This is a genomic window from Aquincola tertiaricarbonis (assembly GCF_000969605.1).
GTDB lineage: Bacteria > Pseudomonadota > Gammaproteobacteria > Burkholderiales > Burkholderiaceae_C > Aquincola > Aquincola tertiaricarbonis.
On record NZ_JZUE01000002.1, the window covers coordinates 341,814 to 398,338 of the forward strand.

Sequence of the window (56,525 nt, forward strand, 5' to 3'; positions counted from 1 at the left end):
CGATGGGCCCACCGGCATTGCCACGCCACAGTTCAGCGCCGCTGTCGGCCTGCAGGGCCACCACGTTGCCGTTGCCGGAGGCCAGCGTCAGCTCGCCTTCGCGCACGGTGGGCACCAGCGGGAAGTCCAGCCTGTCCAGCCGGGCGCTCCACACCAGGCGGCCGGCGATCTGCGGCGAGACGGTCTCCAGCGGCGTGGGCTTGGGCTTGTCGGTGGACGAGCAGCCGGCGGCCAGGGCCATCGCCAGGGCGGCAGCGGCGGCGGAAAGAAGACGGCGCTGCATCACTTGGCTCCCTGGGCGGCCGGCGCCGCGCCAAGCGCGGTGAGCTTGGCCTCGATCAGCTGCCGGTACTCCAGCCGCGCATCCATCGCCGCCCAGGCGGCCTGGTAGGCGGTCTTCGCTTCGTCCTTCTTGCCTTGGGCCATCAGCACGTCGCCGCGGCGGTCGGCGGCCAGCGCCTCGAAGCCGGGCGCCTTGGCGGCGTCCACCTGGCGCAGCGCCTCGTCGTACTGCTTCTTGTCCAGCAGGATGCCGGCCAGCCGCAGGCGCGCCACGGTGCGGTGCTCGTCCTCGCTGGCATTGTCGGCCACCCAGCCGAGCGTGGCCGCGGCCTCGTCCACCTGGCCCTTGTCGAACTGGGCCTGGGCTGCCAGCAGGCCGCCCTGCCCGGCATAGGCGGTGCGCGGGTACTTGTTCTTGAGGTCGGCGAACACCTGGCCGGTGCGGGCCGCATCGCCCGCGCGGGCGGCGCCTTCGAGCGCATCGAACATGGCCGCGGCCTTGGTGCCCTGGTCGCGCTGCCAGTAGTTCCAGCCGTTCCAGGCCGCGAAGCCACCGAGCGCCAGCACGAGCACCCAGGTGATGAGGTTGCCGTAGCGCTTCCAGAAAGCCTTCAGCTCGTCGAGCTGTTCCTGCTCTTGCAGGTCGAGTTGGGTTGCCATGCGATGCTTGTCTTGTTCTGACCGCCCGGGGGCGGAGGAGGCGGGATTATGCGTTGCGCAGTTCGTGCGCCCAGGCGGCCACGTCAGCCAGCGGACGCACGGTCTGCGCGGCCTGGGACTGCGCGCCCTGCCCGTCGCGCAGCGGCTTGATCGCCACCACGCCGCGGGCCAGTTCGTCGTCGCCGAAGATCAGCGCGAAACGCGCGCCGCTGGCGTCGGCCCGCTTGAACTGCGACTTCATGCTGCCCTGCCCTTCGGTATTGCCGGCATGCATGATCACCGCCACGCCGGCCGCGCGCAGCGCTTCCAGCACCGGCATCACGCGTGGCAGGCTGGCGGCCGAAGGCACCACCGCATAGGCCGACGGGGCCGCCGACGGCACTGGCGCCTGCGCCGCTTCCAGCAGCAGCAGCAGCCGCTCCAGGCCCAGGCCCCAGCCGACGCCGGGCGAGGGCTTGCCGCCCAGCTGCTCGATCAAGCCGTCGTAGCGGCCGCCGCCACACACCGTGCCCTGGGCGCCGAGCTTGTCGGTCACCCACTCGAAGACGGTGAGGTTGTAGTAGTCCATGCCGCGCACGAGGCGCGGGTTGATGCGGTAGGCCAGCCCGGCCGCATCCAGCACGGCCTTGACGCCATCGAAGTGCGCCAGCGAGGCCTCGCCCAGGAAATCGATCAGCCGCGGCGCGGCATCCACCACCGGCTGCATCGCCGGGTTCTTGGTGTCCAGCACCCGCAGCGGATTGCTGTGCAGGCGGCGCCTGGCATCCTCGTCCAGCAGGTCGGCATGGGCTTCCAGGTGCGCGATCAGCGCCTGGCGGTGCGCGCGGCGCTCCTCCGGCTGGCCCAGGCTGTTGATCTCCAGCGTGACGTCGCGGCCTTCCACCAGGCCCAGCTCGCGCCACAGCGCACGCAGCAGCAGGATGATCTCGGCGTCCACGTCCGGCCCGGGAAAGCCCAGCACCTCCACGCCCGCCTGGTGGAACTGGCGGTAGCGGCCCTTCTGCGGCCGCTCGTGGCGGAACATGGGCCCGATGTAGAACAGTCGCCGGCCGCCTTCGCGCAGGAAGCTGTGCTCGTTCATCGCCCGCACCACGCCGGCCGTGCCCTCGGGGCGCAGCGTAAGCTGGTCGCCGTTCAGGCGGTCCTCGAAGGAATACATCTCCTTCTCGACGATGTCGGTCACCTCGCCCAGGCCGCGCACGAACAGCGCGGTGGGCTCGACGATGGGCGTGCGCACGTTCTGGTAGCCGTACCGCTGCATCAGCGAGCGCAGCGTGGCCTCCACCCATTCCCAGCGCGCGGACTCGGGCGGCAGCAGGTCGTTCATGCCCTTGACGGCACTCAGTCGTTCAGACATGTCAGCAGCAATGCGTTGGGGGCCGCAGGCGGCCCGGTTGTGTTCGGCAGGCGGCCCGCGCGCAAGCGGGCCGGCCGGTCAGGGCGTGGCCGTGGCGGCGCCGAAGCGCCGCTCGATGTAGCCCTCGACGATCTTCTGGAATTCGGTGGCGATGCCCTCGCCGCGCAGCGTCAGCGCCTTTTCGCCGTCGATGAACACCGGCGCCGCCGGTGCCTCGCCCGTGCCGGGCAGGCTGATGCCGATGTCGGCATGCTTGCTTTCGCCCGGGCCGTTGACGATGCAGCCCATCACGGCCACCTTGAGCGTCTCGACGCCCGGGTAGCGGGCCTTCCACACCGGCATGCTGGCGCGCAGGTGGTCGTCGATCTGCTTGGCCAGCTCCTGGAAGGTGGTGCTGGTGGTGCGGCCGCAGCCGGGGCAGGCGGTGACGCTGGGATTGAAGCTGCGCAGGCCCAGGGCCTGCAGGATCTCGCCAGCCACCACCACCTCTTGCGTGCGCGCCTCGCCGGGCTGCGGCGTCAGGCTCACGCGGATGGTGTCGCCGATGCCTTCCTGCAGCAGGATGGACAGCGCGGTGGCCGAGGCCACGGTGCCCTTGGTGCCCATGCCGGCTTCGGTCAGGCCCAGGTGCAGCGAATAGTCGCAGCGGCGCGCCAATGCGCGGTAGACCGAGATGAGGTCCTGCACGCCGCTGACCTTGCAGCTGATGATGATCTGGTTGGGGTCCAGGCCGATCTCGCGCGCATAGGCGGCCGACTCCAGCGCCGACTGCACCAGCGCCTGGTACATCACCTGCTTCGCGTCCCAGGGCGTGGCGCGGCGGGCGTTGTCGTCCATCAGCGAGGCCAGCAGCTCCTGGTCCAGGCTGCCCCAGTTGACGCCGATGCGCACCGCCTTGTCGTACTTGGCGGCGGCTTCCACCATCATCGCGAACTGGCGGTCGCGCTTGTCGCCCTTGCCCACGTTGCCGGGGTTGATGCGGTACTTCGACAGGGCCTGCGCCATGTCCGGGAACTCGGTCAGCAGCCGGTGGCCGTTGTAGTGGAAGTCGCCGATCAGCGGCACGTCCACGCCCATGCGGTCGAGCTGCTCGCGGATGTGCGGCACGGCCTGCGCGGCCTCGGGCGTGTTGACCGTGATGCGCACCATCTCCGAGCCGGCCTGCGCCAGTTCCTTGACCTGGATGGCCGTCTCGATCACCTCCACCGTGTCGGTGTTGGTCATCGACTGCACGCGCACCGGTGCGTCGCCGCCCACCGTCACCACGCGGTCGCCCCACACCACGCGGGCCTGGCGCGAGCGGCGCGGCGCCGGGAAGGCGGCATCGATCATGGTGTCCGGCGACTCGGGGACGAAGGCGGCGGGAGCGGCTGTGTTCATGGCGTTCACTTGAGTTCGAGCCGGGCGACGTTGTCCCGGGTGGCCGAGGTATCGACCGGCTGCCCGCGGAAGGTGACCTGCGTGCCGGCAGCGTTGCCGATTGTGGCGCGCAGCGGAATCTCCCCGTCCACGCCCACCGTTTCGCCGGACTGCAGCGTGCGCGACAGCAGCACGCGGCCGCTGCGGTCGCGCACCTCCACCCAGCTCTCGGCGGTGGCGCGCAGCACCAGCGCGCCGGCGGCGGTGGCCGGGGCAACGGCGGCCGGGGCGCTGGCCACCGCGGGTGGCGCAGTGGCCGCCACAGGGCCGGCGGCGGAGGCGGCGGCCGGCGCGGCCGGCGCAGCGGAAGCCGGCGGCTCCACCACCGAAGGCACGGAATGCACGGTATCGACCGCGGCGGAGGCCGCCTCGATCACCTCGGTGACGACGCCCGAGGCGCCCGCGCCCACGGTACCCACCAGGTCGCTTGCCTCGGTGCCGGTGCCGGTGCCGCCGCCCAGGCCTTCGAGCGCACGCTCGGGCAGCAGGTAGACCACCAGCGCGGCCAGCAGCACCGCGCCGGCGCCCCACAGCACCGGCTTCTGGAGCACGGCCCACTCGGGCGGATCGCCGCGCGCCGGGCGCTCGCGGAACGGCTGGTTGAGCCCGGTGCTCACCTGCGCCAGCGCGGTGCCGCTGTCGGCCTGGTGCGGCAGCAGGGCCAGCACCGGCTCGGGCTCGATCTTCAGCGTGCGGCAAACCGTCTTGGCCAGCGCCCGCACGAAGGTCATGTCGGGCAGCTCGTCATAACGGTCGTGTTCCAGCGCCTCGAGCTTGCGCGGCGTGACCTTGATCGACGCGGCCAGCGCCGCGATGTGGATGCCCTGCTTCTCGCGGGCCGCCTTCAGCAGCCCGCCAGCGGTGGCGGCAACAGCCTCAGTCATCGAATTGTCCTCTTTCGAAGGCCAGGGTCTGCGGCGCCTGCGGGAAGCGCGCGCGCAGCTGGCGCCCCCATTCCTCGACGCCGCCCCGGTTGCCCATGCGGTGCTCGATGCGCACGGCCAGCCACAGCGACTGCGCGTTCGACGTCTCCTGCCGCAGGTTCACGCGCCGCACGTAGAAACGTGCGCGCTCGTACTCGCCGCGCAGGTACAGCACCTCGGACAGGTTGACCGCGATCGTCGGATTGCCGGGATCGAGTTCATAGGAACGCACCAGCGCCCGCTCGGCCGCATCCAGCTGGCCGGCGCGTGCATGGCAGACGCCCTGCGCCAGCAGCGTGCGCACCATGTCGCGGTACTGCGGCAGCGCCAGCGCGGCGTCGAACTGGCGCTGCGCATCGGCAAACAGACGTTGCTGGCACAGGAACCAGCCGTAGTTGTGCTTGGCATCGCCGTCGCGCGCATTGAGCTGCAGCGCGCGCTGGAAGCTTTCGTCCGCGAGGCGGTTCTCGCCCATCGCGGCATAGATCAGGCCGCGCAGGTTGTAGGCCTCGCCCAGGTCGGGCCGGGCGTTCAGCGCCTGCTTGACCTCGTCCAGCGCCACCTCGTACTGCTGGCGGCCGAAGTAGGCCGAGGCCAGCTCCAGTCGCAGCCGCGCGCGGCGGTCGTTGTCGGTCTGGTCGGAGGCGGTGCGGATTTCCTGCGTGTTGCCCTGCAGGCCCTGGCCAGGCGGCGTCTCGCAGCCGGCCAGCAGGCCGATGCCCGCCAGCGCGCCCAGCACCCACGCGGCAGCGCGGTGCACGATCAACCGGCCCTCCGCCCGTGCAGGCGGTCTCCCTCTTGCTGGACGGGAGCCGGTGCGATGCGGATGGCCGGGCGCGTCAGCCGCTGCGTCACGCGGGTGCGGTCCTGCACCTCGCCGGCCAGCTGGCCACAGGCGGCGGCGATGTCGTCGCCGCGGGTGCGGCGCACGGTGGTGACGATGCCGGCGTCCATCAGCACCTTCGCGAAGGCGTCGACCCGCTCCTTCGGCGAGCGCAGCAGGCCGGAAGCCGGGAACGGATTGAACGGGATCAGGTTCAGCTTGCAGGGCACGGCCGGCGTACCGGCACGCCCGGTGACCAGGCGCACCAGCTGGCGCGCCTGCTCGGGGGAATCGTTGGCACCGTCGAGCATGCAGTACTCGAAGGTGATGAAGTCGCGCGGGGCGGCTTCCAGGTAGCGCCCGCACGCCGCCATCAGCTCGGCCAGCGGGTACTTGCGGTTGAGCGGCACCAGCTGGTCGCGCAGGCCGTCTTCCGGCGCATGCAGCGAGACGGCCAGTGCCACGGGGCAGTCCACCCGCAGCCGGTCCATCATCGGCACCACGCCCGAGGTGCTCACGGTGACACGGCGGCGCGACAGGCCGTAGCCGTGGTCGTCCAGCATCACCCGCAGCGCGGGCACCAGCGCGCCGTAGTTCTGCAGCGGCTCGCCCATGCCCATCATCACCACGTTGTCGATCGCCCGCTCGCCGGGCTGCAGCTTCAGCCGCTCGCGCAGATGGTGCTCGGCGAACCACAGCTGGGCCAGGATCTCGCCGGTGGACAGGTTGCGGCTGAAGCCCTGGTGGCCGGTGGAGCAGAAACGGCAGCCCACCGCGCAACCCGCCTGCGACGACACGCACAGCGTGCCGCGGTCGGCCTCGGGGATGAACACGGCTTCCACTGCGTCGCCGTTGCCGACGTCGAACAGCCACTTGATGGTGCCGTCGGCCGACGCCTGCTCGCTGGTGATCTTCAGGCCGCGCACTTCGGCGCGCGTGGCCAGCTTGTCGCGCAGCGAGCGCGCCAGGTCGGACATCTGGCCGAAGTCGGCCGCGCCCTTCTGGTGGATCCAGCGGAACAGCTGCGTGGCGCGGAAACGCTTCTCGCCCAGCTGTTCGCAGAAGGCGGTGAGGCCTTCCAGGTCGAAGTCCAGCAGGTTGACGCGCGCAGCCTCCGACACCGCCGGTGCGGCGGTGGAGTTCGAAGACTGCAGCTCGGCCATGCGGACTTCCAGCGCCGATCAGCGGCTGTAGACGTTCATGCCGGGGAAGAAGAAGGCGATCTCGACGGCCGCGGTCTCGGCGGCGTCGGAGCCGTGCACGGCGTTGGCGTCGATGCTGTCGGCGAAGTCGGCACGGATGGTGCCCTTGTCGGCCTTCTTCGGATCGGTGGCGCCCATCAGCTCGCGGTTCTTGGCGATGGCGCCTTCACCTTCCAGCACCTGGATCATCACCGGGCCGGAGATCATGAAGCTGACCAGGTCGTTGAAGAACGGGCGGGCCTTGTGCACTGCGTAGAAGGCTTCCGCTTCGCCCTTGGACAGGTGCGCCATGCGGGCGGCCACCACCTTGAGGCCGGCGCCTTCAAAGCGGGCATAGATCTGACCGATCACGTTCTTGGCGACGGCGTCGGGCTTAATGATCGACAGGGTGCGTTCGATGGCCATGGAAATCTCTCCTGAATCAATAACTTGGCAAAGCCTTGGATTGTAACCCGCTGAAGCAGATCAACGACCGCCGCGGCCACCCGGGCGACCCCGGCCGCCACCGCCTGCACCGCCGCCGCCGCCCCGGCCACCACGCCCGCCGCCGCCCTTGCGATGGAAGGCATCGGCGCCGATGTAGCCGACCGAGGTCTGCATCGGATCGGGTTCGCGACCCGCACCACCACCACCACCGCCGCCCCGGTTGGGGCCGCCCGGCTTGCCGCCGCGGGCCTTGATGCCCAGGCCGCCGCCACCGCCCTTGCGGGGAAAGGCGTTGCCGCCGTTGGGCACACCCTTGACCAGGCGCTTGTCGTAGGTCTGCTGCAGCGGATTGGGGATCGGGCCGTCCTCGCTGTATTCGCGGCGCGGTGCGTTGTGCTCGCGCATCAGCCGCTTGTCGTAGGTCTGCTGCAGCGGGTTCGGGATCGGGCCATCGTCGCCAATGTCCTTGCGCTGCAGGCTCAGCTCGCGCATCGCGCGCTTGTCGTAGGTCTGCTGCAGCGGATTCGGGATCGGGCCGTCCTCGCGCTCGCGGCGCGGCTCGCGGTTCTCGCGCAGCGCGCGCTTGTCGTAGGTCTGCTGCAGCGGATTGGGGATGGGCCCGTCCTCGCGGATGGGCCGGTTCGAACGGCCCTGGCGCGCTTCACGGGCCAGGCGCTTGTCGAAGGTCTGCTGCAGCGGATCGGGGATCACCGGGCCACGCTCGCGCGGGCCGCGCGAACGGTCGCCACGGTCTGCGCGATCGCCACCGCGGTCGTTGCGATCGCCGCGCGGCGGGCGGTCGCCGCGCTCGCCGCGGTCGCGCTGCTGCGGGCCGTTGCCGCGCTTGGCGTTGCGGCCGGGCTTGTTGTGGCCGCCCTGGCCGTTGTTCTGGCCCTGTCCGCCGCCCTCGCCTTCACGCTGCTCGCGCGCTTCCTTCGGACCGCGCGGCACCTGGCCGATCAGCCGGCGCAGCATCTTCACGTCCGGCTCTTCCAGATCGACCCAGACGCCGCGCTTGAGGCCGCGCGGCAGCACCACGCTGCCATAGCGGATGCGGATCAGGCGGCTGACCGTCAGGCCCACCGCGTCGAACAGCTTGCGCACCTCGCGGTTGCGGCCTTCGTTGATCACCACGCGGTACCAGCGGTTCAGGCCTTCGCCGCCGCCGTCCTCGATGCTGGTGAAGGCAGCCTTCTGGCCCTCGATCTCGACACCTTCCAGCAGCTTGGCCTTGGCTTCGCTTTCCAGCGTGCCCAGCACCCGCACCGCGTATTCACGCTCCACGCCGAAGCGCGGATGCATCAACTGGTGCGCCAGGTCGCCGGAGGTGGTGAACAGCAGCAGGCCTTCGGTGTTGATGTCCAGCCGGCCCACCGACTGCCACTTGCCGTGCTGCAGCCGCGGCAGCTTGCGGAATACGGTCGGGCGCTGCTGCGGATCGTCCAGCGTGACCACTTCGCCCACGGGCTTGTGGTACGCGATCACACGCGCCGGCGACGGTGCGATGCGCACCTTGATCGGCTTGCCGTTGACCTGGATGCGGTCGCCCCAGGAAATGCGCTGGCCGGTGTGGGCCGGCTCGCCGTTGACCGTGATGCGGCCTTCGGTGATGAGCTGCTCCATGTCGCGGCGCGAACCGATGCCGGCCTGCGCCAGCACCTTGTGCAGCTTGGGCGCATCGGCTTCGGCGGCCAGCACGCGCTTGGCGGGGCCGTCGGCCTCGTCGGCGCCAGCGGCTTCGCCCTCGGCTGCCGGCGCAGCATCGGCCGCGGCGGACGGCTGGTCCGCGGCAGCGTCCTGGCCCGAGTCGGCGGCCTGCGCGTCCTGCGGCAGGCCGGCATCGTCCAGCGCTTCGCCGGCGGGTAGTTCCACCGCATCGTCGAAGGCGCCGGACAGCACCTCGGCGAACAGCGGCGTGGTGTCGGGCCGCACGATCGCCGGCGGCTGGCCGCCCGGCTTGCGGTCGCCACGCGGCTTGTCGGCACGCGGCTCGTTGCGGACGTCCGGGCGCCCTTCGGCGCGCTGCTCGCCACCCTTCTCGCCACGCTCCTTGCGGCCGCGGCGGCGGTTGCGCGATCGGGAGGAGCGTTCACCGGCTGCGCCAGCCTCGGTGGCCTCGCCACCCGCGGCCTGGCCGTCGCCGGTGCGTTCGCCGCCCTCGCCGCCCTCCGCCGGGCCCATCTCCCCCGGTGCACCCTCTCCCGTGGCAGCCGACGGCGCCACCGGCCGCGCCTGCGGCTCGGCATAGGCCGTGACGGCCGCTGCGTCGGCACCATCAGCCACCGGCGCGTCGAAGGCCAGTGCCGACTGTGCGGCGCCTTCGGCCGCATCGGCCTTGGCCGGCTTGCGCGGGCGGCGGGCCGGCTTGGCGGCGGCGGTGTTCGCGCCATCGTCGGCCGCGGCCTCCGCCGGCGCGGCATCCGCCTGCGGCTGGGCCGTGGCGGCGGCGCTGCGGCTGCGGCGACGCGGTGCGGCGGCTGCCGGCTCGCCGTCGCCTGCCGGCTGCGCAGCCGGCGCCTCGGCCTGCGCGCCGACGGCCTGCGCGTCGGACGTGCCCTCTTCGGCCGTCTTGCGCGGCGTGCGACGGCGCTTGGGCTTGGCCTCGCCGTCCGGGGTGGAGGCCGCGTGGGCGGGATCCACCGGAGCGTCGGAGGGCAGATCGGAGTCGTTGGCGTTCATGCTTGCGCTTCGGGTGAAGAGGAGGAGGCGGTCGGGTCGGACGGGGTGGGCGGGAGGTCGGGCGGTGCAGCCGAAGGCAAGGCGGCCAGGGCAAGCGGCTCGCCCGCGTTGCTGCCGGCCTCGGCCAGCGGTCCTTCGGCGTCCAGCAACGAGGGCTGGTCGGCCAGGCCGGTGGCCATCAGGTCGATGGCCGCGGGCGTGCCTTCGAGCGGGGGCAGCTGGTCGAGGCTGGCCAGGCCGAGGTCGTCGAGGAACTGCCGCGTGGTGGCATACAGCGCCGGCCGGCCGGGGGCATCCCGGTGGCCGATCACTTCGATCCAGTTGCGATCTTCCAGCTGCTTGACGATCTGCGTGCTGACGGTCACGCCGCGGATGTCCTCGATGTCGCCGCGCGTGACCGGCTGGCGGTAGGCCACGATGGCCAGCGTCTCCATCACCGCGCGCGAGTAGCGCGGCGGCTTCTCGGGATGCAGCCGGTCGAGGTAGTCGCGCATCTCGGGGCGGCTCTGAAAGCGCCAGCCCGAGGCCAGCGCCACCAGTTCCACGCCCTTGCCTTCCCAGTCGCGCACCAGCTCGTCGAGCAGGCTGCGCAGGGTGTCGACGCCGACGTGGTCATCGAACAGCGCCCGCATGTCGCGCAGCGGCAGCGGCTGCTGGGCACAGATGAGCGCGGTTTCGAGGACGCGCTTCGCATCCTGTGTGTTCATGGGCTCTGCTTGAAGGGGCGCCGGATCGGGCCGGCGGCGTTCACAACATGGGCGGATCGGATCCCGGCGGTGTGGGTCTTCTTCGGCACCGCGGGGGCCACTGCTCTTGGCAGGTATCGGGGGCTCTTCGCTGCAAGGCCGGCCGGTGACGGCAGGGGTTGCGGAAGAGGCCTGTGCCGGTTCGGGCGAGGTGCCGGGCCTTTTTGGGCCACGGCCTGCGGAACGCGGCGTGTTGGAGGCACATTGTAGCCCCCGAAAGAGGGAATGGCGTGTCAGGCCGTGGCCGCCGGGTCACAAATCACCGACCAGGCCGCGGCCAGGTCGGCCGGCGGCGGCGCCTCGAAGGCCAGTTCGCGGCCATCCACCGGATGCGCGAAGCGCAGTTGGGCCGCATGCAGCGCCTGGCGCGACAGGCCCAGCAACGGCCGCCCGCCATACAGCATGTCGGCCACCAGCGGATGCCCGCGCGAGGCCATGTGCACGCGGATCTGGTGGGTGCGGCCGGTGTGCAGCGTGCAGCGCACCGCGCACACACCCTGCCGCGCCGCCAGCGGCTGCACGTCGGTGCGCGCCGGCTTGCCGCTGCCCACCACCGCCATGCGCACGCGGGTGTGCGGATCGCGGCCCACCGGCGCCTCCACCGTGAAGGGAAGCAGCTTCATCTCGCCATGCACCAGCGCCAGGTAAGCACGGTGCACCTCGCGCGCGGCGATGGCCCGGGTGAGCGTGGTCATCGCCGGCAGCGTCTTGGCCACCACCATCAGGCCGGAGGTGTCCTTGTCCAGCCGGTGCACGATGCCAGCACGCGGCAGGTCGAAGGCGCCGGCATGGTGGGCCAGCAGGCCGTTGAGCAGCGTGCCGCTCCAGTTGCCCGCCGCCGGATGCACGACCAGCCCCGCCGGCTTGTCGACGACCAGCAGGTGCTCGTCCTCGAACACGACCTGCAGCGCCATCGGCTCGGCGCGGAAGGAACGGCTCTGCGCCGTGGGCACCAGCGCCATGGCCACCGCCTGCCCCATCTTCAGCTTGCGCGAGGCCGTGCCGGCCGGCACGCCATCCAGCAGCACGTGGCCGCGCTCGATCAGCGCCTGCAGGTGGCTGCGCGAGAACTCGCCGGCATGCGCCACCAGCACCTTGTCCAGGCGCTGGCCATGCTCATCCGCGCTGACGGTCCAGGCGCGGGTCTCGGCTTCGGCCTCCGCGTCGTCGGTGTCGACGTCCGCGTCCGCCACGGCAGCCTCGGGGTTGGCAAGCAGGGGTAAAGACGTGTCCGGCCCCGGCGCTGGGCCGGGGCAGCCTGGGGGGGCAACCATATAATTCGCGCTCGATTTTTCAGCGGAGCCGGATTGAACGCCGGCGTAGACGATGACCGTTTCCCGACCCGTGCAACGCGCAGCTCGTTGGCTCGCGATCCCGGCGCTGGCCAGCGCCCTGGTGCTCGGTGGCTGCAGTTCGACGCCCAAGGAAGACCCGAACTCGCAGCAGGCGGTGGACAAATTGTATGCAGACGCCCAGGACGACATGTCCTCCGGCAACTACGAGCGCGCCACGCAGACGCTGCAGCGCGTGGAAGGCCGCGCCGCCGGCACCCTGCTGGCGCAACAGGCGACGCTGGACCTGGCCTACGTGCACTACCGCACCGGCGAGCGGACCGAGGCGCTGGCGGTGCTCGACCGCTTCATGAAGCTGCATCCCTCGAGCCCGGCCTACGACTATGCGCTGTACCTGCGCGGCATCGTCAACTTCAACGACAACCTGGGCTTCCTCGGCAGCCTGTCGCGCCAGGAACTGTCGGAGCGCGACCAGCAGGCCTCGCGCGATTCGTACCAGTCGTTCAAGCAGCTGGCCGAGCAGTTCCCCGGTTCCAAGTACGCCCCGGATGCGCGCGAGCGCATGAACTACATCGTCAATGCGCTGGCCGAGTACGAAGTGCACGTGGCGCGCTACTACTACAAGCGCGGCGCCTACGTGGCCGCGGCCAACCGGGCGCAGCAGGCCACGCAGGAGTTCCAGCGTTCGCCGGCGGTGGAAGAGGCGCTGTACATCCTGGCCATGAGCTACGACCGCCTCGGCCTGGAGCAGCTGCGTGACGACAGCACGCGGGTGCTGCGGCAGAACTTCCCGGACAGCAAGTTCCTGGCTGAAGGCCTGCGCGAGCGCGAGAAGGCCTGGTGGCAGTTCTGGTGATGTCAGCCCCCTGACGCCGCGGCGGCGGCGCCAGCCCCCGGGGGGCTCACGGCTTGGTCACTCGTTGACTCATGCGGCTGCTTCGGCGGCCGTTGTCGTTTTGGCTACCCGTGGGATTCGGCGAGGTGGTGCAGCCAGTCCAGGGCTTCCTGCTCGGTGGTGGCCAGCTTCATCGGTGGCAGCGCGGCGCGCAGGCGGCGGCCGTAGTTCATCGTCGCCATGCGGGGGTCGCACACCACCAGCAGGCCGCGGTCGGTCTCGCTGCGGATCAGGCGGCCGGCGCCCTGCTTCAGGCTGATCGCCGCGTCGGCCACGAACAGCTCTCCGAAGGCATTGCCGCCTTCGCTCTCGATGCGCTTGACGCGCGCTTCCACCAGCGGATCGTTGGGCGGCGGAAACGGCAGCTTGTCGATCAGCACGCACTGCAGGGCATCGCCCGGCACGTCGATGCCTTCCCAGAAGCTCTGCGAGCCCACCAGCACGCTGGCGGGATTGGTCATGAAGCGCTGCATCAGCGCGCGCTTGGGCTGCTGGCCCTGCACCAGCACCTCGATGTCGCCGCCGGCCCACGCCAGCTCGTCGCGCAGGGCCTGGGCGATGACCTGCATCGCCCGCAGCGTGGTGGTGAGCACGAAGGTGCGCCCGCGCAGCGCCGCGGCGCAACGGCCGGCCAGCCGGCCGACGGCTTCCGCATGGCCCGGATCGTTGGGCTTGGGAAAGCGCTGCGGCACGAAGAGCCGCGCGTTCTCCGGATAATCGAACGGGCTGCCCACCCGCAACTTGCGGGCGTCCTCCAGCCCGGCGGCGGTGGTGAACCAGCGCAGGCTCTCGTCGTCGCCCAGCGTGGCCGAGGTGAACACCCAGGCGCGCGGCGCCGCGTTGCGCTGCTCGGTCAGCAGCTCGCGGATGTCCAGCGGCGCCTCGATCAGCCGCGCCTGCTGGGCGCTGAGGTCCACCCAGCGCACATGGTCGGGCGTGGACGGCTCGGCGAAGTGCCTCGCCATCTGCACCGCATGCTCGGCACGGGCCCGCAGGCGGGCCAGTTCGGCGTTGCCCTCGTCCACCTCGGCCAACGCCTGCACCGCGGCATCGCAGGCGGCGCCCACGTCGTCGATGGCCTGCAGGAAGGCTGCGCCGCCCGCGCGGTCGGCCCAGCGCAGCTTCACGCCCGCATGCACCTCCCGCAGCGGCCCGACGGCGGCGATGCGCAGCTCGCGCGCGGCGCGGTCGCAGGCGGCGGCCAGCGCCTGCCAGTCGGCCTGGCCGCGGGCCTGCTGCTGGCCCAGGCCCAGCAGGTCGCGCGCCAGGTCGATCAGCTGCGCGGTGCCGAGCGCGCGGCCGAGGAACTGCGTGCCCACGTCCACCAGCTGGTGGGCCTCGTCGAACACGGCGGCATCCACCGTGGGCAGCAACTCGGCCACGCCGCTGTCGCGCAAGGCCATGTCGGCGAAGAACAGGTGGTGGTTGACCACCACCAGGTCGGCCGCCATCGCGTCGCGGCGTGCCTTCATCACATGGCATTCGCGGTAGCGCGGGCAGTCGGTGCCCAGGCAGTTGTCGCGGGTGGAAGTGACCAGCGGAATCACCGGCGAGCGTTCGTCCAGGCCTTCCAGCTCGGCCAGGTCGCCGCCCGTGGTGGTCTGCGCCCATTGCTCGATGCGCGCCAGCGCCCGCAGCACGAAGCGGTCGGCCAGCGAGACGGTCTGCCGCGCCTGGTCCATGCGGTGCAGACACAGGTAGCTGGCGCGGCCCTTGAGCAGCGCCAGCGTCACCGGCACCTGCAGCGACTCGCGCAGGCGCGGCAGGTCGCGCAGGAAAAGCTGGTCCTGCAGGCTCTTGGTGGCCGTGCTCACCAGCGCGCGGCGGCCCGCCAGCAGCAGCGGCACCAGGTAGGCGAAGGTCTTGCCGGTGCCGGTGCCGGCCTCGGCCACCAGGGCCTCGCGGTAGGCCAGCGCATCGGCCACGGCCAGGGCCAGCTGCTGCTGGCCTTCACGCTCGCGGTAGTGCGGATCGGCCGCAGCCAGCGGGCCGTCCAGCGCGAAGGCACGCCGCACGGCATCGGCCAGTGCGGCGGGATCGTCGGCGGGATGCTGCATCGCCGGGTCGGCGATGTCTTCTGATTCGGTCACGCGGGCTCGGGCGGTTCCAGCTGCACTTCCAGCCGGGCGATTTGGTCGCGCAGCATCAGGCGGCGCTTCTTCAGCCGGCGCAGCGAGAGATCGTCCTCCGGCTGGGTCACCGACAGCCGGTCGATCACGCTGTCGAGGTCGGCATGTTCCATGCGCAGCTCGATGAGCTGGCGCTGGGGCGAGTGCAGGTTGTCTGGCATGGCGGGCAGCCGAGTTTAGGCCACTCCTTCCCGTATATTGCCGTGATGTCCAGTCCCTTCCCCGCTTCCACCGTGGCCAGTCCTCCGGGCCACCGCCTGTCCGCCGCCACCGGCATCCACCGTGGCGACCGCGCCTACCAGCAGGACCAGGTGGCGCTGCTGGTGCACCCGCGGGTGGCCGGCTGCGCCCTGGGCGTGCTGGCCGACGGCATGGGCGGAAAGAGCGGCGGGCGCAAGGCGGCCGACCAGGTGCTGCTCACTGCGCGCCAGCTGTTCGAGCGCTTCGTGCCGGGCACCGACGACGCCGGCGAGACCTTGAGGCAGCTGGTGCAGGAGGCGCACCTGATGATCAAGCTCACCGCCATCACCGCCGAGGAGGAGCCGCACAGCACCGTGGCCGCCTTCCTGGTGAGCCCGGACCGCCGCGGCCATGTGGTGCATGCCGGCGATTCCCGCGTGTACCACTTCCGCGGGGCGCAGCTGGTGTCGCGCACCATCGACCACTCCTTCGTGCAGCGGCTGATCGACGAAGGCCGGCTGGCCGAGGAAGACGCCAACACCCATCCGCAGTCCAACCTGCTCACCGGCTGCCTGGGCACCCAGCAGGACCCGCCGCTGAGCCTGATGACCATCGAGCGGCTGGAGGTGGGCGACAGCCTGCTGGCCTGCAGCGACGGCCTGTGGCACTACTTCACCCCGCACGAGCTGGGCACCATCGTGGATGCGCTGCCGCCGCGCGAGGCGGGCGAGATGCTGATCAACAAGGCCCGCCAGCGCGCACGCGGCGGTGGCGACAACCTCTCGCTGGCGTTGCTGCGGGTGGATGCGCTGCCGCGCGGCACCGCCAACGCCAACTGAGCGGCGCGGCCGGCCGCCGCGGTTTCAAGGCGCGCTGGCCGGCAGCTGCCGCGGCACCGGCAGCGAAGGCGGCGGCGGATCGCGCCGGTTGCGCTCCTCCACCCTGCGCCGGTGCTCCTGTGCGGCCGAGGCACGCTGCGCCTGCTGCGCGGCGCGTTCGGCCGCACGCGCGCGCTCCCCGCTTCGGTCAGGCGCGCTGCGGGGCGTGACGGCCGACGCCGCAGCGGGCGGCGGCAGCGGCACGGCAGGCACCGACGCGCGTGCGGCGGGTGACGACGCCCGCTCGGCCACGCGGCCCGCCGCTTCGCGTTCCGCCTGCGCACGTTCCTGGCGGCGCTTCTCCACATCGGCCAGGCGATTGGCCGCCCGCTGCTTGCGCTGCTGCTCGTCGAGCGCCAGGCGTTCGTTGCGCAGGCGCTCCAGCACCGCGCGGCGCTCGGCCTTGGCCTCGTTCACGCAGGCGGTGACGATGAACTGCTGCAGGCACACCGCCTCGCGTTCGGCATACCGCGCTTCGGCGGCGGCCTGTTCGCGCTCGATGCGCGCGCGCTGCTCGCCCACGCCCTGCGCGGTGGCGGCGCCGGCCGCCAGGGCCATGAGCCAGGCGACCAGCCGGGGTGCAGTAGGTGCCATCGTGATGCCGTCTCAGGTGATGCGCGTGTCCACGTCGCGCCGGTCGAGCGCCAGGAACTCGGCCGAGCGCATCTCGTTCAGCCGCGAGACGGTGCGCGGGAACTCATGCGCCAGCGGCCCTTCGGTATAGAGCTGCTCGGCCGGCACCGCGGCCGACATGATGAGCTTGACCCGCCGGTCGTACAGCACGTCGATCAGCAGCGTGAATCGGCGTGCCTCGCTGGCCAGGTTGGGCGGCATCAGCGGCACGTTCGACAGGAACACCGTATGGAACTGGGTCGCGATCTCGAGGTAGTCGTTCTGCGACCGCGGCCCGCCGCACAGCTGCTTGAAGTCGAACCAGACCACGCCGCCGGCCTTGCGGCGCGAGCGGATCTCGCGCTGCTCGATGTGCAGCACCGGGTCTTCGTCGCGCGCCTCGGCCAGCTTGTCGAAGGCCTCGGTCATCGCGGCATCGGCCTGGGGGCCCAGCGGCGTGTGGTACATGGCCACCTGCTCCAGCGTGATGCTGCGGTAGTCGGTGCCGTTGTCGACATCGATCACCTCCATGCGCTGGTTCAGCAGGTCGATCGCCGGCAGGATGCGGTCGCGGTGCAGGCCGTTGGGGTACAGGCCCTCGGGGCGGAAGTTGCTGGTGGTGACGATGCTCACCCGGTTGGCGAACAGCGCCTCCAGCAGCCGGTGCAGGATCATCGCGTCGGTCACGTCGGCGATGTGGAACTCGTCGAAGCAGATGAGGCGGAACCGCCGCGAGATGCGCTTGCCCAGCTCGTCCAGCGGGTTCTGCAGGCCCTTGAGTTCCTGCAGCTCGCGGTGCACCTCGCGCATGAACTCGTGGAAGTGCAGCCGCGTCTTGCGGCGCAGCGGCACCGACTGGAAGAAGCAGTCCATCAGGAAGCTCTTGCCGCGCCCCACCCCGCCGACCATGTACACGCCGCGCGGAATGGGCGGGCGGCGCAGCAGGCGGGCCACCGCGTTGCTGCGCTGCTCCAGGTAGCGGATCCACTCGTTCTCGCAGCGCTCCAGCGCCGCGATGGCGCGCAGCTGCGCCGGATCGCTCTGGTAGCCGCGCGCCTTCAGCGCGGCCTCATAGACCTGTCTGACCCCCATGGCGGTCAGACCGGCCGACGCTGCGGGCCGGCCGCTGCCATCAGAAGTTCAAGGTGCGCTTGTCCACCGCCAGGGCGGCTTCCTTCGTGGCCTCGGACAGCGACGGATGCGCATGGCAGATCCGCGCGATGTCCTCGGCGCTGGCCTTGAACTCCATGGCCACCACGGCTTCCGAGATGAGCTCGCTGGCCATCGGGCCGACGATGTGCACGCCCAGGATCTCGTCGGTCTTGGCATCGGCCAGGAACTTGACGAAGCCGGTGGTGTCGCCCAGTGCCCGCGCACGGCCGTTGGCCATGAACGGGAAGCTGCCGGCCTTGTAGGCGCGGCCTTCGGCCTTGAGCTGCTGCTCGGTCTGGCCCACCCAGGCGATCTCGGGGCTGGTGTAGATCACCCACGGGATGGTGTTGAAGTTGACGTGCCCGTGCTGGCCGGCAATGCGCTCGGCCACGGCCACGCCTTCTTCTTCCGCCTTGTGCGCCAGCATCGGGCCACGCACCACGTCGCCGATGGCCCAGACGTTGGGCAGGTTGGTCTTGCAGTCGGCGTCCACCACGATGGCGCCGCGCTCGTCCAGCTTCAGGCCCACGGCTTCGGCGTTCAGGCCGATGGTGTTGGGCGTGCGGCCGATGGAGACGATCAGCTTGTCCACCGCCAGGCTCTGCGCGCCGCCCTTGGCGTCGGTGTAGGCCACCGTCACGCCGCCGGCTTCGTTCTTGATCTCGCCGATCTTCACGCCCAGCTCGATCTTCAGGCCCTGCTTGGTGAAGGCCTTGAAGGCTTCCTTGGCCACCTGCTCGTCCACCGCCGCCAGGAAGGTGGGCAGCGCTTCCAGCACCGTGACCTCGGCACCCAGGCGGCGCCACACCGAGCCCATCTCCAGGCCGATGACGCCCGAGCCGATGACGCCCAGCTTCCTGGGCACCGCGCCGACCTTCAGCGCGCCGTCGTTGGACAGCACGTTGACCTCGTCGAACGGCGCGCCGGGCAGTGCACGGGCATTGGAGCCGGTGGCCACCACCACATGCTTGGCGCCGATGGTCTCGGCCTGCTTGCCGGCGACGGCGATCTCATAGCCGCCTTCAGCGGCCTTGGCGAACGAGCCGCGGCCGTGGAAGAAGGTGACCTTGTTCTTCTTGAACAGGTAGAGGATGCCGTCGTTGTTCTGCTTGACCACCAGGTCCTTGCGGGACAGCATCTTCGGCACGTCGATGGACAGGTTGTCCAGGCCGATGCCGTGGTCCTGGAAGTGGTGGTGCGCCTGCTCGAAGTGCTCGCTCGACTGCAGCAGCGCCTTGCTGGGGATGCAGCCGACGTTGGTGCAGGTGCCGCCCGGTGCCGGGCCGCCCTTGTGGTTGGTCCACTCGTCGATGCAGGCGGTGTTGAAGCCCAGTTGCGCCGCGCGGATGGCCGCGATGTAGCCGCCAGGGCCGCCGCCGATCACGACGACGTCGAAGTTCTTTTCAGCCATGGTGCTGCGCTCAGATGTCGAAGAGAAGTCGGGCCGGGTCTTCCAGCGCTTCCTTCATCGTGACCAGGCCCAGCACGGCTTCGCGGCCGTCGATGATGCGGTGGTCGTAGCTCATCGCCAGGTAGTTCATCGGGCGCACCACGATCTGGCCGTTCTCGACCACGGCGCGGTCCTTGGTGGCGTGCACGCCCAGGATGGCGCTCTGCGGCGGGTTGATGATGGGCGTGGACAGCATCGAGCCGAAGGTGCCGCCATTGCTGATCGAGAAGGTGCCGCCGGTCAGGTCGTCGAGCGACAGCTTGCCGTCACGCGCCTTCTGGCCGAACTCGGCGATCTTCTTCTCGATGTCGGCGAAGCTCATCTGGTCGGCGTTGCGCAGGATGGGCACCACCAGGCCACGCGGCGAGCCCACCGCGATGCCGATGTCGAAGTAGCCGTGGTAGACGATGTCGTTGCCGTCCACGCTGGCATTGATCACCGGGTACTTCTTGAGCGCCGCGACCGCCGCCTTCACGAAGAAGCTCATGAAGCCCAGCTTGACGCCGTGCTCCTTCTCGAACTTCTCCTGGAACTTCTTGCGCATCTCCATCACCGGGGCCATGTTCACCTCGTTGAAGGTGGTGAGGATGGCGTTGGTGGATTGCGACTGCAGCAGGCGCTCGGCGACGCGGGCGCGCAGGCGGCTCATCGGCACGCGCTGCTCCGGGCGGTCGCCCAGGTTCTGCGCCACCGGCGCGGCCACCGGCGGCAGCGCCGGCTTCGGCGCAGGTGCGGGTGCAGCCACCGGTGCCGGCGCGGCCTTGGCGGCCGGGGCAGCGGTGCCGCCAGCCACGGCGCCGAGCACGTCGCCCTTGGTCACGCGGCCGTCCTTGCCGGTGCCGGCCACGCTGCCGACCGACAGGTTGTTGTCGGCCAGCAGCTTGGCGGCCGCGGGCATGGCCACGTCGCTCTTGCTGCCGCCGGCCGCGGGGGCGGCGGCGGGTGCGGCCGCAGGTGCCGCGGCCGGGGCGGCGGCAGCGGGTGCCGGTGCGGGTGCGGCAGTAGCCGGCGCCGCGGCGCCGGCCACGGCTTCGGTGTCGATCTTCGCGATGACTTCGTCGCTGGCGACGGTGGCGCCGTCCTGCTTGACGAACTCGGCCAGCACGCCGGCGGCGGGCGCCGGCACTTCCAGCACGACCTTGTCGGTCTCGATCTCGATCAGGATCTCGTCTTCGGCAACTGCCTCGCCAGGCTTCTTCTTCCAGGTCAGCAGGGTGGCTTCCGCGACCGACTCGCTCAGTTGCGGAACCTTGACTTCAATGATGGCCATGATGTGTTTGTTGTGGATTCAGTCGGTGGGTCACTTGCTCAGCACGAAGCCCTTGAGCTTGGCAAAGGCCTGGTCGAGCAGTGCCTTCTGCTGTTCCTGGTGGAGGTGGGCATAGCCCACGGCCGGCGAGGCGGAGGCCGGGCGGCCGGCGTAGCCGAGCTTCTGGCCTTCGGCCATGTTCTCGTGGATGTAGTGCTGCACGAAGAACCAGGCGCCCTGGTTCTGCGGCTCGTCCTGGCACCACACCACTTCGGTCGCGTTCGGAAACTTCTTCAGCTCCGCGGCGAAGGCCTTGTGCGGGAACGGGTACAGCTGCTCCACGCGCAGGATCACCACGTCGTAGGCCTTCTTCTCGTCGCGGCGCTTGATCAGGTCGTAGGCCACCTTGCCCGAGCAGGCGATGATGCGCTTGACCTTCTGCGGCTCGACGTCCGGGTTGTCCGTGCCGATGACGGTGCGGAACTCGCCCTTGGTGAAGTCCGACAGCGGCGAGGTGGCGTCCTTGTTCCGCAGCAGCGACTTGGGCGTCATGATGACCAGCGGCTTGCGGAACATGCGCACCATCTGCCGGCGCAGCAGGTGGAAGATCTGGCTCGCCGAGGTCGGCTGGCAGATCTGCATGTTGTTGTCCGCGGCCAGCTGCATGAAGCGCTCCAGGCGGGCCGAGCTGTGCTCGGGGCCCTGGCCTTCATAGCCGTGAGGCAGCATCATCACCAGGCCGTTGACACGGCCCCACTTCACTTCGCCCGAGGCGATGAACTGGTCGATGACCACCTGCGCGCCGTTGACGAAGTCGCCGAACTGCGCTTCCCAGATCACCAGCGTGTTGGGCTCGGCGCTGGCGTAGCCGTACTCGAAGCCCAGCACCGCCTCTTCGGACAGGATGGAGTCGATGACGGTGTACGGGGCCTGGTTGTCCGCCACGTGCTGCAGCGGGATGTAGGTGCCTTCGTCGAACTTCTCGCGGTTCTGGTCGTGCAGCACGGCGTGGCGGTGCACGAAGGTGCCGCGGCCGCAGTCCTCGCCCGACAGGCGAACCGGGTAGCCCGAGGCCACCAGCGACGCGTAGGCCAGCGTCTCGCCCATGCCCCAGTCGACGTTCACCTCGCCGCGGCCCATGGCGGCGCGGTCGGCGATGACCTTCTCCACCAGCGGATGCAGCTTGAACTTCTCGGGGATGGTGGTCACGCGCTCGGCCAGCCGCTTGATCTCGGCCAGCGGCAGCGCGGTGTCGGCGGCGTCGGTCCACTTGCGGTTGAGGAACGGAGCCCAATCCACCGCGTACTTGCTCTTGAAGTTGGTCAGCACCGGGTCGACCGTGTGCTTGCCCGCGTCCATCGCGGCGCGGTAGGCCTTGACCATCGCGTCGGGGCCGTCGGCCGGCAGCACGTTCTGCGCCACCAGCTTGTCCGCGTACAGCTTGCGGGTGCCGGGGTGCTTGCTGATCTTCTTGTACATCAGCGGCTGCGTCAGGCTGGGCGTGTCCTGCTCGTTGTGGCCCAGCTTGCGGAAGCAGACGATGTCGACCACCACGTCCTTGTTGAACTCCTGGCGGTAGTCCAGCGCGAGCTGGGTGCACAGCACCACGGCCTCGGGGTCGTCGCCGTTCACGTGCAGCACCGGCGCCTCGATCATCTTGACGACGTCGGTGCAGTACAGCGTGGAACGGGTGTCGCGCGGGTCGCTGGTGGTGAAGCCGATCTGGTTGTTGATCACCAGGTGGACGGTGCCGCCGGTGTAGTAGCCGCGCGTCTGCGCCAGCGCCAGCGTCTCCATCACCACGCCCTGGCCGGCGAAGGCGGCGTCGCCGTGCACCAGCACCGGCAGCACCTGGTCGCCTTCCTTGTCGCCGCGGCGGTCCAGGCGGGCCTTGACCGAGCCTTCGACCACCGGGTTGACGATCTCCAGGTGCGAGGGGTTGAACGACAGCGACAGGTGCACCGGGCCACCCGGCGTGGAGACGTCGCTGGAGAAGCCCTGGTGGTACTTCACGTCGCCGGCGGGCAGGTTCTCCGGTGCGGTGTGCTCGAACTCGGCGAACAGGTCCTTGGGCATCTTGCCCAGGGTGTTGACCAGCACGTTCAGGCGGCCGCGGTGGGCCATGCCGATCACGATCTCCTGCACGCCCTTCTGGCCGCCGCGCTGCACGATCTCGTCCATCGAGGCGATGAAGCTCTCGCCGCCTTCCAGCGAGAAGCGCTTCTGGCCGACGAACTTGGTGTGCAGGTAGCGCTCCAGGCCTTCCGATGCGGTCAGCCGCTCGAGGATGTGGATCTTCTCCTCGGCGCTGAAGGTCGGCTTGCTGCGGATGCTTTCCAGCTTCTCCTGCCACCAGCGCTTCTCGGCCGGCTCGGTGACGTGCATGTACTCGGCGCCGATGGAGCCGCAGTAGGTCTCGCGCAGGGCTTGCACGATCTGCCGCAGCGTCATCTGGTCGGCGGAGGTGAAGTAGGTGTTCGTGGCGCTGAACACGATGTCCATGTCGGACTCGGTCAGGTCGTAGAACGCCGGCTCCAGCTCGGGAATCTTGGGGCGCTCGGTGCGCTTGAGCGGGTCCAGGTCGGCCCAGCGGGAGCCGAGGAAGCGGTAGGCCGCGATCAGCGACTGCACGTGCACCTGCTTGCGGGCGACGGCGAGATCGGTGTTGCTGGCCTTGAGCGCGAAGGCGCCGGCCTTGGCGCGCTGCGCGAAGGATTCGATCACCGGCGCATGGGCGACGTCGCGGTTCTCGGAACCGTCGACCGCGGGCACGTGCTGCAGGGCGTCGAAGTAGCTGCGCCAGTTGTCGGGCACGGAGCCCGGGTTGTCGAGGTAGGCCTCGTAAAGCTCTTCGACATACGGCGCATTGCCGCCGAACAGGTACGAATTGGACCTGTACTGTTCCATCATCTCGCTCACCTCACGCGCCCTTCTTGGGCACTGTTGGCTGGTTGGAAAACCTTCCGCGACACGGCTTGACCGGTTGGCGGATTGCGACCCGCCTTGGCTGTACGCCAGCAAAGGGGACGGGAAGGACCTGCTTCAAACAAGGGGGCGACTGTAGCACCGCCCCTCCGAACCCGGGATGACAATCAGGGCAGATTGCACACTTGGCGTGGGCCTCCCCACCGGGAAGGGGATTGCGCCGTGGCCGGCGCTGGCGTTGGCGCTTGCCTACTCAGTGCCCAGCAACTGCAGGCTGCGCACCACGCGGGACAGCTCCACGCTGGTGGCGGCCAGCAGCGCCGGCAGCCTGGCGGCGTCGGCCTCGCCGGCGCACACCGACTCCAGCTCGCGCGCGCAGCGGTGCAACTGCATCGCGCCCAAGGTGCCGGACACGCTGGCCAGGTCGTGCGCCAGGCGCCGGGCGCCCTGCACGTCGCCGGCCTGCCAGGCGTCGGCGATGCGGGCCGGCACGTCGTGCTGCGCATCGCGGAACTTGATCAGCAGGCGGCGGTAGAGCTTGTCGTTGCCCATGGTGCTGGCGCGGCCGATGGCAGCGTCGATGCCGGGCAGGCTGTCCAGCCGCTGCAGCGCGGCCGGCGTGGCGGCGGCACGCGCGGCGCGGCAGCGCGCCAGGGCCATGGCCAGCGCCTGCATGTCGCCGGCGTCGGGCAGCGCCTCGTCGATGCCGGCGGCCTGCAGCCGCGCGCGGTCGATCTGACCCGCCTCCGGTCCCACGGCCAGCAGCGGCAGGTGGCGCAGCCGGGGCTCTGCACGCAGCGCGCGGGCGGCTTCCAGCGCGCGGCCGCCCGGTGGCTGCATGTGCAGCAGCACCGCGTCGCACTGCGGCATGGCCAGCAGGTCCAGCGTGTCGCCACCGCCGCTGGCCTGGCGGGCGCTGGCGCCGGCCAGGCGCAGCTGCGCCACCAGCGCGGCGGTCGCGGGCCGCGGCACGCCGGCCGTGGCGACGTCGGCATCGGCCACCACCAGCAGGTGCAGGCCGTCCAGCGGGCCGGGGGCGGCGGGCTCGGGTCCAACCAGCGGCGGCCGCACCACCAGGGCGTCCAGGCAGGCGCGGGCCAGCACCGCGCCATCGACCACCGGCTTGCGCAGCACGCCGGCGATGCCCAGCGCCCGGCCCAGCGGCTGGTCGGGCGCCAGCACCGCCACGGCGTCCTCGTCGCCGGGGCCGGCCATCAGCAGGATGGGCGCGCGGCAGGGCGTGTTCTCGCGCAGCTGGCGGGCGCAGTCCAGCGCGTCCATGCCGGGCATGCGGGCGTCCAGCAGCACCAGGCCATGGTCACGCGAGGCCTCGTGCGCCAGCATCACCGCCCGCAGGGCATCCCAGCCGTCGTGCGCCGGCTCGATGGACAGGCCGAAGGCGCTTGCCGCTTGCAGCAGCACCCGCAGGGCCGGCGCGTTGTCGTCCACTGCCAGGATCTGGTGCTGTTGCAAGGGCCGCAGCGCGGCATCCAGGGGCTGCAGCGGCGGCGGCGAGGTGGCCGTGGCGGCGCGGCGGAAGCGCTCGTCGAAGAAGTGGGTGGCCTGCGCGGCCGAGCGAAGCGCGGGATCGTGGAAGCCGAAGCGCAGCACGATGTCGTCCGGTGCCAGCGGCCCCGCGGGCTGCTGCTCGATGCGCAGGATCAGGCTGCCGTTGGGCGTGGCCGGCGCCAGCGCTTGTTCGCCGAGCAATTTCACACGCTGTGTAAGCCTGGACAGGTCGCCGGACAGGGTTTGCGTGACCGCGGCCAGCGAAGGCGAAACGTCCACGACCAATTCGGCGCCCTTCAGCCGGGCCTGCCGACCAAAGGTATCGGCCAGACCCGCCACCATATCGCGCAGCGCAAACGTCGATTCCACCATCACCGCTCTCCGCCTCGAACCACCGAGCGAATCATCTTCGCTCAGAAATGTGCCCCTGAATCACAATGGTAAGGCGTGCACACGGGTTTACAAAAACCACGGGACGGCGACTGGCATCGATGGAAATTCCAGTTCAGTTCATTTGCATCATTTTTATCAAAATGACCGATGTGCGACCGGCAGGGCATCCTGCGGTCGCAGATGGAGAGGCCGGCGGCCAGTGTGGCTGCGCACTGGCCTGCGCACCGCCCGCCGCATCCCGCGGCAGGCGCCGGTGCATGCCGATTTATTCGGCCGTATTTTTCTGATCGCCCTGATCAGCCGCCAACCGCGGCAGATGTTTGACGAGCGCATTGCGCAGCAGGGGCTCCAATTGCGCGACCAGCTGGAGTTTGTGCGCCACCGGCACGCCCGCCAACGCAAATGCATAAGGCGCGCGTTGCTGTTCGTCCAGCGAAGTCATCACGATCAGTTCGCTGTTGGCGAATTGCGGATGCGAACGCAGGCTGGCAATCAAGGTGGCGCCGTCAATACCCGGCAACAGAATATCCACGATGAGCACCTGCGGTTGCAGCTGGCCATACATGGCCAGGCCGGCAATGCCGTCGTCGGCCACATGCAGTTCCACTTCCGGATATTGCTCGCGCACCAGCAGCGACACCAGGTTCTGGAAGTGCGAGGAATCCTCCACCAGCAGAACGCGCGGTGCCTTTTCTTCCTGCTTGCCCGCACCGGCGCCGCTGCCGCCGGAAGTGACATGCATGCGGTTGACGGCGATCCAGCGCTCGACCGACACCTTGGAGATGCGCCGATGCCCGCCTGGTGTCTTCCAGGCTTCCAGCTCACCACGATCGACCATCAACTGCACCGACCGCACGGCCAGACCGAGCAGGCGTGCGGTTTCGATGGTGGTGTAGAACGCCGACGTGGTGACTTCTTCGGCGGGGGGCGTTGTTTTTGCGTTCATATGGACGGGATTATTTCATCCTCAGTGCGGCAAGCCACTATTTTTACGCAGTGAACTGAACCCGGTTTATGCAGCAAATCAGCCTCAGGTGCTTCCGGCGCCGTTGCCGGCGATTGCACCCGCCCGTCATATTTGCGATCTATGCGGGATTGGCCGACTACACGATCGGCGTTTTCCGCATCCTGTGCCGATGGCGCCTCGTAGCGCGCGGTGACGTTGCACCGACAACAATCGTTTGCATGAGCTTCCAATGCGTTTTGGGCGGGGTAAATGCGAAGCACTCCGTTTGTCAGCAGGGCGGGAGGGGCGGGACGGCCAGAATTGCCGGATCGCCTCGCGCGATATCGGCATTTGACCGGCAGCACGGCACACCCCCGCATCCGCGGCATGACGCGTAGGCACGACGCATGCCACGGCTGGGGTGACTGAAATGCCGCGGCCCGCCCCGGGCCGCGGCCACATCGCCAGGAGCCAGACCATGTTCGAGCCCACCATCACCAAGGACAACCTGCCGCTGTCGTTCGGCAGCTTCAAGCCCACGGGCCATGTCGTCATCGTTTTCCCCGAGGAATCGGCCGCCGACACTGTTGCGCAATTGCTGCAGTCGCAGGGCGTGGCGGACGGCGACATCGTCCGCCTGAGTCCCGAGGAGGTGGTGGCCCAGTTCAAGCCGCTGCTGCCGGATGCCAGCGGCGCCTCGGGCTTCGGCTCGGAGATCCAGTCCATGCGCCAGATGTACCTGCTGGCACTCGAGGGCCACGGGCTGATGATCGTGCGGGTGCGCGACGACGAGATGCAGAACCGCGTGGCCGAGGCGGCACGCAGCGGCAAGGCCACGCTGGCCAAGAAGTACGGGATGCTGACGATCGAGGAATTGATCTAGGCCCGCCCGGCCGGGCGCACCGGCCGGGCATCATCGGCGCATGACCGCCCTGACCTGGCTGCACGACGACAGCACGCCGCTGCCCGATACCCGCCGCGCCCTGGGCGTGGACACCGACGCGCCCGGCCTGCTGGCCGCCGGCGGCACCCTCAGCCTGCCCCGCCTGGAGGAGGCCTACCGCAAGGGTGTGTTCCCCTGGTTTTCCGACGGCCAGCCGGTGCTGTGGTGGAGCACCGATCCGCGCATGGTGCTGCCGGTGGAAGACTTCAAGCTCTCGCGCTCGTTGCGCAAGACCGTTCAGCGCTTCATGCGCACGCCAGGCTGCGAACTGCGAGTGGACAGCGCCTTCCCGCGCGTGATCGCCGCCTGCGCCGGCACGCCGCGCGAAGGCCAGGCCGGCACCTGGATCGTGCCGGAGATCGTGGCCGCCTACACCGCCTGGCACCGCGCCGGGCGGGTGCACAGCTTCGAGACCTGGATCGACGGCCAGCTGGTGGGCGGGCTGTACGGCGTGTCCATCGGCCGCATGTTCTATGGCGAATCCATGTTCTCGCACCGCACCGATGCCTCCAAGATCGCGCTGGCCGGCCTGGTGGCTTTCTGCCGCGCGCACGGCATCGGGCTGATCGACTGCCAGCAGAATACCGGCCACCTGGCCTCGCTGGGCGCGCACGAGATCCCCCGTGCGCAGTTCGAGGCGCACCTGGCGCAGGTGCTGCCGGCGCAAGGGCCGTCGGCTTGGGCCTATGATCCGGCGTACTGGGCCCAGCTCGGACTGCGCGGAGAGCCAAGCGCGTGACCTATCCGAAAGACCTTCCCCTGGCGTCGCTGCAGTTCTATGCGACAGCGCCCTACCCCTGCAGCTACCTCACCGGCCGAATGGCCCGGTCGCAGGTGGCCACGCCCAGCCATCTGATCCATGCCGATGCGTATTCGGGCCTGGTGGCCAACGGCTTCCGTCGCAGCGGCATGTTCACCTACCGGCCTTATTGCGACGGCTGCCGCGCCTGCGTGCCGCTGCGCATCCTGGTCAACGACTTCCAGCCCACGCGCAGCCAGCGCCGCGCGTGGAAGGCGCACAGCGGGCTGAAGGCGCGCGTGCTGCGGCTGTGCTTCGTGCCGGAGCACTACCAGCTCTACCTGCGCTACCAGTCGGGCCGCCATGCCGGCGGCGGCATGGACCATGACAGCGTGGACCAGTACACCCAGTTCCTGCTGCAAAGTCGTGTCAACTCGCGGCTGGTCGAATTCCGCGAGCCGGCCGCCGAAGGCCTGGGCACGCTGAAGATGGTGTCCATCCTCGACGTGCTGAACGACGGCCTGTCGGCGGTCTACACCTTCTACGAGCCCGAGCCGCACAAGAGCTACGGCACCTACAACGTGCTGTGGCAGATCGAGCAGACCAAGCTCCTGAAGCTGCCGCACGTGTACCTGGGCTACTGGATCGCCGAGAGCCAGAAGATGGCCTACAAGGCCCAGTTCGAGCCGCACCAGCTGCTGCTCGACGGGCAGTGGCAGGCGCCGCCGCCGGCGGCCTGAAGCGGCCTGCCGCCAGCGGGGCGGTAGAGTGGCCGCATGGCTGATCCCACCGAACTCGGCGTCGACGACTTCCAGCGCTATGCGCTGGTGATCGATGCCCGCTCCCCGCGCGAGTACGCGGAAGACCACATTCCCGGCGCCGTGAACCTGCCGGTGGTCAACGACGACGAATACGCCGAGGTGGGCACCACCCACCGCACCGACACCCACAAGGCCTACCTGATCGGCGTGCGCTACTCGCTGCAGAACATCGCGCAGCACATCGGCCCGCTGATCTCGAAGTACACGCCGGCCGACCGCATGCTGGTGTACTGCTTCCGCGGCGGCAAGCGCTCGCGGCTGTGGGCCGACAACCTGCGCACCATCGGCTTCGAGGTGGACGTGCTGCCCGGCGGCTGGAAGCGCTACCGCGGCTGGGTGCGCCAGGCGCTGGCCACCGAACCCGGCCGTTTCCGCTACCGCGTGCTGTGCGGCCCCACCGGCTGCGGCAAGACGCGGCTGCTGCATGCGCTGGAAGCCGCCGGCGAACAGGTGCTGGAGCTGGAAGGCATGGCCTCGCATCGCGGCTCGCTGATCGGCGCCCTGCCCGGTGCGCCGCAGCCCAGCCAGAAGTGGTTCGACAGCCGGCTGCTGGAGCGCTTGCGCAGCTTCGATCCGGACAGGCCGGTGTGGATCGAGGCCGAGAGCAAGAAGATCGGCCGCATCCAGCTGCCCGACGCGCTGCACGAGGCCATGTACAGCAGCCCCACGCTGACGCTGGAAGTGGGCATGCCCGAGCGCGTGCGGCTGTGGCACGAGGACTATGCACACTTCGTGGCCAACCCGGTGGCCATGGTGGAGCAGCTGGCGCCCATCCGCCCGCTGGTGGGCGGCGAAGCCTACGAGCGCTGGCAGAAGCTGGCGGCGGCCGGTCTGACGGCCGAACTGTTCGAGCGGGTGATGCGCGAGCACTACGACCCGGCCTACACCCGCTCCACCCGCCGGCTGTTCGAGAACGAGCGCGGCGGCGAGCGGCTGGTGCTGCCTTCGTTGTCGGACGAGGCGATGCGCGCCGCGGCGCAGGAGCTGGTCAGGCGTGGGCAGGCGCCAGCCGGCGACGCGCCCAGCCGCTGAAGCCGTCCACCACGAACACCAGCACGAACATCGCCGCCAGCACCGTGGCCGACTGCGCCTGCTGGAACAGCGACAGGTGGAAGTACAGCAGCTGCCCCAGGCCGCCGGCGCCGACGAAACCCAGCACCGTGGCCATGCGGATGTTCATTTCCCAGCGGTACAGCACATAGGCCGCGGCCTGCGGTGCCAGCAGCGGCAGGCTGCCGTAGGCGAAGGCGGCGACCGCGCCGCTGCCGGCCTCGCGCAGCGTGCGCTCGGCTGCGGGCGGCAGGTTCTCCAGCGCCTCGGCGAACAGCCGGCCCAGCACGCCGGTGGTGTGCAGCGCCAGCGCCAGCGCGCCGGCGAACGGCCCGAGCCCGGCGGCCAGCACCATCAGTGCCGCCCACACCAGCTCGGGCACGCTGCGCAGCATGTTCAGCAGCAGCCGGGCCGCTGGCCGGGCCGCCCGCCCTGCTCGGCCCGCGGCCGGCAGGGCCAGCAGCGCACCGGCCGCGGCCGCCAGCAGCGTGCCCAGGGCGGAGACCGCCAGGGTCTGCAGCGCACCCCAGCCCACCTTGGCCAGCATGGCCGCCGAGACGTCGGGCGGGAAGAACTCGGCCACGAAACGGCCCATCAGCCGCAGCGATTCGGGCGTGGCCAGCGCGCGGTAGTCGATGGCCAGGTAGGCGAAGCTGGCCGCCACGCTGGCCAGCACGGCCAGCAGCACCAGCAGGCCAGGCCACTGGTCGCGCCTCATGCCAGCCACCTGCGCAGCAGCGCCGACAGCCCGTCGGCCACGAACACCAGCAGCAGGAAGGTGAGCAGGATGCTGCTCGCCTCGCCGCCGTTGAGCATCTTCATCGACTGGTCCATCAGCTGGCCCAGGCCGCCCGCGCCCACGAAGCCCATCACCACCGAGGCGCGCACCGCGCACTCCCAGCGGTAGACGGTGTAGCTGGCCAGCTCCTGCGCGGCGCCGGGCAGCAGGCCGTAGCACAGCGCGGCCAGCCGGCCGCTGCCGGCTTCCAGCAGCGCCCGCGCCGGGCGGGTGTCGGTGGATTCGAGGATCTCGCCATACACCTTGCCCAGCATGCCGCCGTAGGTGATGGCCAGCGCCAGCACGCCCGCAGCCGGCCCGAGGCCCAGCGCCCGTACGAAGAGCAGCGCCCACACCACCTCGGGCACCGCGCGCAGCACCATCAGCAGCGTGCGGGCCGCGGTGCGCAGGAGGCTGCCGCGCCAGCGCAGCGCACCCGGGCCCAGCCGCGAGACCGACAGCGCCCGGCTCATCGCCAGGCCCAGCGGCGCGGCGATGACGAACGCGATGGCCATGCCGGCGGTGGCCATGGCCAGCGTCTCGAGCGTGGCGCGGCCCAGCAGCCGCAGGAATTCAGGGTCGGTGGAAGGCGGCAGGAAACCGGCCAGGAAGCCGCCCATCACCGACAGGTTGCCCGGCTGGAACAGCGCCGACGGGCGGAACTCGCTGAGCTGCAGCACCGGCCACAGCAGCACCAGGCCCAGCACCGCGGCGGTGAGGCGGCCGCGGGCCTGCGGATCGCGCGGCGGGGGCGCGCTCGAGGCGGCGGGCAGCGAAGCCTCGGTGGCCACGGCGGGCGACGGCCGAGCGGCCGGCGGCACGGGCAAGGGGGTCATCGCCACCGCCTTACCGGCACATCGCGCCGGCGGCCAGCGGCAGGTCGGCCGGCAGCAGGCCACCGAAGGCCGGCGCGGCGGTGTCGCCGGCATACAGCGCCTGCAGCAGGGCGGGCGTCACCTCGGGGGCTGGCAGGTCGAACATCACCTCGCCCGCACGCAGGCCCACCACCCGCGGGAACCAGCGCAGCGCCAGTTCCACCGCATGCAGCGAGGCCAGCAGCGTGGCGCCGGTGGCCTCGCTCTGGCCCACCAGCCTCTGCACCGCGGCGTCGGCCAGCGTCGGGTCCAGCGCCGACACCGGCTCGTCGGCCAGCATCAGCTCGGGCCGCTGGTACAGCACGCGGGCGATGCCCACCCGCTGCAGCTGCCCGCCGGAGAGCCGGTCGCAGCGGTCGAACAGCCGGTCGGCCAGCTCCAGCCAGGACAGCACCTCCTGCGCACCGGCGATGTCGGCCGGATGCAGCAGCGACCACAGCGCACGGCCCAGGCTCCACTGGCCCAGCCGGCCGGCCAGCACCGCCGTGACCACGCGCAGCCGCGGCGGGATCGGCGGCGCCTGGTGCACGGTGCCGATGCGCGCCCGCAGCCGGCGCAGCCCGCGCGGCGGCAGCTGCCAGGGCTGCAGGCCCAGCACCGTCAGGTGACCCTGGCTGGGGCGCAGCGCGCAGCCGGCCAGGCGCAGCAGGCTGGTCTTGCCTGCGCCCGAAGGGCCGATGACGGCGATGCGCTCGCCCGCGCGCGCGGCCAGCGTCACCGCCTTCAACGCGCGGTGGCCGTTGGCATGCACCAGGCCCACGCCTTCCAGCTGGAAGGACATGGCCGCGCCCTACTTGATGAGGCCGGCCGACTTGGCCGCGGACTCGATGCCGTCGTAGTTGGACGACTGCGTGGGGATGAACTTGCTGGCCCGCTGCAGCGCCATGATCTCCTTGTGCTGCGGGTTGGCCGGGTCCAGCTGCAGGAAGGCGTCGGTCAGCTTGCGCGTCAGCGCGGCGTCCAGGCCGGGGCGCACCGTCCAGTTGTAGTCGAAGTAAGGCGGCGTCACCGCCAGCACCCGCACCTTGGCGGCGTTGGGATTGCCGGCTTCGTTCAGCTTGTCCAGCACCGACGCGTTGAGCACGCCCGCCTCGGCGCGGCCTGCGGCCACGAAGGCCACGGTGGCGTCGTGCGCGCCGGAGAAGGCCACGGTCTTGAAGTCGGTCTCGGGGTTGATGCCGGCCTGCAGCAGGAAAAAGCGCGGCATCAGGCTGCCCGAGGTGGACGAAGGCGCACCGAAGGCGAAGGTCTTGCCCTTCAGGTCGGCCAGGGTCTTGGCCGGGCTGTCCTTGGGCACGATGAAGCGGCTGGTGAACACCGCGTCCTCCGCCCGCTGCACGATGGGCACCGCGCCGCCCTGGGTGCGCATGCGCGCCTGCACGTAGGTGAAGCCACCCAGCCAGGCCAGGTCGATCTTCTGCGTGGCCAGGCCTTCCACCACCGCGGCGTAGTCGGTCACGGGCACGAACTGCACCTCCATGCCGGTCTGCTGCCTGAGGTAGTCGCCCAGCGGCTTGAACTTGCGCTGCAGCTCGGTGGGGGCTTCGTCGGGGATGGCCGAGACACGCAGGGTGCCGGTCTGGGCCCAGGTGGCGGCGCTGGCGCCGAGCAGCAGCGCGGCCAGCGCGCGGCGGGTGAGTCGAATTTTCATCGGGAGGCTTTCTGGTGCATGCAAGGCGTACCGCGGACCTCGACGAGGCACCACGCGCCGGGCGCAAGGGTAATGCCTCGCGCGCCCGGGGCCACCCGGGCGGCGGCCACAATCACCGGCCCAGCCCCGAGGAGTGATGCCGATGACCAGCCCGACCCCCGCCGCGACGCCCGATGCCGCCCTGCGCCTGACCAGCTTCTCCCACGGCGGCGGCTGCGGCTGCAAGATCGCGCCCAGTGTGCTCAGCGAGATCCTGCGCCAGCGCGCCGGCGGCCTGCTGCCGCCGCAGCTGCTGGTGGGCATCGAGACGGCCGACGACGCCGCCGTCTACCAGCTCAACGACGAGCAGGCGCTCATCGCCACCACCGACTTCTTCATGCCCATCGTCGACGATCCGTTCGACTTCGGCCGCATCGCCGCCACCAACGCCATCAGCGACGTGTACGCCATGGGCGGGCGGCCCATCATGGCGCTGGCACTGGTGGCCATGCCCGTGAACCAGCTGCCGGTGGAAGTCATCGGGCAGGTGCTGCGCGGCGGCGAATCGGTGTGCCAGGCGGCGGGCATCCCCATCGCCGGCGGCCACACCATCGACTCGGTGGAGCCGATCTACGGCCTGGTGGTGATGGGCCTGGTGCATCCGTCCAAGGTGCGGCGCAATGCCGCCGCACGGGCCGGGGACGTGCTGGTGCTGGGCAAGCCGCTGGGGGTGGGCGTGCTGTCGGCCGCGCTCAAGAAGGGCAAGCTGGATGCGGCCGGTTATGCGCGGCTGATCGACACCACCACCCGGCTGAACACGCCCGGCATCGCGCTGGCCGAGCTGCCGGGCGTGCATGCGCTCACCGACGTCACCGGCTTCGGCCTGGCCGGCCATGCGCTGGAGATGGCGCGCGGCGCCGGCCTCACCGCGGTGATCGATTGGGCGCGGGTGCCGCTGCTGCCCGGCATCGAGGCGATGGCGGCCGACGGCTTCGTCACCGGTGCCTCCGGCCGCAACTGGGCGGGCTATGGCGCCGAAGTGCGGCTGGCCGCCGGCCTGCCGCCCACCGCCCAGGCGCTGCTGACCGATCCGCAGACCTCCGGCGGCCTGCTGGTGAGCTGCGCGCCGCAGGCGCTGGACGCGGTGATGGCCGTGTTCGCGCAGGCCGGCTTTGCCGATGCGGCGCCGGTCGGCCGCTTCGAGGCGGGTGGCCCGGGCCTGCGTGTGGAGTGAACGGCCGCGCGCCGGCAACGCGACAGTTGTGTTTCCTGTCGTGACGTAGTGCGCACCCGCCTGCAGAAAACTGCCCGGCGAATCCACCCGATCTGCAGCATGGCCCCCCGTTGCAACGGCCTGCCCTGCCAGGCCGCCGGGGGACGACATGCTTTCAGAAGAGACCAGACCGGCCGCAGTGCCGGAGCCCATGCCCGCCCGCGGCACCATGCCGTCCCCGGGCTGCACCTGCGGCGGCTGCGCGGCCCAGATCGAGCAGCTGCGCAGCGACTTCGAGCAGCGGCTGCAGCTGCGCACGGCGGAATTCGAAGCCGCGCTCAAGCAGCTGGAGGCCTTCAGCTACACCGTCTCGCATGACCTGCGGGCACCGCTGCGCGCCATCGACGGCTTCTCCAAGATCGTGCTGGACGACTACGGCCCGCTGCTGCCCGACACCGGCCGCCAGTACCTTTCGCTGATCCGCGACAGCGCGCAGAAGATGGGCCGGCTGATCACCGACCTGTTGAGCTTCTCCCGCGCCGGCCGGGCGCGGCTGGTCAAGCGGGCGGTCAACACCCAGGCGCTGGTGGCCGAGGCACTGGCGATGCTGGCGCCGCTGCGCGCCGGCCGGCAGGTGGAGCTGCGCGTGGGGCAGCTGCCGCCCTGCCATGGCGACACCGAGCTGCTGCGCCAGGTGTGGGTGAACCTGCTGTCCAACGCCTTGAAGTACAGCCGGCCGCGCACGCTGGCGGTGATCGAGGTCAGCGGCCACGCCCGCGCCGATGGCACCGTGCACTACCTGGTGCGCGACAACGGCGTGGGCTTCGACATGCGGCATGCCGACAAGCTGTTCGGTGTGTTCGAGCGGCTGCATCCCTCCGCCGAGTTCGAAGGCACCGGCGTCGGCCTGGCCATCGTGCAGCAGATCGTGCAGCGCCATGGCGGCGACATCCAGGCCGGCGCCACGCCCGGCCAGGGCGCCACCTTCCAGTTCCACCTGCCTGCGCCGTGACAACCGACTTGCCTTGCCCGCCGTGAACCCGCCCTCCCCCATAGACGTGCTCATCGCCGAGGACGAAGCCATCGACCTCGAACTCACCCTGCGCGGCCTGCGCCAGGTGCCGCTGCGCGGCGGCATGCAGGTGGTGCACGACGGCCAGGAAGCGGTGGACTTCCTGCTCGCCCAGGGCCGCCATGCCGGCCGGCGCGACGCGCCGCCGCCACGGCTGGTGCTGCTGGACGTGAAGCTGCCCAAGCTGGACGGCCTGGAGGTGCTGGCCCGGCTGCGCGCCCATCCAGCCACCCGCCTGGTGCCGGTGGTGATGCTCAGCAGCTCGCAGGAGCGGGTGGACGTGCAGCGCAGCCACCGGCTGGGCGCCAACAGCTACGTGGTCAAGCCGGTGCAGTTCGAGGACTACCTGCAGGCATTGCGCCGCGTGGGCCGCTACTGGCTGGAGCTGAACCAGCCGGCCGAGGACGGCAGCCCCGGCATGCCCAGCTGACACGGCGCAAGCGCCGATTGACCCGGCGCGGCGGGCGGGCTAGGCTGGTGCCGATGCAGTACCCCCGCCCGCAGTCGTGGCTTTCGAAGATGGTGGGCATGGCGTTCTTCAGCGCCATCCTCGCGGCCCTGTCGGCCTGCGATCCCAAGCCCGCCACGCCACCCACTCCCACCGCGCAAGCGGCCCCGGCCAACGCGCCGACCTCCACCGCCAGCGGTGCGCAGCCGGGCGTCAAGCCGGTCGACGAGGCGCATGCCGCTTCCTCGGTCGGGCCGTCCGACGGCGCGGCCGCCATCGGCGGCGTGGCCGGCTCCGGAGGCCACACCGGCAGCGAGGCGCCCGCGCCCACCGCCGGTGACGGCGCGGCCAGCGCCGCCAGCCGCTGAACCCCACTTCTCCAGCCCCCAGGAATTCACCCAGGAGCTTTTTTGATGATGGACATGGACCGAAGGCAGTTCTTCCGGGTCAGCGGGGCGGGCCTGGTCGGCTCCAGCCTCGTGGCGCTGGGGTTCTCGCCCGATGCCGCACTGGCCGAAGCCCGCACCTTCAAGCTGGCCCGCGCCACCGAGACCCGCAACACCTGCCCGTACTGCTCGGTGGGCTGCGGGATCATCATGTACAGCCTCGGCGACAAGGCGAAGAACGTCACCGCCGACATCATGCACATCGAGGGCGACCCGGATCACCCGGTCAACCGCGGCACGCTGTGCCCCAAGGGCGCCGGCCTGCTGGACTTCGTGCACAGCCCCAACCGGCTGAAGTACCCCGAAGTGCGCGAGCCCGGCAGCAAGGAGTGGAAGCGCATCGGCTGGGGCGAGGCGCTCGACCGCATCGCCAAGCTGATGAAGGCCGACCGCGATGCCAACTTCATCGCCACCACGGCGGACGGCAAGCCGGTGAACCGGTGGGTGTCCACCGGCATGCTGTGTGCCTCCGCCTCGTCCAACGAAACCGGCTACATCACGCACAAGGCGTTCCGGTCGTTGGGCATGCTCGCCTTCGATAACCAGGCCCGCGTTTGACACGGACCGACGGTGGCCAGTCTGGCCCCGACGTTCGGCCGCGGTGCGATGACCAACCATTGGCAGGACATCCAGAACGCGGATCTCGTGCTGATCATGGGTGGCAACGCCGCCGAGGCGCATCCGTGCGGCTTCAAGTGGGTGATCGAGGCCAAGAAGCACAACAAGGCCCGGCTGGTGGTGGTGGACCCGCGCTTCACGCGTTCGGCCGCCATGGCCGACTACTACGCGCCCATTCGGCCCGGCAGCGACATCGCCTTCCTGGGCGGCGTCATCCGCTACCTGCTGAGCAACGACAAGATCCAGACCGAGTACGTCCGCAGCTACACCAACGCCAGCTTCATCGTCGGGCCTGACTACAAGTTCGAGAATGGCCTGTTCAGCGGCTACAACCCCGACAAGCGCAGCTACAACCCGGCCAGCTGGGGCTACGCCATGGACGACCAGGGCTTCGCCCGCGTCGACCCCACGATGCAGGACCCGCAGTGCGTGCTGCAGGTGATGAAGCGCCACTACGAGCGCTACACGCCCGAGATGGTGAGCCGCATCACCGGCACGCCGCAGGACCAGTTCCTGAAGGTGTGCGAGTACATCGCCAGCACCGCCGGCCCCGAGCGCACCATGACCATCATGTATGCGCTGGGCTGGACGCAGCACAGCCAGGGCTCGCAGATCATCCGCACCGCGGCCATCGTGCAGCTGCTGCTGGGCAACATCGGCGTGCCCGGCGGCGGCATGAATGCGCTGCGCGGCCACAGCAACATCCAGGGCCTGACCGACCTGGGGCTACTGTCGAACTCGCTGCCCGGCTACCTGTCGCTGGCCCGCGAGAGCGAGCAGACGCTGGAGGACTACTACAAGCCCCGTGCGCTGAAGCCGCTGCGCCCCAACCAGATGAGCTACTGGCAGAACTACCCCAAGTTCTTCGTCAGCCTGCAGAAGGCCTGGTGGGGCGACGCCGCGACCGCGGACAACGAGTGGGCCTTCCACTACCTGCCGAAGATCGACAAGCTGTACGACGTGCTGCAGACCTTCGAGCTGATGACCCAGGGCAAGCTCAATGGCTACATCTGCCAGGGCTTCAACCCGGTGGGCTCATTCCCGCACAAGGCCAAGGTGGTCGAGGGCCTGTCCAAGCTCAAGTTCCTGGTGACCATCGACCCGCTGGTGACCGAGACCAGCGAGTTCTGGCGCAACTTCGGCGAGTTCAACGACGTCAAGCCCGAGGACATCCAGACCACGGTGTTCCGCCTGCCGTCCACCTGCTTCGCGGAGGAGGACGGCTCGCTCACCAATTCCAGCCGCTGGCTGCAGTGGCACTGGAAGGGCGCCGAGCCGCCCGGCGAGGCCCGTGGCGACGTGGAGATCGTGGCCGGCATCTGGACGCGCATCCGTGCGCTGTACCAGAAGGAGGGCGGCGCCTTCCCCGACCCCATCCTCAAGCTGACCTGGGGCTACAAGATCCCGCACAGCCCGTCGTCGGAGGAGCTGGCGCGCGAGTACAACGGCCGTGCCCTGGCCGACGTGACCGATCCCAAGGACCCGACCAAGGTGCTGGCCAAGGCCGGCGAGCAGGTGTCCGGCTTCGGCCTGCTGCGCGACGACGGCAGCACCGCCTGCGGCTGCTGGATCTATGCCGGCAGCTGGACCCAGGCCGGCAACCAGATGGCCCGGCGCGACAACAGCGACCCCTATGGCGTGGGCCAGGCGCTGAACTGGGCCTGGGCCTGGCCGGCCAACCGGCGCATCCTCTACAACGCCGCCTCGGCCGACCCCACCGGCAAGCCCTGGCGTGCCGACCGCCGCTACCTCGCCTGGACCGGCACGGCCTGGGGCGGGGCCGACGTGCCCGACATCGCACCGGGCGCCAACCCGAACGAGCCCGAGGCGGTGCATCCGTTCATCATGACGGCCGAGGGCGTGGCACGCCTGTTCGCGCCCACGGGCATGGCCGAGGGGCCGCTGCCGGAGCACTACGAGCCCTTCGAGTCGCCGCTGGTGGGCAATCCGCTGCATCCGGACAACCCGGTGGCACGGGCCAATCCCGCGGCCCGGGTGTTCAAGCGCGACCTGGATGCGATGGGCCAGCCCAAGGACTATCCGTATGCGGCCACCAGCTACCGGCTGACCGAGCACTTCCACTACTGGACCAAGAACGTGCAGACCTCGGCCATCATCCAGCCGCAGCAGTTCGTGGAGATCGGCGAGGCCCTGGCCAAGGAGAAGGGCATCGCCCATGGCGACATGGTCAAGGTGAGCAGCCCGCGCGGCTTCATCAAGGCGGTGTGCGTGGTCACCAAGCGCATCCGGGCGCTGGAATGCGACGGCAAGCCGATGCACACGGTGGGCCTGCCCAACCACTGGGGCTTCGTGGGCGTGGCGCGGCCGGGCTACCTGGTGAACACGCTGACGCCGTTCGTGGGCGATGCCAACACCCAGACGCCCGAGTACAAGAGCTTCACCGTCAACATCGAGAAGGCATGAAGGAGCACTGACGCATGTCTTCGCTGCAATCCCTGGACATCGAACTGCGCTCGGCCACGCCCACGGCCGCGCCGCAGGTCCGCAAGCAACCCGAGGTCGCCAAGCTCATCGACGTGTCCACCTGCATCGGCTGCAAGGCCTGCCAGGTGGCCTGCATGCAGTGGAACGACCTGCGTGACGAGGTGGGCACCAACCACGGCACCTACGACAACCCCAACGACCTCACCCCCAAGAGCTGGACGGTGATGCGCTTCTCGGAAGTGGAGCCCGAGGAGAACAAGCTCGAGTGGCTGATCCGCAAGGACGGCTGCATGCACTGCGAGGACCCGGGCTGCCTGAAGGCCTGCCCGAGCCCGGGCGCCATCGTCAAGTACAGCAACGGCATCGTCGACTTCATCAGCGAGCACTGCATCGGCTGCGGCTACTGCGTCAGCGGCTGCCCGTTCGACGTGCCGCGGCTGAGCGAGGTGGACAACAAGGCCTACAAGTGCAGCCTGTGCTCCGACCGCGTGACGGTGGGCCTGGAGCCGGCCTGCGTGAAGGCCTGCCCCACCGGCGCCATCCGCTTCGGCACCAAGGAGGACATGCACGACTACGCCGAGGAACGGCTGGTCGACCTGAAGGAGCGTGGCTTCCAGAATGCCGGCCTGTACGACCCCGCCGGCGTGGGCGGCACGCACGTGATGTACGTGCTGCAGCATGCCGACCGGCCCGAGCTGTACCACGGCCTGCCGAAGGACCCGCACATCAGCCCGCTGGTGGGCCTGTGGAAGGGCCTGGCCAAGCCGCTGGCGCTGGTGGCCATGGCCGGCGCGGTGCTGGGCGGCTTCTTCCACTACATGAAGGTGGGCCCGGTGGAGGACAAGGACGCGGAGGACCGGCCATGACCACGACGAGCACCCCCGCGCGGACCACCGCCACGGCCACCCATCCCGGCGAGATCCGCCGCTACAAGGACGGCACGCGCATGAACCACTGGTTCGTGGCGCTGCTGTTCTTCGCGGCGGCGCTGTCGGGCCTGGCCCTCTTCCATCCGGTGCTGTTCTTCTTCAGCAACCTGTTCGGCGGCGGCCAGCTCACGCGCATCCTGCATCCGTTCCTCGGGCTGGCGATGGTGCTGGGCTTCGTGTTCCTGTTCTTCACCGTCTGGCGGGAGAACCTCATCGGCCGCGCCGACCGCGAGTGGCTGCGGCATTCCGGCCAGATGCTCAAGGGCAACAAGGGCTCGATGCCAGCCGTGGGCAAGTACAACGCCGGGCAGAAGCTGGTGTTCTGGGGCTTCGCGGTGAGCCTGCTGCTGCTGCTGGTCACCGGCTTCATGTTCTGGGCGCCCTACTTCTTCCACCTGTTCCCGGTGACGGTGCGCCGGCTGGCCATCCTGGTCCATGCGGTGTCGGCGGTGGTGCTGGTGCTGTCGGTCATCGTTCATGTGTATGCGGCCATCTGGGTCAAGGGCACCACGCGGGCGATGACGCGCGGCACCGTGACCGACAGCTGGGCCCGCCACAACCATCCGCTGTGGCACCGTGAAATGACCGAAGGCCATCCGCCACGTGACTGACCCCACCACGACGACCCGCACCAGCCGGCTGCTCGACCCCGAACAGATCGCCATCCAGGCAGGCCGGCAGATGCCGTTCCTGCGCCTGCCGCAGCGCGCCACGGTGTATGGCGAGCGCGCCCTGCGGCTGCGCCAGCTGGCTGCCGCGCATCCGATGCGCGACTACCTGCTGTTCATCGCCGAGCTGGTGCAGGCCCAGCACCAGGTGCTGCAGGACTACGCCAGCGTGCCGCTGCCCGATGCCGCGGCCTGCGATGCCGCCGCCCGCGGCCTGCTGCCGCCGCTGCCGGCCACGCTGTGGCCGCTGGATGCGGCCTGGCGCACCGAGCTGCGCCGGCTGCTGGGCCTGCTCGACCAGCGGCTGCCGGAAGGCCCGGCGCGCGAGGTGGTGCGGCGAGTGATGGCAGCGGACGACGCCTGGCTCGACCGCCAGGCCGACGCCCTGCGCAACGGCATCGCCCGCAGCCTGGACCTGGCGGCCGCGCCGCTGGTGGCTGCGGGGCTGCAGGCCTTCTTCACCCATGCGGTGATCGCCACCGCGCAGGCACACGGCGATGCGGTGTTCGGTCGCACCGATCCGGCCACCGGCTGCCCCTGCTGCGGCAGTGCGCCCACCGCCAGCGTCACCCGCATCGGCGCGGACGAATCGGGCCACCGCTACCTGGCCTGCTCGGTCTGCGCCACGCAGTGGCACTACGTGCGCATCAAGTGCGCGCATTGCGAGAACACCCGCGGCATCAGCTACCAGCAGCTGGAAGCGCCGGCCCCGGACGGCACTGCGCGCGGTGCCTACCTGGGCGCAGTGAAGGCCGAATGCTGCGAGAGCTGCGGCCACTACCTGAAGATGGTGGCGATGGAACGCGACCCCGAGGTGGAGCCGATGGCCGACGACCTGGCCAGCGTGGCGCTCGACCTGCTGGTCAGCGAAGCCGGCCACCAGCGTGCCGGCGTCAACCTGATGCTGCTGTTCGGGGACGCCGAATCCTCATGACGATGCGGCCCGACGAGTCCATGGTCCATGGCTCGAAGGCTTTGCTCCAGCAGCTTCCTTCGGTCGACCGCATCCTGCAGTGGCCTGCCGTGCAGGCGCTCGTGGCCACGCACGGCCACACGCTGGTGGCCGGCGAGGCGCGGGCCCTGGTCGCCCGGCGGCGCGAAGCCGCGCGTGCCGGCTTGCTGGCACCCGCGGCCCTGCAGCCCGCCACCCTGGCCGCCGACCTGGCCGGCCGCTGCCGCGACCGCCTGGCGCCGCGGCTCAGGCCGGTGCTCAACCTCACGGGCACGGTGATCCATACCAACCTGGGCCGCTCGGTGCTGGCCGACGAGGCCATCGCCCGCATCGTCAGCACCATGGCCGGGCCGAACAACCTGGAGTTCGACCTCGACACCGGCGGCCGCGGCGACCGCGACACGCTGGTGGAAGAGCTGCTGTGCGAGATCACCGGTGCCGAGGCGGCCACCGTGGTCAACAACAACGCCGGCGCGGTGCTGCTCACCATCGCGGCGCTGGCCCGCGGGCGCGAGGTCGTCGTCTCGCGCGGGGAACTGGTGGAGATCGGCGGCGCCTTCCGCATGCCCGACGTGATGGCCAGCGCCGGCGCGCAGATGGTGGAGGTGGGCACCACCAACCGCACCCACCCGGCCGACTACCAGCAGGCGCTGAACGAGCGCACCGCGCTGGTCATGAAGGTGCACACCAGCAATTACGCGGTGCAGGGCTTCACCTCGGCGGTGAGCGAAGCGGTGCTGGCGCCGCTGTGCCATGCGCGCGGCGTGCCGCTGGCCACCGACCTGGGCAGCGGATCGCTCATCGACCTGGCCGCCCACGGCCTGCCGCGCGAGCCGCTGCCGCAGGAGATGCTGCGCGCCGGCTGCGACGTGGTCACCTTCAGCGGCGACAAGCTGCTGGGCGGTCCGCAGGCCGGGCTCATCGTCGGCAGCCGGGCGGCGGTGGGCCGCATCCGCAAGTTCCCGATGAAGCGGGCGCTGCGCATGTCCAAGCTGCCGCTGGCGGCACTGGAGGCCACGCTGATGCTGTACCTGCAGCCCGAGCGGCTGGTGCGCGACCTGCCCACGCTGCGCCACCTCACGCGGCCGCAATCGCAGGTGGCGGCCATGGCGCAGGCGCTGCAGCCGGCGGTGGCGCAGGCGCTTTCGCCGCGCTTCGAGGTGGGCTGCGTCGCTCTCAGCAGCCAGATCGGCTCGGGCTCGCTGCCGGTGGATCGGCTGCCTTCGGCCGGCCTGGCGATCGGACCCGCGGGCATCCCCAAGGGCGTGGGCACCGCGCTGGACGAACTGGCCCGCGCGCTGCGCGGCCTGCCGCTGCCGGTGGTGGGCCGCATCGCGCACGACCAGCTGCTGCTGGACCTGCGCTGCCTGGACGAGGCCGCGCCGTTCATGGCGCAGCTGCCGGCGCTGCGCGAGGCGCTGGGCATGGAGCCGCTCGCGGGATGATCGTCGGAACATGATCATTGGCACTGCAGGCCACATCGACCACGGCAAGACCACGCTGGTGCGCGCCCTCACCGGCGTGGACACCGACCGCCTGCCCGAGGAAAAGCGCCGCGGCATCTCCATCGAACTGGGCTATGCCTACCTGCCGGCCGACGATGGGCAGGTGATCGGCTTCGTCGACGTGCCGGGCCACGAGCGCCTGCTGCACACCATGCTGGCCGGCGCCACCGGCATCGACCACCTGCTGCTGCTGGTGGCCGCCGACGACGGGGTGATGCCGCAGACCCGCGAGCACCTTGCGGTGGCTGCGCTGCTGGGCCTGTCGCATGGCACCGTCGCCCTCACCAAGGCGGACCGGGTGGACGCCGCGCGCCTGCAGCAGGTGCACACCGAGGTGCAGGCGCTGCTGGCGCCCACGCCGCTGGCCGGCGCGCCGGTGTTCGAGGTGTCGGCCACCACCGGCATTGGCGTCGACGAACTGCGCCGCCACCTGCTGCAGCAGGCCGCCATCCCGCGCGCGGCCGATGCGCGGCCGGCGTTCCGGCTGGCCATCGACCGCGCCTTCACGCTGGCCGGCACCGGCACCGTCGTCACCGGCAGCGTGCATGCGGGCGCCGTGTCGGTGGGCGACGAGCTGCGCCTGGTGCCCGGCGATCGCCTGCTGCGCGTGCGGGGCCTGCATGCGCAGAACCAGCCGGCGCAGCAGGCCGCGCCCGGCCAGCGCTGTGCGGTGGCACTGGCCGGCATCGAGCGCGAGGCGGTGGGCCGCGGCCAATGGCTGTGCGCACCCGAGGTGGCCCAGGCCACCGAACGCATGGACGTGCGCCTGCAGCTCTGGCCCGGCGAGGCCAGGCCGCTGCGCAGCGGCACCACGGTGCACCTGCACCTGGGTACCGCCGACGTGCTGGCCAGCGTCGCGCTGCTGGACGTCGAAGCCCTGCAGCCCGGTGGCACCGCCCTGGCGCAACTGGTGCTGCGCGCGCCGGTGGGCGCCTGGCATGGCGACCGCGGCGTGCTGCGCGACGCCACCGCCAGCCGCACCGTGGCCGGCATCACCGTGCTCGACGCGCAGGCGCCGGCGCGCTACCGCCGCACGCCGGAGCGGCTGCAGTGGCTGGCCGCCGCCGCGCTGCCCGATGCGGCGCCGCGGCTGCAGGCGCTGCTGCAGGCCGCGCCGCAGGGCCTGGACCTGTCGGCACTGGCGCGCGGCCTGGGCTGGCGCGTCAGGGACCTGCCGTTGCCGGCCGAAGCCGTGTGCATCGATGCGCAGGCTCGCGCGGTGACGTGCCCGGCGCCTGGCGGGCAGTCCGCGCGGGCGGAGGACACCGGCCACTTGGTCGCCATCGCCAGCGGCCACCTGCAGGCGTTGCAGCAGCGGCTGGTGGACGCGCTGGCGGCGCTGCATGCGCAGCAGCCGGACGAGATCGGCCCCGATCCGCGCCGCTTCAAGCGCCTGGCCGCGCCGCGCATGGACGACCTGGTGTTCCGCCATGCGCTCGATGCGCTGGTGGCCGAGGGCCGCGCCGTGCGCAGCGGCCACTGGCTGCACCTGCCCGCGCATGCGGCGCGGCTGTCCGAAGCCGAGGAGAAGCTGGTGGGCAGGCTGATGCCGGCGATGCTCGAAGGTGGCTTCGATCCGCCGTGGGCGCGCGAGCTCGCCAAGCTCACGTCCACGCCCGAGCCCATGGTGCGGCTGACGCTGGCCAACCTGTCGCGCCGCGGCCAGGCCTTCGCCGTCGTCAAGGACCTTTACTATCCGCTGCCCACGATCGAGCGCCTGGCCGGGCTGGCACGGCAGGCGGCGGCGGGGCCGCAGGGCCTGTGCGCCGCGAGCTTCCGCGACGCCACCGGCCTGGGCCGCAAGCGGGCCATCCAGTTGCTGGAGTTCTTCGACCGGGTGGGCTTCACCCGCCGCGTGAAGGACCTGCATGTGCTGCGGCCCGATGCCGCACTGTTCGACGGCGGCCGCTAGCGGCGGCCGCACACACCGGAAGGGAATCGTCCCCGGTGGGACGGCCGGGCTTCAAACCCGGTGGGTGGCGCCACGCGTCGCCGGGAGGGTTCGACTCCCTCTCCCTTCCGCCACCCTGGCGGCGGACCGGCGCCCTGTTACGGGTGCGGGCGGCTGGGGCACACTCGCGGCTTTTCCGCCCTGCCCAGCGCCATGACCCCTGCCGAACGCAAGCCGATCACGCTGCACCGCCTGCGCGAGATGCATGCCACCCGCGAGAAGATCGCGATGCTGACCTGCTACGACGCCACCTTCGCCCGCCTGCTCGATGCGGCCGGCGTGGACGTGCTGCTGGTGGGCGATTCGCTGGGCATGGTGCTGCAGGGCCAGGCCAGCACCGTGCCGGTGAGCCTGGACGACATGGCCTACCACACCGCCTGCGTGGCCCGCGGCAACCGCAGCGCCTGGGTGGTGGGCGACCTGCCCTACGGCAGCTACCACCAGTCCAACGAGCAGGCGCTGGCCAGCGCGGTGCGGCTGATGCAGGCCGGCGCGCACATGGTCAAGCTCGAAGGCGGCGGCTGGACGGCGCCGGTGATGCGCTTCCTGTCGGAGCGCGGCGTGCCGGTGTGCGCCCACCTGGGGCTCACGCCGCAGTCGGTGCATGCGCTGGGCGGCTGGCGCATCCAGGGCCGCGACGAAGCGGCGGCGCAGCTGATGCGCCAGCAGGCCCGCGAGCTGGCCGAGGCCGGCGCGCAGATGCTGGTGGTGGAACTGATTCCCGCCGCGCTGGGCCGCATGCTGGCCGATGAGCTGCCGATTCCCGTCATCGGCATCGGTGCCGGCGTGGGCTGCGGCGGCCAGGTGCTGGTGCTGCACGACATGCTGGGCCTGACGCAAGGCCGGCTGCCGAAGTTCGTCCGCAACTTCATGCAGGGCAGCGACGGCGTGGAAGCCGCGGTGCGCGCCTACGTGGCGGCGGTGAAGGAAGGCAGCTTCCCCGACGACAAGCTGCACGGCTACTGAGCAAACCGACGACAGGAGACACGCGATGAAAGTGCTTCACCGCATCGACGAACTGCGCGCCGCGCTGGCGGGCGGTCCCCGCCCGGCCTTCGTGCCCACCATGGGCAACCTGCATGAAGGCCACCTGGCCCTGGTGCGCCAGGCCCGGGCGCACGGCGTTCCGGTGGTGGCCAGCATCTTCGTCAACCGCCTGCAGTTCGCGCCGCACGAGGACTTCGACCGCTACCCGCGCACCCTGCCGCGCGACGCCGAGCTGCTGGAAGGCGCCGGCTGCGACATCGTCTTTGCGCCCGACGAGGCCGAGATGTACCCGGTGCTCCAGGGCTTCAAGGTGCAGCCGCCCGCGGCGCTGGCCGACATCCTGGAAGGCCACTTCCGCCCCGGCTTCTTCACCGGCGTGTGCACCGTGGTGATGAAGCTGTTCCAGATCGTGCAGCCCGGCATCGCGCTGTTCGGCAAGAAGGACTACCAGCAGTGCATCGTGGTGCGCAACATGGTGGAGCAGTTCAACATGCCTATACAAGTGATCGGCGGCGAGACGGTGCGGGCCGAAGGCGGCCTGGCCCTGTCCTCGCGCAACGGCTACCTCAGCGATGCCGAGCGCACCGAGGCCGTGGCGCTGAGCGCCGAGCTGCAGCGCGTGGCCCAGGCGGTGCGCGGCGGCCGCCGCGACTTCGCCGACATCGAGGCCGCGGCGCTGCAGGCGCTGCGCCAGCGCGGCTGGCAGCCCGACTACGTGGCAGTGCGCCGCCGCGCCGACCTGGCGCAGCCGCAGGCCGCCGGCGAGCCGCTGGTGGTGGTGGCCGCCGCGCGGCTGGGCAGCACGCGGCTGATCGACAACCTGGAGATCTGACGCCGGCGCTTGGCGCGCCCGCCGGGGCGCCGCAGAATCGTTGCCCCCTTTTCCACCGTGGAGCGCACGATGAACGCTGCAGTGCAGAAGAAGCCCGAGGGCTACCACACCGCCACGCCCTACCTGACCATCACCGGCGCGGCGGCCGCCATCGACTACTACCGCCAGGCCTTCGGCGCGGTGGAGGTGATGCGGCTGGCCGACCCCGGGGGCGCCATCATGCATGCCGAGATCCGCATCGGCGACTCGATCATCATGCTCAGCGAGGACGCGCCCCAGTGGGGCGTGCGCAGCCCGCAGGCCATCGGCGGCACCGCCTGCTCGGTGATGCTGTACGTGGATGACGTGGACGCGACGTATGCCGCGGCCATCGCCGCCGGCGGCAAGCCCGCCATGCCGGTGGAAAACCAGTTCTACGGCGACCGCAGCGGCTCCTTCCTCGACCCCTTCGGCCACCGCTGGATCGTCTCCACCCATGTGGAAGACGTGTCCAACGAGGAAGTAGCCCGCCGGGCGGCGGCCTTGTTCGCGCCGGGCGCGGGCTGAAGGAGCGTGCGCGGCGCAGGCGGGCAATGCCTCAAGTTCCCGCGGCGCGGCCCGATGACCGTTACAAACCCCGCCGCTCAGGAGCTTGTCACGTGTCTCTCGGAACCGCCACGCACCTCGCGCCCTTCGTGCAATGCGCCAGCACCCTGCCGGCCATGCCCGAGGTGGCCAACACGCTGATCCGCTCCTTCTCGCGCGACGACCTCTCGCTGGGCGAGGTGGCCGGGCTGATCGGGCGTGACCAGGTGCTGGCGGCCAAGGTGCTGCGGCTGGCCAATTCGCCGCGCTACTCGCCTTCGCACAGCATCGCCTCGCTGAAGGACGCGGCTGCCACGCTGGGCCTGCGCTCGCTGCGCGACCTGACGCTGGCCGCCTGCATGTGCAGCGCCTTTCCGTCGGTGATCGGCTTCGACCGCCTGGCCTTCTGGCGCTCCACGCTGGCGCTGGCGGCCTACACCCAGCCGCTGGCGCGGGCGATGGGCCTGGACGAGGACGAGGCCTACCTCGGCGGCCTGGTGCTGCGCACCGGCCAGATCCTGATGCTGATGACCGACCCCGAGCATTCGGTGCTGGCCCACTACCAGGCCAGCACGGTCGACTCCACCATCGGCGTGGAAAGCCGCCTCTTCGGCTGCAGCCACCCCGAGGTGACGGCCGCGCTGGCGCACCACTGGCATTTCCCCGCCTCGCTGGTGATGGCGCTCACCGCGGCGGTCGATCCGCTGGCCACCCGGCCCTTCAGCCGCATGGGCGCCGCGCTGCGGCTGGCCAGCGTCATCACCGACTGCCGCGAGCTGGGCGTGCCGGTGCAGGACGGCCTGCAGCTGATGCAGTCGGCACTGCTGGAACACCTGCAACTCGACCTGGGCTGGCTGGAAGCCCACCTGCCCGACCATCGCCTGGCCACCGCAGGTGTGGAGGCCCTGGTGCACTAGCACCCCGGGTCGGATCAGCCCGACACCACCGGGATCCCTCGAAACTGCCCGGCCTGGGCCGCACCGGCCGGCTTGGGATAACGCGCCGCGTCGAAGCGGTGCAGCAGCTCGGCCTCGCGCGCCTTGGCCAGCGCCACGTTGGCGATCTTCACGTGGCCGTAGCCGCGCATCTTCTGCGGCACCGCCGCGATCTGCGTGGCCAGCGCCAGGTTGCCGGCGCTCAGCCTGGGCAGCAGCTCGTCCAGGCGCGATTCGAAGGCCGCGATCAGGCCGCGCTCCATCCGCCGTTCCTCGGTGTAGCCGAACACGTCCAGCGGCGTGCCGCGCAGCGCCCGCGCCTTGGCCAGCACGCCCAGCGCCGGCATCAGCCAGGCGCCGAAGCGCATCTTGCGCGGCGCCCCGCCGTCCTTCGGGCGGCTGAGCAGCGGCGGCGCCATGTAGAACTCTAGCTTCATGTCGCCTTCGAACTGCTGCGCCAGCTGCTGCCTGAAGGCACCGTCGGTGTACAGCCGCGCCACCTCGTACTCGTCCTTGTAGGCCATCAGCTTGAGCAGGCTGGCCGCGGCGGCGCGGGTGAAGGGAAGCGTGGCGTCCGCGCCCAGCGCCTGCTCACGCTGCTGCAGCTGCCGCACACGGGCCTCGAAGCGGCGCGCATAGGCCGCGTTCTGGTAGCCGGTGAGGTGGGCGACGCCGCGAGCGACCAGCGCTTCCAGCGTCTCGCCATCGGCGCTCGCCGCCGCTTCGGCCGGTGCGTTCAGCAGCGTGTGCAGCGCGGCTTCGTCGGCCGCGGCCATGCGGCCCAGCGAGAAGGCGAGCTGGTTGGACTGCACCGCCACGCCGTTGAGCTCGATGGCGCGCTGCAGCGCCTCCAGGCTCACCGGGATCAGGCCGCGCTGCCAGGCATAGCCCATCGCCAGGATGTTGCTGACGATGGAGTCGCCGAGGAAGGCTTCGGCCAGTGCCTGCGCCTCGAAGGTCTCCACGCGGTCGGCGCCGGCGGCGAACTCCAGCTTGGCCAGCAGCAGGTCGGTCTTCAGGCTGGCATCGGGGTTCTTCAGCGACTCGGCCACCGGGATCTCGTGCAGGTTGGCCAGCACGCGGGTGCGGCCATGGCGCACCGTCTGCAGCGCCTCGGGGGAGGCGGCCACCACGATGTCGCAGGCCAGCACCGCATCGGCCTGCTGGGTGTCGATGCGCACCTGGTTCAGGCGCTCGGGCGTGTCGGCCAGGCGCACGAAGCTGAGCACCGAGCCACCCTTCTGCGCAAAGCCCATGAAGTCGAGCACGCTGGCGCTCTTGCCTTCCAGGTGCGCGGCCATCGCGATCACCGCGCCCACCGTCACCACGCCGGTGCCGCCGACGCCGGTGACCAGCAGGTCGTAGGGCCCGGTCCAGGCATGCGGCGCGGGCCGCGGCAGCGCCGCCACCTGCTGCATGAAGCGCTCGGCGCCGGCGCCGGCCAGCGCACCCGTCTTCTTGCGCGGCCGGCCACCCAGCACGCCGACGAAGCTCGGGCAGAAGCCCTTGGCGCAGGAGTAGTCCTTGTTGCAGCTGCTCTGGTCGATGCGGCGCTTGCGGCCCAGCGGCGTCTCGTGCGGCAGCACCGCCACGCAGTTGCTCTGCACCGAGCAATCGCCACAGCCTTCGCACACCCGCTCGTTGATGAACAGGCGCCGCGCCGGGTCCACCATCTCGCCCTTCTTGCGGCGGCGGCGCTTCTCGGCCGCGCAGGTCTGCTCGTAGATCAGCACGGTGACGCCGGCCACCTCGCGCAGCCGGCGCTGCACCGCATCGAGCTGGCTGCGGTCGTGGAACTCGGTGCCCGCCGGAAAGCGGCTCTTGATGGCGTCGTACTTGTTGATGTCGTCGGACAGCACCACCACCTGCTTGACGCCTTCGCTCTCCACCTGCCGCGCGATGGCGTCGACGCTGATGACGCCGTCCACCGGCTGGCCGCCCGTCATGGCCACCGCGTCGTTGAACAGGATCTTGTAGGTGAGCGTGGCCTTGGCCGCCACCGCCTGCCGGATGGCGAGGTAGCCCGAGTGGTAGTAGGTGCCGTCGCCCAGGTTCTGGAACACATGCGGCACCTTGGTGAACATCGAGTGCGAAACCCAGTCCACGCCCTCGCCACCCATCTGGATCAGGCCCGCGGTGTCGCGGTCCATCCAGTTGGCCATGAAGTGGCAGCCGATGCCGGCGCGCGCGGTGGAGCCTTCGGGCACCACGGTGGAGGTGTTGTGCGGGCAGCCGGCGCAGAAGTACGGCAGCCGCTTGACGCTGTCGGCGTCATTGGCCAGCAGCTCGGGCGGTGTGAAGTCGCGCACCAGGTGGCGCTTGTCCATCTGCGGGTTGCCGGGAAAGTGCCGCACCAGCCACTGGTCCACCAGCTGGATCAGCCGCGAAGGCCGCAGCTCGCCCAGGTCCGACACCAGCGGCCGGCCCTGCGCATCGCGCTTGCCGACGATGGCCGGGCGCACCGGCTGGTTGTAGAACAGGTCGCGCATCTGCGTCTCGACGACGGCGCCCTTCTCCTCGATCACCAGCACTTCCGCCAGGCCCTGCGCAAAGGCCTGCATGCGCGTGGTTTCCAGCGGGAAGCTCAGGCCCACCTTGTACAGGCGCACCCCGGCCTCGGCCAGCATCGCCGGCGTGATCTCCAGCCGGCGCAGCACCTCCATCAGGTCGAAGTGGGCCTTGCCGCAGGTGACGATGCCCACCGTGGCGTGCGCCGATTCGATGACGTGGCGGTCGATGCTGTTGACGGCCGAGAAGGCACGCACCGCATCCAGCTTGTCGGCCAGGCGCGATTCGATGCGCAGCGAAGGCAGGTCGGGCCAGCGGTAGTGCAGGCCATCGGCCGGCGCCTGGTGGCCGGTGGCCGCACGCACGGTGTCGGCATCGGCCCAGGCGGCGACGCGGGACTGCACGAGGTCCAGGTCGACCGTGGAGCCGCTCTCTACCACTTCGGACAGGGCGGTCAGGCCCACCCAGGCGCCGCTGAAGCGCGAGAGTGCGTAGCCGTACAGGCCGAACTCCAGGTACTCGGCCACGTTGGCGGGCGAGACCACCGGCATGCTCCACCCCATCATCGCGTGGTCGCTCTGGTGCGGCATGGAGGAGCTGACGCAGCCGTGGTCGTCGCCCGCCACCACCAGCACGCCGCCATGCGGCGACGAGCCGTAGGCATTGCCGTGCTTCAGCGCATCGCCCGCGCGGTCCACGCCCGGGCCCTTGCCGTACCACATCGCGAAGACGCCCTCGACGGTGCGCTCGGCATCCGATTCCACCCGCTGCGTGCCCAGCACCGCGGTGGCGCCCAGCTCCTCGTTGATGGCAGGCAGGAAGCGCAGGCCGCATTCGTTGAAGCGCTTGCCCGCCTTCCAGATGGCTTGGTCCAGCATGCCCAGCGGCGAGCCGCGGTAGCCGCTGATGAAGCCCTGGGTGTTCAGCCCGGCGGCCTCGTCACGCGCGCGCTGCATCAGCATCAGCCGCACCAGCGCCTGCGTGCCGGTGAGGAAGACCTGGCCACCGGTGGCCCACAGGCTGTGGGCAAGCTGGTAGTCGGGCCGGGTGATCGCGCTTGTCTCGGGCGCTGCGGTGGTGGTGGTCATGCGACGGCTCCACTTGCTTCTTGGGATCGCCAAAGCATAGGGGCGCACCTGCGGCAATCCATGCTTGTTTTGCCGCCCGCAAGCTATATTGCAAGCAAACCATTCCACCAAACCGGCATGACAGAGCAGATTTCACTCGACGCCCTCAGCCTGCGCATCCTGGCCGAACTGCAGCGCGACTCACGCCAGACGGTGCAGCAGCTGGCCGAGGCGGTGGGCTTGTCGTCCAGCCCCTGCTGGAAACGGGTGAAGGACATGGAAGCCGCCGGCGTCATCCGCGGCTACACCGCGCTGGTGGACGCCGAGAAGGTGGGCCTGGGCCTGCGCGTGGTGGTGGAAGCCAACCTCGAGAAGCACAGCGAGGACCTGGTGCGCCGCTTCGAGGCAGCGGTGGCGGCCAGCCCGCACATCGTGCAATGCCACAGCACCACCGGCCAGGCCGACTATGTGATGACGGTGCTGGCGCCCGACATCAAGCGATACGAGCAGCTGCTGCACGACACCATCTTCCGGCTGCCCGGCGTGACGCATGTGCGCTCGTCCATCGTGCTGCGCGAGATCAAGGCCGAGGTGGCGCTGCCGGTGGAGCCGGCCGGCGCGGCGGCGGTCGCGGCGCGGCCGCGCCGGGCCGCGCGCTGAGGAATCGCTACCGGCCCACCATCTTCTGCATCGCCTGCGGATACCGCGCGCCCTGCACCGGAATCGCCTCGGCGGCCTCGCGGATCTCGCGCAGGTCCTCGGGCGTGAGCAGCAGGTCGGCGGCGCCCAGGTTCTCGTCCAGCCGGTGCAGCTTGGTGGTGCCTGGAATCGGCACGATCCACGGCTGCTGCGCCAGCAGCCAGGCCAGCGCCACCTGGGCCGGCGTGGCGCCCTTGCGCTCGGCGGTGCGGCGCAGCAGGGCCACCAGCGCCTCGTTGGCCTGGCGCGCCTCGGGCGTGAAGCGCGGCAGCGTGGCGCGGAAGTCGCCGGCCTGCAAAGGCGTGCTGGCGTCCATCTGGCCGGTGAGGTAGCCGCGGCCCAGCGGGCTGAACGGCACCAGCCCGATGCCCAGTTCGGCCAGCAGCGGCAGCACCTCGGGCTCCAGGTCGCGGGTCCACAAGGAATACTCGCTCTGCAGCGCCGCCACCGGCTGCACCGCATGCGCGCGGCGGATGGCATCGGCGCCGGATTCCGACAGACCGAAGTGCTTGACCTTGCCCTCGCGGATCAGGTCGCGCACCGTGCCGGCCACGTCCTCCACCGGCACTTGCGGATCGGGCCGGTGCTGATAGAACAGGTCGATCACGTCCGTCTTCAGCCGCTTGAGCGACGCTTCGGCCACCTGGCGGATGCGCTCGGGCCGGCTGTCCACGCCGGGCATGGATTCCACGGTGAATCCGAACTTGGTGGCGATGACCACCTGGCTGCGCACCGGCGCCAATGCCTCGCCCAGCAGCTCCTCGTTGTCGAACGGGCCGTAGACCTCGGCGGTGTCGAAGAAGGTGATGCCGCGGTCCACCGCGGTGCGCAGCAGCTTCACCATCTCGCCGCGGTCGGGCTTGGGCAGGTAGCCGTGGGTCATGCCCATGCAGCCCAGGCCCAGGGCCGACACCTCCAGGCCGCTGCGGCCCAACTGACGCTTGTGCATGCCGATCCTCCGGTGGTTGTTCGACCGGAGTGTGCCCGCCGGCGCAAGCACCGGCGGGCCGTAGGGGCGTCAGGCCACCTGCACCTCGATGCGCCGCGGCTGCGCATGCTCGGCCTTGGGGATGCGCAGCTTCAGCACGCCGTGCGCCAGCTCGGCCGAGACCTTCTGGCTGTCCAGCTCCTTGCTGAGCGTGAACACGCGGCGATAGCGCGCCCGGTCCACCTCCACGTGGCTGGCGGTCATGCCCTCGGGCACCGACAGGCTGACGGCGCCTTCGATCGTCAACGTGTCGCGCTCGACGTTGAGTTCGAGCGACTCCTTGGCCACGCCGGGCAGGTCGGCATACAGCGTGATGCCGGTGGCATCCTCGATCACGTCGACGGCGGGCACCAGGGCGGCTTCGGCCTGGTTGCGCTGCGGCTGGCCTTCGGTGCGCTGAGCGGGTACTTGAGCGGTGGTGTTCATCACGAGCTCCTTCATTCCAGGTTGTCTAGACAGGCAGGTGCGTCACTGCACCGTGATGCGGCGCGGTTGGGCGGCCTGGCGGCGCTGCACGCTCACGCGCAGCACGCCATCGCGATAGCTGGCCGACACGCCTTCGGGATCGGCGTCCTCCGGCAGGCTCACCACGCGCTTGAAGGCGCCTGCAAAGCGTTCATTGATGTGCACCGTGGACTTGTCGGCGCCGCCTTCGGGGAGCGAGGCGCGGCGCTCGCCGGCCACGCTGAGGATGCCGCGGTCGAGCTGCACCTCGATGCTGGCCGGGTCGAGCCCGGGGGCGAAGGCGTACACCTCGAACGACTGCGGCGTGCTGCCGACGTTGAGGGCGGGATAGCCGCCACGGGCATAGCCGCGGATGCTGGGCGTCAGGTCGAAGGCCTGCTGCATCTCACGCTGCAGGCGGTCGAGTTCGGCGAAGACGTCGCGCGAGAAAAGGGATCGTGCCATGGCAAATCTCCTCGTGGGTGGACCAGGCGCCGCGTTGATCTGAGGGGGTGCGGCGCCGATGGATCCAACAATGAGGATGGGCCGGCGGGGTTTCAAGAGGGGGCCTTGGGACAGGCCCAACCTGCGGTGGCGCTCAGCGCCGCAGACTCCCTCGCCTGGTGACGTCTTGGCTGAGGCGCAGCGCGGCCACTGCCGCACCTCCCGCTATCCCTTCTTCGCCACCAGCGTCAGGATGTCGTAGCTCGCCACCAGCTCGTCGTGCTGGTTCTTCACTTCCACGTCCCAGGCCACCACGCCCTGGCCGACCCCCTTGTCGTCGGTCTTGTTGCGGTCGATCTTGCGCTTGGCGGTCAGCCGGGCCTGGATGGTGTCGCCGATGGCCACCGGCTTGACGAAGCGCAGCGTGTCCAGCCCGTAGTTGGCCAGCACCGGCCCCGGGGCCGGGCTGACGAACAGGCCTGCCGCGGCCGACAGCACGAAGTAGCCGTGCGCGATGCGCTGGCCGAACTGCGTTTCCTTGGCCGCGATCTCGTCGAAGTGCATGTAGAAGTAGTCGCCCGACACGCCGCCAAAGTTGACGATGTCGGCCTCGGTCACCGTGCGCCGGTGCGTCAGCAGCGAGTCGCCCACCTGCAGGTCCTCGAAGTGCTTGCGGAACGGATGCTGCGGCGTGTCCGTCACGCGCGCGCCGCGCACATGCTCGCCGGTGATGGCCGCCAGCATCGTGGGCGAGCCCTGCACCGCCGCGCGCTGCAGGTAGTGCTTGACGGCGCGCACGCCGCCCAGCTCCTCGCCACCGCCGGCACGCCCAGGCCCGCCGTGCTTGAGCGAAGGCAGCGGCGAGCCATGGCCGGTGGACTCGTGCGCGGCCTCGCGGTCCAGCACCAGCAGCCGGCCGTGCAGCGCCGCAGCCACCGGGATCACCCGCGCGGCGATCGCCGGATCGCGCGTGACCAGCGTGCCCACCAGGCTGCCGCTGCCGCGCGCGGCCAGCGCCAGTGCCTCGTCCACGCCGTCGTAGCCCATCAGCGTGCTGACCGGGCCGAAGGCCTCGATGTCGTGCACCGCGGTGTTCTTCAGCGCATCCCGCGCCAGCAGCAGCGTGGGCGCGAAGAAGGCACCTTCGGCCGTGCCCTCGCCCATCGGCTGGAAGCCGTCGGCCGCGCCATAGACCAGCTCGGCGCCTTCGCGCAGCATCGCCACACGCTCGCGCACATCGTCGAACTGCGCATGCGAGGCCAGCGCGCCCATGCGCACGCCCTCCACGGACGGGTCGCCCACCGTGATCCTGGCCAGCCGCTGGCGCAGCGCCTCGGCCACCGCGTCGATGCGGTCATGCGGCACGATGGCGCGGCGGATGGCGGTGCACTTCTGGCCGGCCTTGACCGTCATCTCGCGCGCCACCTCCTTGACGAAGAGCTCGAACTCCTCGTCGTCGGGCGTGACGTCAGGCGCCAGGATCGCGCAGTTGAGCGAATCGGCCTCGGCATTGAAGGGCACGCTGTGGCGGATGAGGTTGGGGTGCACACGCAGCTTGGCCGCGGTGTCCGCCGAGCCGGTGAAGGTGACCACGTCGGCACCGCCCAGGCGGTCCAGCAGGTCACCGGTGCTGCCGATCACCAGCTGCAGGCTGCCCTCGGGCAGGATGCCCGACTGCACGATGAGCCGCATGGCCGCTTCGGTCAGGTAGCTGGTGGCGGTGGCGGGCTTGCCGATGCAAGGCATGCCGGCCAGGAAGCTGGGCGCGAACTTCTCCAGCAGGCCCCAGACGGGGAAGTTGAAGGCATTGATGTGCACCGCCAGCCCGCCGCGCGGCACCAGGATGT

General features: G+C 70.6%; 50 protein-coding genes and 1 tRNA gene (2 of these 51 cut by a window edge). 22 read left to right on the top strand and 29 right to left on the bottom strand.

All coding sequences use genetic code 11. The features are described 5' to 3' along the window. From bamB to VO99_RS03880, 11 genes are all read right to left on the bottom strand, one after another. On the bottom strand, positions 1–283 hold the start of the coding sequence (gene bamB, locus VO99_RS03830; RefSeq protein ID WP_046111459.1) for an outer membrane protein assembly factor BamB. The gene continues 839 nt to the left of window position 1, outside the view; only the first 283 of its 1,122 coding nucleotides appear in the window; the start codon lies at positions 281–283; its stop codon lies beyond the left edge, outside the window. After that, positions 283–942, bottom strand: a complete 660-nt coding sequence (locus VO99_RS03835; RefSeq protein ID WP_046111460.1) for a YfgM family protein — start codon at positions 940–942, stop codon at positions 283–285. The genes bamB and VO99_RS03835 overlap by 1 nt, the downstream gene beginning before the upstream one ends. A gap of 46 nt (positions 943–988) precedes the next feature. Then, entirely contained in the window at positions 989–2,299 is a 1,311-nt protein-coding gene (gene hisS / locus VO99_RS03840; RefSeq protein WP_046111461.1) for a histidine--tRNA ligase, read from the bottom strand. Between the two features lie 78 nt (positions 2,300–2,377). Continuing rightward, positions 2,378–3,679: a flavodoxin-dependent (E)-4-hydroxy-3-methylbut-2-enyl-diphosphate synthase gene (gene ispG, locus VO99_RS03845; RefSeq protein WP_046111462.1), complete on the bottom strand. Its 1,302-nt coding sequence runs from the start codon at positions 3,677–3,679 to the stop codon at positions 2,378–2,380. Positions 3,680–3,684: 5 nt separating this feature from the next. After that, positions 3,685–4,602 (bottom strand): helix-turn-helix domain-containing protein, encoded by a 918-nt coding sequence (locus VO99_RS03850; protein ID WP_046111463.1) that lies wholly within the window; start codon positions 4,600–4,602, stop codon positions 3,685–3,687. Beyond that, entirely contained in the window at positions 4,595–5,401 is an 807-nt protein-coding gene (pilW, locus tag VO99_RS03855) for a type IV pilus biogenesis/stability protein PilW (protein ID WP_046111557.1), read from the bottom strand. Before pilW ends, VO99_RS03850 begins: the two co-directional genes overlap by 8 nt. Positions 5,402–5,403: 2 nt before the next feature. Beyond that, positions 5,404–6,627: a dual-specificity RNA methyltransferase RlmN gene (rlmN, locus tag VO99_RS03860; protein WP_083440339.1), complete on the bottom strand. Its 1,224-nt coding sequence runs from the start codon at positions 6,625–6,627 to the stop codon at positions 5,404–5,406. 18 nt (positions 6,628–6,645) lie between these two features. After that, positions 6,646–7,071 (bottom strand): nucleoside-diphosphate kinase, encoded by a 426-nt coding sequence (gene ndk / locus VO99_RS03865; RefSeq protein WP_046111464.1) that lies wholly within the window; start codon positions 7,069–7,071, stop codon positions 6,646–6,648. A gap of 60 nt (positions 7,072–7,131) precedes the next feature. Then, positions 7,132–9,771, bottom strand: coding sequence for a pseudouridine synthase (locus VO99_RS03870; RefSeq protein ID WP_046111465.1), 2,640 nt, complete (start codon positions 9,769–9,771; stop codon positions 7,132–7,134). Further along, complete coding sequence (gene scpB, locus VO99_RS03875) at positions 9,768–10,478, bottom strand: SMC-Scp complex subunit ScpB (RefSeq protein WP_046111466.1); 711 nt, start codon at positions 10,476–10,478, stop codon at positions 9,768–9,770. The genes VO99_RS03870 and scpB overlap by 4 nt, the downstream gene beginning before the upstream one ends. Positions 10,479–10,750: 272 nt before the next feature. Further along, positions 10,751–11,791, bottom strand: coding sequence for an RluA family pseudouridine synthase (locus VO99_RS03880; RefSeq protein ID WP_083440340.1), 1,041 nt, complete (start codon positions 11,789–11,791; stop codon positions 10,751–10,753). Between the two features lie 52 nt (positions 11,792–11,843). Here VO99_RS03880 and VO99_RS03885 point away from each other — a divergent pair, with 52 nt between their 5' ends. After that, a complete protein-coding gene (locus VO99_RS03885; protein ID WP_046111468.1) occupies positions 11,844–12,665 on the top strand; it encodes an outer membrane protein assembly factor BamD in 822 nt (273 codons plus the stop codon). Between the two features lie 104 nt (positions 12,666–12,769). On the opposite strand, the gene yoaA is transcribed toward VO99_RS03885, so the two are convergent. Together yoaA and VO99_RS03895 are read right to left on the bottom strand one after the other, a co-directional pair. Further along, positions 12,770–14,761 (bottom strand): DNA repair helicase YoaA, encoded by a 1,992-nt coding sequence (gene yoaA / locus VO99_RS03890; protein WP_046111559.1) that lies wholly within the window; start codon positions 14,759–14,761, stop codon positions 12,770–12,772. A gap of 29 nt (positions 14,762–14,790) precedes the next feature. Then, positions 14,791–14,994: a YdcH family protein gene (locus tag VO99_RS03895; RefSeq protein ID WP_046111469.1), complete on the bottom strand. Its 204-nt coding sequence runs from the start codon at positions 14,992–14,994 to the stop codon at positions 14,791–14,793. 45 nt (positions 14,995–15,039) lie between these two features. Between VO99_RS03895 and VO99_RS03900 the strand changes: the two genes are divergently transcribed. Further along, positions 15,040–15,852, top strand: a complete 813-nt coding sequence (locus VO99_RS03900; RefSeq protein WP_046111470.1) for a PP2C family protein-serine/threonine phosphatase — start codon at positions 15,040–15,042, stop codon at positions 15,850–15,852. Between the two features lie 24 nt (positions 15,853–15,876). Here VO99_RS03900 and VO99_RS03905 read toward each other — a convergent pair whose 3' ends face one another. The 7 genes from VO99_RS03905 to VO99_RS03935 form a co-directional block, all read right to left on the bottom strand. Continuing rightward, a complete protein-coding gene (locus VO99_RS03905) occupies positions 15,877–16,485 on the bottom strand; it encodes a hypothetical protein (RefSeq protein ID WP_046111471.1) in 609 nt (202 codons plus the stop codon). A gap of 12 nt (positions 16,486–16,497) precedes the next feature. Beyond that, positions 16,498–17,595, bottom strand: coding sequence for a cell division protein ZapE (zapE, locus tag VO99_RS03910; protein WP_046111472.1), 1,098 nt, complete (start codon positions 17,593–17,595; stop codon positions 16,498–16,500). 40 nt (positions 17,596–17,635) lie between these two features. Further along, positions 17,636–19,066 (bottom strand): dihydrolipoyl dehydrogenase, encoded by a 1,431-nt coding sequence (gene lpdA, locus VO99_RS03915; RefSeq protein ID WP_046111473.1) that lies wholly within the window; start codon positions 19,064–19,066, stop codon positions 17,636–17,638. A gap of 10 nt (positions 19,067–19,076) precedes the next feature. After that, positions 19,077–20,375, bottom strand: coding sequence for a 2-oxoglutarate dehydrogenase complex dihydrolipoyllysine-residue succinyltransferase (gene odhB, locus VO99_RS03920; protein WP_046111474.1), 1,299 nt, complete (start codon positions 20,373–20,375; stop codon positions 19,077–19,079). A 30-nt stretch (positions 20,376–20,405) separates the two neighbouring features. Beyond that, a complete protein-coding gene (locus tag VO99_RS03925) occupies positions 20,406–23,264 on the bottom strand; it encodes a 2-oxoglutarate dehydrogenase E1 component (protein WP_046111475.1) in 2,859 nt (952 codons plus the stop codon). A gap of 264 nt (positions 23,265–23,528) precedes the next feature. After that, complete coding sequence (locus tag VO99_RS03930) at positions 23,529–25,160, bottom strand: response regulator (protein ID WP_046111476.1); 1,632 nt, start codon at positions 25,158–25,160, stop codon at positions 23,529–23,531. Between the two features lie 286 nt (positions 25,161–25,446). Then, positions 25,447–26,127: a response regulator gene (locus VO99_RS03935; RefSeq protein WP_046111477.1), complete on the bottom strand. Its 681-nt coding sequence runs from the start codon at positions 26,125–26,127 to the stop codon at positions 25,447–25,449. A 478-nt stretch (positions 26,128–26,605) separates the two neighbouring features. On the opposite strand from VO99_RS03935, the gene VO99_RS03940 reads away from it, so the two are divergent. Genes VO99_RS03940 through mnmH form a run of 4 tightly spaced genes read left to right on the top strand, consistent with a single transcriptional unit; the run spans position 26,606 to position 29,662 of the window. Beyond that, positions 26,606–27,010 (top strand): hypothetical protein, encoded by a 405-nt coding sequence (locus VO99_RS03940; RefSeq protein ID WP_046111478.1) that lies wholly within the window; start codon positions 26,606–26,608, stop codon positions 27,008–27,010. 40 nt (positions 27,011–27,050) lie between these two features. Next, entirely contained in the window at positions 27,051–27,809 is a 759-nt protein-coding gene (gene aat / locus VO99_RS03945) for a leucyl/phenylalanyl-tRNA--protein transferase (RefSeq protein WP_046111479.1), read from the top strand. After that, positions 27,806–28,549 carry an arginyltransferase gene (locus VO99_RS03950; RefSeq protein ID WP_046111480.1) on the top strand — a complete coding sequence of 248 codons (744 nt, stop codon included), beginning with the start codon at positions 27,806–27,808 and terminating at the stop codon, positions 28,547–28,549. Before aat ends, VO99_RS03950 begins: the two co-directional genes overlap by 4 nt. Positions 28,550–28,585: 36 nt before the next feature. Then, positions 28,586–29,662 (top strand): tRNA 2-selenouridine(34) synthase MnmH, encoded by a 1,077-nt coding sequence (gene mnmH / locus VO99_RS03955; RefSeq protein WP_046111481.1) that lies wholly within the window; start codon positions 28,586–28,588, stop codon positions 29,660–29,662. Here mnmH and phnE read toward each other — a convergent pair. From phnE to VO99_RS03975, 4 genes are read right to left on the bottom strand one after another with little or no spacing between them, the layout of a single operon-like run. Beyond that, positions 29,619–30,398 (bottom strand): phosphonate ABC transporter, permease protein PhnE, encoded by a 780-nt coding sequence (phnE, locus tag VO99_RS03960; RefSeq protein ID WP_046111482.1) that lies wholly within the window; start codon positions 30,396–30,398, stop codon positions 29,619–29,621. The two genes, mnmH and phnE, sit on opposite strands and share 44 nt — an antisense overlap. Beyond that, positions 30,395–31,294 (bottom strand): PhnE/PtxC family ABC transporter permease, encoded by a 900-nt coding sequence (locus VO99_RS03965; protein ID WP_083440341.1) that lies wholly within the window; start codon positions 31,292–31,294, stop codon positions 30,395–30,397. The genes phnE and VO99_RS03965 overlap by 4 nt, the downstream gene beginning before the upstream one ends. Positions 31,295–31,304: 10 nt before the next feature. Next, a complete protein-coding gene (locus VO99_RS03970; protein ID WP_046111483.1) occupies positions 31,305–32,114 on the bottom strand; it encodes a phosphonate ABC transporter ATP-binding protein in 810 nt (269 codons plus the stop codon). A gap of 9 nt (positions 32,115–32,123) precedes the next feature. Continuing rightward, positions 32,124–32,984, bottom strand: coding sequence for a putative selenate ABC transporter substrate-binding protein (locus tag VO99_RS03975; RefSeq protein WP_046111484.1), 861 nt, complete (start codon positions 32,982–32,984; stop codon positions 32,124–32,126). A 142-nt stretch (positions 32,985–33,126) separates the two neighbouring features. Between VO99_RS03975 and selD the strand changes: the two genes are divergently transcribed. The 15 genes from selD to VO99_RS04055 all read left to right on the top strand — a co-directional run bounded on the left by selD (position 33,127) and on the right by VO99_RS04055 (position 48,510). After that, positions 33,127–34,197 (top strand): selenide, water dikinase SelD, encoded by a 1,071-nt coding sequence (gene selD, locus VO99_RS03980; protein WP_046111485.1) that lies wholly within the window; start codon positions 33,127–33,129, stop codon positions 34,195–34,197. Positions 34,198–34,387: 190 nt separating this feature from the next. Next, complete coding sequence (locus VO99_RS03985; RefSeq protein ID WP_052736072.1) at positions 34,388–35,188, top strand: sensor histidine kinase; 801 nt, start codon at positions 34,388–34,390, stop codon at positions 35,186–35,188. A gap of 22 nt (positions 35,189–35,210) precedes the next feature. Next, positions 35,211–35,678, top strand: coding sequence for a response regulator (locus VO99_RS03990; protein ID WP_046111562.1), 468 nt, complete (start codon positions 35,211–35,213; stop codon positions 35,676–35,678). Between the two features lie 53 nt (positions 35,679–35,731). Further along, positions 35,732–36,064 (top strand): hypothetical protein, encoded by a 333-nt coding sequence (locus VO99_RS03995; RefSeq protein ID WP_046111486.1) that lies wholly within the window; start codon positions 35,732–35,734, stop codon positions 36,062–36,064. A 45-nt stretch (positions 36,065–36,109) separates the two neighbouring features. Beyond that, entirely contained in the window at positions 36,110–39,184 is a 3,075-nt protein-coding gene (gene fdnG, locus VO99_RS04005; protein ID WP_198156861.1) for a formate dehydrogenase-N subunit alpha, read from the top strand. A gap of 14 nt (positions 39,185–39,198) precedes the next feature. Further along, positions 39,199–40,071 carry a formate dehydrogenase subunit beta gene (gene fdxH / locus VO99_RS04010; protein ID WP_046111489.1) on the top strand — a complete coding sequence of 291 codons (873 nt, stop codon included), beginning with the start codon at positions 39,199–39,201 and terminating at the stop codon, positions 40,069–40,071. Next, entirely contained in the window at positions 40,068–40,745 is a 678-nt protein-coding gene (locus VO99_RS04015) for a formate dehydrogenase subunit gamma (RefSeq protein ID WP_046111490.1), read from the top strand. The genes fdxH and VO99_RS04015 overlap by 4 nt, the downstream gene beginning before the upstream one ends. Continuing rightward, positions 40,738–41,736, top strand: coding sequence for a formate dehydrogenase accessory protein FdhE (gene fdhE / locus VO99_RS04020; RefSeq protein WP_052736073.1), 999 nt, complete (start codon positions 40,738–40,740; stop codon positions 41,734–41,736). Before VO99_RS04015 ends, fdhE begins: the two co-directional genes overlap by 8 nt. After that, complete coding sequence (gene selA / locus VO99_RS04025) at positions 41,733–43,199, top strand: L-seryl-tRNA(Sec) selenium transferase (protein WP_046111491.1); 1,467 nt, start codon at positions 41,733–41,735, stop codon at positions 43,197–43,199. The genes fdhE and selA overlap by 4 nt, the downstream gene beginning before the upstream one ends. Positions 43,200–43,209: 10 nt before the next feature. Then, positions 43,210–45,171 (top strand): selenocysteine-specific translation elongation factor, encoded by a 1,962-nt coding sequence (gene selB, locus VO99_RS04030; protein ID WP_046111492.1) that lies wholly within the window; start codon positions 43,210–43,212, stop codon positions 45,169–45,171. Between the two features lie 17 nt (positions 45,172–45,188). Next, positions 45,189–45,284 (top strand) — tRNA-Sec (locus tag VO99_RS04035). Between the two features lie 79 nt (positions 45,285–45,363). Beyond that, positions 45,364–46,176, top strand: coding sequence for a 3-methyl-2-oxobutanoate hydroxymethyltransferase (panB, locus tag VO99_RS04040; RefSeq protein ID WP_046111493.1), 813 nt, complete (start codon positions 45,364–45,366; stop codon positions 46,174–46,176). A 25-nt stretch (positions 46,177–46,201) separates the two neighbouring features. Further along, positions 46,202–47,029 carry a pantoate--beta-alanine ligase gene (gene panC / locus VO99_RS04045; RefSeq protein WP_046111494.1) on the top strand — a complete coding sequence of 276 codons (828 nt, stop codon included), beginning with the start codon at positions 46,202–46,204 and terminating at the stop codon, positions 47,027–47,029. Between the two features lie 69 nt (positions 47,030–47,098). Then, positions 47,099–47,575 carry a VOC family protein gene (locus VO99_RS04050; RefSeq protein ID WP_046111495.1) on the top strand — a complete coding sequence of 159 codons (477 nt, stop codon included), beginning with the start codon at positions 47,099–47,101 and terminating at the stop codon, positions 47,573–47,575. Positions 47,576–47,667: 92 nt separating this feature from the next. Continuing rightward, complete coding sequence (locus VO99_RS04055; protein WP_198156862.1) at positions 47,668–48,510, top strand: HDOD domain-containing protein; 843 nt, start codon at positions 47,668–47,670, stop codon at positions 48,508–48,510. Positions 48,511–48,524: 14 nt separating this feature from the next. Here the strand turns inward: VO99_RS04055 and VO99_RS04060 are convergent, their stop codons facing one another. Further along, a complete protein-coding gene (locus VO99_RS04060; protein ID WP_046111496.1) occupies positions 48,525–52,124 on the bottom strand; it encodes an indolepyruvate ferredoxin oxidoreductase family protein in 3,600 nt (1,199 codons plus the stop codon). Between the two features lie 129 nt (positions 52,125–52,253). On the opposite strand from VO99_RS04060, the gene VO99_RS04065 reads away from it, so the two are divergent. Beyond that, entirely contained in the window at positions 52,254–52,763 is a 510-nt protein-coding gene (locus VO99_RS04065) for an Lrp/AsnC family transcriptional regulator (RefSeq protein ID WP_198156870.1), read from the top strand. 7 nt (positions 52,764–52,770) lie between these two features. On the opposite strand, the gene VO99_RS04070 is transcribed toward VO99_RS04065, so the two are convergent. The 4 genes from VO99_RS04070 to paaZ all read right to left on the bottom strand — a co-directional run. Continuing rightward, a complete protein-coding gene (locus VO99_RS04070; RefSeq protein ID WP_046111498.1) occupies positions 52,771–53,751 on the bottom strand; it encodes an aldo/keto reductase in 981 nt (326 codons plus the stop codon). Positions 53,752–53,820: 69 nt separating this feature from the next. Next, a complete protein-coding gene (locus tag VO99_RS04075; RefSeq protein WP_046111565.1) occupies positions 53,821–54,216 on the bottom strand; it encodes an Hsp20/alpha crystallin family protein in 396 nt (131 codons plus the stop codon). A gap of 42 nt (positions 54,217–54,258) precedes the next feature. Further along, positions 54,259–54,699 carry an Hsp20/alpha crystallin family protein gene (locus VO99_RS04080; RefSeq protein ID WP_046111499.1) on the bottom strand — a complete coding sequence of 147 codons (441 nt, stop codon included), beginning with the start codon at positions 54,697–54,699 and terminating at the stop codon, positions 54,259–54,261. A gap of 204 nt (positions 54,700–54,903) precedes the next feature. Continuing rightward, positions 54,904–56,525 carry the 3' portion of a phenylacetic acid degradation bifunctional protein PaaZ gene (gene paaZ / locus VO99_RS04085; RefSeq protein ID WP_046111500.1) on the bottom strand. The gene runs 427 nt beyond the window's last position, so only the last 1,622 of its 2,049 coding nucleotides appear in the window; its start codon lies beyond the right edge, outside the window; it ends in the stop codon at positions 54,904–54,906.

What these genes read in the sequence shown, in the direction of transcription:
- zapE (WP_046111472.1), bottom strand. Translation starts at nt 17,595, where the DNA reads ATGGGGGTCAGACAGGTCTATGAGGCCGCGCTGAAGGCGCGCGGCTAC.
- VO99_RS04075 (WP_046111565.1), bottom strand. Translation starts at nt 54,216, where the DNA reads ATGAACACCACCGCTCAAGTACCCGCTCAGCGCACCGAAGGCCAGCCG.
- selA (WP_046111491.1), top strand. Translation starts at nt 41,733, where the DNA reads ATGACGATGCGGCCCGACGAGTCCATGGTCCATGGCTCGAAGGCTTTG.
- VO99_RS03985 (WP_052736072.1), top strand. Translation starts at nt 34,388, where the DNA reads ATGCCCGCCCGCGGCACCATGCCGTCCCCGGGCTGCACCTGCGGCGGC.
- VO99_RS04070 (WP_046111498.1), bottom strand. Translation starts at nt 53,751, where the DNA reads ATGCACAAGCGTCAGTTGGGCCGCAGCGGCCTGGAGGTGTCGGCCCTG.
- VO99_RS03895 (WP_046111469.1), bottom strand. Translation starts at nt 14,994, where the DNA reads ATGCCAGACAACCTGCACTCGCCCCAGCGCCAGCTCATCGAGCTGCGC.
- VO99_RS03975 (WP_046111484.1), bottom strand. Translation starts at nt 32,984, where the DNA reads ATGAAAATTCGACTCACCCGCCGCGCGCTGGCCGCGCTGCTGCTCGGC.
- VO99_RS03965 (WP_083440341.1), bottom strand. Translation starts at nt 31,294, where the DNA reads ATGACCCCCTTGCCCGTGCCGCCGGCCGCTCGGCCGTCGCCCGCCGTG.
- ispG (WP_046111462.1), bottom strand. Translation starts at nt 3,679, where the DNA reads ATGAACACAGCCGCTCCCGCCGCCTTCGTCCCCGAGTCGCCGGACACC.
- rlmN (WP_083440339.1), bottom strand. Translation starts at nt 6,627, where the DNA reads ATGGCCGAGCTGCAGTCTTCGAACTCCACCGCCGCACCGGCGGTGTCG.
- VO99_RS03940 (WP_046111478.1), top strand. Translation starts at nt 26,606, where the DNA reads ATGTTCGAGCCCACCATCACCAAGGACAACCTGCCGCTGTCGTTCGGC.
- selB (WP_046111492.1), top strand. Translation starts at nt 43,210, where the DNA reads ATGATCATTGGCACTGCAGGCCACATCGACCACGGCAAGACCACGCTG.
- VO99_RS03905 (WP_046111471.1), bottom strand. Translation starts at nt 16,485, where the DNA reads ATGGCACCTACTGCACCCCGGCTGGTCGCCTGGCTCATGGCCCTGGCG.
- VO99_RS03870 (WP_046111465.1), bottom strand. Translation starts at nt 9,771, where the DNA reads ATGAACGCCAACGACTCCGATCTGCCCTCCGACGCTCCGGTGGATCCC.
- VO99_RS04015 (WP_046111490.1), top strand. Translation starts at nt 40,068, where the DNA reads ATGACCACGACGAGCACCCCCGCGCGGACCACCGCCACGGCCACCCAT.
- panC (WP_046111494.1), top strand. Translation starts at nt 46,202, where the DNA reads ATGAAAGTGCTTCACCGCATCGACGAACTGCGCGCCGCGCTGGCGGGC.
- mnmH (WP_046111481.1), top strand. Translation starts at nt 28,586, where the DNA reads ATGGCTGATCCCACCGAACTCGGCGTCGACGACTTCCAGCGCTATGCG.
- VO99_RS04080 (WP_046111499.1), bottom strand. Translation starts at nt 54,699, where the DNA reads ATGGCACGATCCCTTTTCTCGCGCGACGTCTTCGCCGAACTCGACCGC.
- odhB (WP_046111474.1), bottom strand. Translation starts at nt 20,375, where the DNA reads ATGGCCATCATTGAAGTCAAGGTTCCGCAACTGAGCGAGTCGGTCGCG.
- VO99_RS03885 (WP_046111468.1), top strand. Translation starts at nt 11,844, where the DNA reads ATGACCGTTTCCCGACCCGTGCAACGCGCAGCTCGTTGGCTCGCGATC.
- lpdA (WP_046111473.1), bottom strand. Translation starts at nt 19,066, where the DNA reads ATGGCTGAAAAGAACTTCGACGTCGTCGTGATCGGCGGCGGCCCTGGC.
- ndk (WP_046111464.1), bottom strand. Translation starts at nt 7,071, where the DNA reads ATGGCCATCGAACGCACCCTGTCGATCATTAAGCCCGACGCCGTCGCC.
- scpB (WP_046111466.1), bottom strand. Translation starts at nt 10,478, where the DNA reads ATGAACACACAGGATGCGAAGCGCGTCCTCGAAACCGCGCTCATCTGT.
- VO99_RS03930 (WP_046111476.1), bottom strand. Translation starts at nt 25,160, where the DNA reads ATGGTGGAATCGACGTTTGCGCTGCGCGATATGGTGGCGGGTCTGGCC.
- VO99_RS03835 (WP_046111460.1), bottom strand. Translation starts at nt 942, where the DNA reads ATGGCAACCCAACTCGACCTGCAAGAGCAGGAACAGCTCGACGAGCTG.
- VO99_RS03935 (WP_046111477.1), bottom strand. Translation starts at nt 26,127, where the DNA reads ATGAACGCAAAAACAACGCCCCCCGCCGAAGAAGTCACCACGTCGGCG.
- selD (WP_046111485.1), top strand. Translation starts at nt 33,127, where the DNA reads ATGACCAGCCCGACCCCCGCCGCGACGCCCGATGCCGCCCTGCGCCTG.
- aat (WP_046111479.1), top strand. Translation starts at nt 27,051, where the DNA reads ATGACCGCCCTGACCTGGCTGCACGACGACAGCACGCCGCTGCCCGAT.
- panB (WP_046111493.1), top strand. Translation starts at nt 45,364, where the DNA reads ATGACCCCTGCCGAACGCAAGCCGATCACGCTGCACCGCCTGCGCGAG.
- VO99_RS03880 (WP_083440340.1), bottom strand. Translation starts at nt 11,791, where the DNA reads ATGGTTGCCCCCCCAGGCTGCCCCGGCCCAGCGCCGGGGCCGGACACG.
- hisS (WP_046111461.1), bottom strand. Translation starts at nt 2,299, where the DNA reads ATGTCTGAACGACTGAGTGCCGTCAAGGGCATGAACGACCTGCTGCCG.
- phnE (WP_046111482.1), bottom strand. Translation starts at nt 30,398, where the DNA reads ATGAGGCGCGACCAGTGGCCTGGCCTGCTGGTGCTGCTGGCCGTGCTG.
- yoaA (WP_046111559.1), bottom strand. Translation starts at nt 14,761, where the DNA reads ATGCAGCATCCCGCCGACGATCCCGCCGCACTGGCCGATGCCGTGCGG.
- fdxH (WP_046111489.1), top strand. Translation starts at nt 39,199, where the DNA reads ATGTCTTCGCTGCAATCCCTGGACATCGAACTGCGCTCGGCCACGCCC.
- VO99_RS03970 (WP_046111483.1), bottom strand. Translation starts at nt 32,114, where the DNA reads ATGTCCTTCCAGCTGGAAGGCGTGGGCCTGGTGCATGCCAACGGCCAC.
- VO99_RS03995 (WP_046111486.1), top strand. Translation starts at nt 35,732, where the DNA reads ATGCAGTACCCCCGCCCGCAGTCGTGGCTTTCGAAGATGGTGGGCATG.
- VO99_RS03900 (WP_046111470.1), top strand. Translation starts at nt 15,040, where the DNA reads ATGTCCAGTCCCTTCCCCGCTTCCACCGTGGCCAGTCCTCCGGGCCAC.
- VO99_RS04050 (WP_046111495.1), top strand. Translation starts at nt 47,099, where the DNA reads ATGAACGCTGCAGTGCAGAAGAAGCCCGAGGGCTACCACACCGCCACG.
- VO99_RS04060 (WP_046111496.1), bottom strand. Translation starts at nt 52,124, where the DNA reads ATGACCACCACCACCGCAGCGCCCGAGACAAGCGCGATCACCCGGCCC.
- VO99_RS03925 (WP_046111475.1), bottom strand. Translation starts at nt 23,264, where the DNA reads ATGATGGAACAGTACAGGTCCAATTCGTACCTGTTCGGCGGCAATGCG.
- VO99_RS03850 (WP_046111463.1), bottom strand. Translation starts at nt 4,602, where the DNA reads ATGACTGAGGCTGTTGCCGCCACCGCTGGCGGGCTGCTGAAGGCGGCC.